The sequence below is a fragment of the Brevibacillus brevis genome (assembly GCF_031583145.1).
Classification (GTDB): Bacteria; Bacillota; Bacilli; order Brevibacillales; family Brevibacillaceae; genus Brevibacillus; species Brevibacillus brevis_E.
In genome coordinates, this window is the sequence record NZ_CP134050.1 from 1131782 (window position 1) to 1187959 (window position 56178).

The following is a 56178-nucleotide window of genomic DNA, read 5'->3' on the forward strand; positions in this document are numbered from 1 at the left end:
TTGGTGAACACCTTGGGCAAATCTTCAGGGGAAATCCCTTCGCCTTTGTCGATCACGGAAAACAGGACGTGGCCTTCCCGCTGATCGCACGTGATCAGGATCGAGCCGTTCGGCTTGTTGTAGTAGATCGCATTGTTGAGCAGATTTTCCATGACCCGGCGCAGCTTTGCTTCGTCCGCATCGATGTGCAGCTCGTTCGACACCCGCAGCTTCCATTGGAAACCGAGTCCGGCTTCCTGGATGCGGGTCACGTAATCCTCGATAATCCCTTTCATGAAGCCTTTGACGTGGATGCGGCTGATGTTCAGGCGCACCTCGATGCTCTGCTGGGTGTAGTCCTGCAGCTCATCCAGCAAGTCCTCCAGATCAGCAGTCTTGAGCTCGATCTTTTTCATCTGCTTCTGGATCCGCTGCAAATCGGTTACGCGGCCGGAGCCGATATAGGAAGCGTACCCTTTAATTGTCGTCAACGGAGTGCGGAAGTCGTGGGCAATAGCGGCAATCAGCTCAGACTGGCGCTCCTCGGAAAAGCGCAGCTCGTCGACCATATCCCCGAAGTAGCGGAAGAGCTGGCCGAATTCATCGTGCGAGCGGTAGGTGAAGGAAACAAGCCGCTTGCCTTCCCGAATCTCCTGCGTTACCCGCGACAGCTCGCTGACGGGCCGCAATATCCAGCGGACGAACAAGGCCAAGAGGATCAGGCCGACAAGCAAAATGCTCCCGTAAATAAACCAGAGCATCATGGACACGCCCTTCGTCGCCATGATGTCGTAGTCGTCCGTGTAGAAGTAGATGACCGTCTCGCCTTCGTGGGGTGGCTCGTGCTGGAAATGGTATTCCGCAACGACTTTCAAATCGCTGTTTTTGGCAGAAGGTCGGTTGGGAGCAGACGGGGGGATTTTCAGGTTGTAGGCTTGCGAGACTTTGCTGTAAAGCGTATTGCCATTTGCGTCCTTCACGACCATCCGGTACATGACATCCTCAGGCAATTGCCTCTCCAGCTCCTGGCGCTCCGTCGGGTCCCTGAAATTGCTCATGCGCAGCAATTGGTTCAGCCGTACCTTTTCTGCCGTCTCTTTTTCATACTGGTACTGCGTATGCCGGTCGTTTTTCAACTGTTCGACGATGATGTCCTCGAAGACAAACTTGAACAGCAGAATGTTCAGCGCGAGCAAGGCAATGAAAGAAACGAACAGTTTGTTGCGCAAGCTCATTTACAGTTTCTCCCCGATGAATACGTAGCCTGTCCCCCATTGTGTCTTGATAAATTGACGATTCATCTCCAGCTTTTCCCGCAAGTTTTTGATGTGAACCGTCACCGTGTTGAGAGAACCGTAGCCATATCCCCAGACACGGTCGTAAATTTGCTCGCGGGTAAAGACGATGCCCGCATTCTCTGCCAAAAACGTAAGCAGCTGAAACTCTTTGGTGGACAGCTCGATTTTTTCGTTGCTGACATAGACCGAATACGTCTCTTTATGGATTTCCAAGTCCTTGAATTTCAATACGGTAATCGGCGAATGCCCCGCATCTTTCTCTGGCTGTTCCTCCGTATGCTTGCGAATGCGCTCGTAGCGGCGCAGGTGAGCCCGGATGCGGGCCAGCAGCTCTTCCGTATCAAAAGGCTTGGTGATGTAGTCGTCTGCTCCGATCTCAAACCCGACGACCTTATCGACCGCTTTGCCTTTGGCGGAGAGGAACAGGATCGGCAAATCCCATTCCCGGCGGATTTGCGAGCAGAGCTCGTAGCCGCTCATGTTGGGCATCATGATGTCCAAAAGGATGAGGCTGGGCTTGACCTCCCCGTGCATGAGCAGGGCCAGCGCATCTTCCCCGTTCTCCGCCTTGGATACTTCAAATCCTTCGTTCTCCAATATATCTTCCAGCAATTCGATAATTTCCTGGTTGTCGTCCACAATCAGTACGTGATCTTTCACCGGTACTCCCCCCAGTTCCTTCTATATAATAAGATTCGCACCATAGCGATCAAAATAATTTAATTACACTCGTCTATCATACCATGCCTGGTGCGGGTAAGGGCAAGTAAACCATGGAATCCTATCATGCGTTGCGCATAAGTAAGGTCACCTCTTGACACCAGGTCTTAAATTTCGTCAGAAAAAGCCAGAGACATCTCGTCCCTGGCTTTTATTTTTTGCCGAACTACTGTTTTGGTGCTTGGTTTTCCGGCAGCGATGCAGCTTGCACCGTTTCTTTCTTCGGAGTCTCCGTCTTGGCTACCAGAGCGGGTACGTTCAAGCGCTTGGCTCCTACGTAACGCTTGCTCCAGTAGTACGGGTCGCTCAGCTTCGTGTTCACGACGCCGCGACCGGTCTCCGAGTGCACGAATGTGCCGTTCCCGATGTAGATGCCGACATGCGACACGCTGCGGCCGTTGGTTTGGAAGAAGACCAGATCGCCAGGCTGCAGATCTTTCTTGGCGACAGGAGTTCCCAACTCGTACTGGGCAGCAGAGTTATGCGGCAGATCTACACCTAACGCATCAAATACATAGCGCGTAAATCCGGAGCAGTCAAAGCCCTTTTTCGATGTGCCGGAAGATTTGTAAGGGACGCCGTACAGGTCGCTCACCACATCTGTCAGAGGAGAGGTTGTCTCCTCGGCAGCTTGTGCAGCGCCGGCCCCCATTGCAAGCAATCCAGCGATGAACAAAGAAACTACCAACTTGCGCAAAAGAAACTGCTCCTTTCAGAAGCCTACGAGGTTAGCTGAAGGGTTCGGTCGAAAGGACTCCCTAGGCTGCCAAGAATCGCAACCATTCACCCCAGAAAAACATGGTTCCCCCGTTTCCGCCAAGCGGAACTCGGCTATTTTCGATGTTTTTTTACACGCACTCCGATAGGAATTCAACCCTAGTCCTGATTTTCCTTTTTTTTTATCGTTTGTTCACGTTTTTGTCACAATATTTTGTCTGATCTTGTAACGAAATGGCTCGACAATGCAGGACTTCGTCTGACAAGGGAGAGGGAAAATGACTTGTCCGATTAGGGCAGGAAGCGGCATCCGTCCAAGGACGGAGACAAAAACCAACCGCTCGCCCGTTATGGGCGAACGGCGCATGGGGATACAATAAGGCCATAAGGTTCACACCTGCACCAACTGATGGTGAATGGAGGGAAGCAAGGAATGAGCGAACGGTCTGGAAAGTTTCTGCTCGGGCTGGTTCTGCTGCTGATCGGCGGGTTGGTCCTGCTGGATCAACTGGGAATTGACAGCGGAGATATTTTAGGGCTGCTGGTTCCCGGCGTGATCATGCTCTACGGAGCGAGAAAAGTACTTGGGCATGGAGGATCCCGATTTTGGGGAGTGCTGGTCTTCCTCTTTGGTCTCCTGATGCTGTTTGGCAAGCTGCATCTGCTGTTTCACAGCATCCTGGCCATCGGGGTGATCTACCTAGGCTACCGCTTGATCCGGCCAGCTCCGACCCCCAAGGAAGGACCTCCCGAATGGGAAAGACAGTGGGCAAAAAGTGTTTTGAAAGAAGACGTGTTGGATCGCTGGGAGAAAAACGCAACGAGAAATCAGCCGTAACGATGAAAACCGCAGTTTTTGGAACAACCTATACGATGTGATATGATGAGGAGGAAATGAGAAATGAGTATCTTTAGACGTTTGCGTGACTTGACAGTAGCTTCGGTGAATGATGCGCTGGATTCGATGGAAGATCCGGTGGTTATGCTGAATCAATACATGCGTGACATGGAAGTGGAAATTGGCCAGGTAGAGGTAGCAGTCGCCCGTCAGGTGGCGTTGGAAAAGAAATTCCGCCAGCAATGGGAGGAAGCCCAAAGTCTGATTGAAAAGCGGGATCGCCAGGTGAAGCTGGCTCTGACGGAAGGAGAAGACGAACTGGCTCGCCGGGCGCTGGCCGACAAGAAGCAGTATGAGGCGCGGGCACAGGAATACGAGACGCTCTACTTGACTGCCGCAGATGCCGCCGCCCAAATGCGTGAAAAACTGGCGGAGTTAAAAGAGGAATTTTATAAGATGCGGGCGAAAAAGTTTACTTTGATGGCACGAGCTCAAGTAGCTCGTACACAAAAACAAGTAAACCAAGCCGTAGTCGGGATGGGCAATCAGACCGCCGGCAAAGGCTTTGCCCGCATGGAAGAAAAAGTGATGCGCATGGAAGCGGAGGCACAAATCAGCGGCCAATGGAAACAGACGGCTTTCGGATTGGACAACGCACTTTCCGGCCTGGAAAAAGATGACTTGGATGCCGAACTCGCCAGTATCAAAGCGGCAATGCAGGACAAAAAAACATCGGCGTCTCCAGAGAATCATTCTTGATAGGACAGGAACTGGAGCACCGCATGTAGAATAGATTGTGGCAATCAGGCAGCCTGGATGACAGGCTGCTTTTCCCCTAGGAGGTTCTATACTTGATAGATTTCTTGGTCTTTTTGCGAAGGTTTATCGCTGAGCCTGGCCGCGTCGGCAGTATCACCCCCAGCTCGCGTTTTTTATGTGAGCGCATGTTGAGTCGGATCAATTGGGGCTCGACCGATGTGATCATGGAGCTGGGACCGGGAACGGGTGCTTTCACCCAATCCATCTATCAAAACATACGTCACGATACCCAGTATGTACTCGTGGAACGCGATGCCCAATTTCGATCCATGCTGCATTCCCGTTTTCCCGATGTGACCATCCGGGAAGAAGCGACCATGTTGAGTCTCTACTTGGAGGAATTGAAACTTGGCAAGGCGGACGTGATCGTTTCGGGTCTGCCGTTTGCCAACTTCCCCGAAGAGCTGCGGGCAGCCATTCTCGATGAAGTGCAGTCTGTGCTGGCTCCCGGCGGGCTATTCATTACATTCCAATATTCGCTACAACTCCAAGCTGAGCTGCAGGAGAGATTTTGCTGGGTGGAAACCGATTTTACCCTGTTGAACATCCCGCCTGCATTCATTTATACATGTCGTAACGGACAGAAGTGAAATCAATCGGCATGGGGCGTAAGAGAGGAGACTTTCGTGAAGCTGTCCCGCGTGCACAAAATGTTGGCTGGTGTCCTGATCATTTTGACGGGTATTGGTCTCTTTTTAGACAGTTTAGGTATCATATCGTTTGGTCTGTTCAGCCTCTGGCCGATGCTGCTGGTCTACTTTGGCCTTCGCCTCTGGAGCCAGAATAAACGAATCGGCGGCGGCATTTTGTTTTGTTTGGGAATCATCATCGCGCTGGATATGTGGCTTGGCATTGGCATCGATGACTTGTTCAAGCTCGCTGTACCCGCTTTGTTCGTCTACTTCGGTTTCCGATTGATCCGGGGAAAGCCGCTTGAGAAGCAGCCACGTGAGAAGCAGCCGCGTGTTGGCAGATTCGAGAACGACGAGGCCGAGAGGGAAGCTTCAGAAGCCCACGCTTTCGTAAGCGAGGCGCCGAAAGAAGGCCCGATCCGCCGCGATGGCAAGACGTTACCAAAAGATTCCCGCAGTTCGTTGATTGGAGACTTTCATTTGACTTCCGGTCGGTTCGAGCTGAATCAGATGTACGTCTGGCACGGAATTGGCGACGTCGTGATCGACTTGTCGCGGGCGATGCTGATGCAGGAGGAAGCGCAGCTCAGCGTGGAAGGCTGGATCGGCGACGTGACCATCTACGTTCCTGTCGACTTGCCCGTTTCGGTGTCGGCGGAGCTTTCCGTGGGGGACCTGGAAGTGCTTGGGAATCGCCAGGGCGGTATCAACCGCAGCATCATGATTCGCTCGGATCACTACGACCAGGCGCTGCATAAAGTGAGTTTGCATATCTCGCTGCTTGTCGGCGATATCAAAGTCAAGTACATCTAGGAGGTACTGGCGAATGCGTCGACAGCGATTAGCGAGTATTCAATGGCAAAGTGTCCGCTACGGCATGGGATTGTCCGTCGCGGCGGTCACTGTCGTGTTTGTCTGCTTTTTTTGGCTCCATTATTTGTGGAAAGACGATCCGAGTCTGCATCGCTGGTATTCGGCGCTGATCCAAGATTCGCAAGTGAGTCTCTGGCTCGCAGGCTATTTGGGCATCCGACTGCCCGAGGAGCCGGACTGGGTCATCCAATTGGCGGCAGCCGCTGTCTCACTGCCTGTCGGAGCGTTGGTCGGTTTGATCGCCTCCTATATCTACGGCAATCTGCTGAAAAAGAGGGTCAGCGTCCTGTGGGAAGCGGCGATGAAGCTGGGCAGAGGCATGCTTTCCTACCGCGTACCCGAATTGGGAGTGGATGAGATCGGCGAGCTGGGCTGGCAGCTGAACCGTCTGGCGTCCCAGTGGGAGGAGCAGGTTGCCTCGTTGCAGCGCTTGTCCAACCACAATGCGGCTCTGGCAGATCAGCTCAGGCAGGCAGCCGTGACGGAAGAGCGGCAGCGGCTGGCGAGGGAGCTGCATGACGCGGTCAGCCAGCAGCTGTTCGCGATCGCAATGACCACCGCAGCGCTGAAGCGGCTGATCGAAAAGAACCCGCAGCGGGCAGCCCAGCAGATCGAGCTGGTCGAGGAGATGGCGGCGGCGGCCCAGGCGGAAATGCGCGCGCTGCTCCTGCACCTTCGTCCCGCCACCCTGCAGAACAAGTCTTTGAAGGAAGCGATCATCGAGCTGCTGGATGAGCTGACCCGCAAAAACGACATGGAAATCACGTGGGAGATCGAGGCCGTCGAAGGTTTGCCCAGCGGCATCGAGGACCACTTGTTCCGCATCCTGCAGGAATCCCTCTCCAATACGCTCCGGCATGCGAGGGCGAGCCAGATCGCCGTCAAGCTCTTTACCTTGCAGGATCAAGTGCGGCTGCGCGTGACGGACGACGGAGTCGGATTCGATCCCGACGGGGAAAAGCTGACGTCTTACGGTCTGCGCAGCATGCAGGAGCGGGTGACGGAAGTGGGTGGATCCATGGAGATTTATTCAGCGATAGGAAAGGGGACGCAAATCGAGGTGCGGATCCCCCTGGTGTCACAGTCAGAACGGGAAGGGTGAGAAATTCGTGATTCGGGTATTGCTGGTAGATGATCACGAGATGGTGCGAATGGGGCTGGCCGCGTATTTGTCCACTGAGGATGACATCGAGGTCGTAGCGGAAGCGAGCAGCGGAGAAGAGGGCGTGCGTTTGACCGTCGAGCTGCGTCCGGACGTCGTTTTGATGGATCTGGTCATGGAGGGAATTGGCGGAGTCGAGGCCACCAGACGAATTCGCGAAGCTTGCCCTTCCAGCAAGGTGATCGTGCTGACGAGCTTCATCGACGACGAAAAGGTGTATCCCGTGATTGAAGCGGGAGCCTTCAGCTACTTGCTGAAAACGTCGCGGGCTGCGGAAATTGCCCGGGCAATCCGCTCTGCCGCGGCAGGGGAGCCTGTTCTGGAGTCTCGCGTGGCGGGGAAAATCATGGCGCGCTTCCGCCACGGACAAGAAGCCCAGCCGCACTTCCAGCTCACTCCCCGCGAGCTGGAAGTGCTCAAGCTCATCGGACAGGGGAAATCCAACCAGGAGATCGCCGATGAGCTGATCATCGGGATCAAGACGGTCAAAACCCATGTGAGCAACATTTTAGCAAAGCTAAACGTGGAAGACCGGACGCAAGCGGCTATCTACGTCCATACAAACAATCTGGGTTGACTGGCAGTTTTGGCTCACCTCCTCAGGAAGGGGGTGAGTTTTTTTTGTAGATGTGGTAAAGATAGTAAGTAATAGATTTGGAAAGGAGGGGACGGACTGTGAAGCAAAAACTCCAAACGCGCTCCAAAGTGCTCTTCGCTGACCAGGGCGTGGACATCGTCGGCGATGTTCACGGCTGCTACGACGAATTTATCGAACTGCTGATACGGCTGGGCTATGAGCGAAGCCAGGACGGTACGTATCGCCATCCCCAGGGCAGAAAGCTCCTTTCCCTCGGAGATATTACGAGCAGAGGCCCCTATTCTATCAAAATGCTGCAGTTTTTTATTCATCACCTGTCTGCGGGCTTGGCCGAGATGGTGGACAGCAACCACGGCTGGAAGGTCGCCCGTTGGCTGGATGGCAGACCTGTGACGCTGGCCCATGGCGACGAAAAGGTGGAGGAAGAATTTCGCGCCTATCAGCAAGAGTTTGGGCCGAAAAAGGCTTCCTTGCTGCGAGAGCAAAGCCGCAGGCTGCTTTTTTCGTCCCCGTCCCACATGATGATCAGGCGAAGCGACAAGCTCGTCGCTGTCGCGGTGCATGCGGGGATCAGGGATGACTACATCGGCTTGGAATCGCCGGCAGTTCACACGTTTTGCCGCTATGGAGATGTGGCAGGCACAGGTCCGGATGGCCGGCCGATCCGCAGAGAGTGGGCAAAGGAACGAAAAGCACGCGCCCCGCTGATCGTCTGGGGGCACGATCCTCGTCCTGAACCGCAAAGGGAAAACGGCACACTCAATATCGACCAGGGGTGCGTGTTCGGCGGAAAGCTGACTGCCTACCGCTTCCCGGAGGACGAATTGGTGAGTGTGCCGGCGAAGAAGAACTACTCGGGTCTGGCGGAAACGCCGCTGACGCGCTATACGGCAGACTGAGAATCCTGCTTTTTCTTGTTTCCTGACCTCGCTGCCGTCCACTGTTCAATGGTGTTCTTGGTCGAAGAGTGGATGCCGACGGTGGCGAGTCCCGCGGTGACCCCTCCCATCAACGCTGTCTTCCAGTCGAAGCCGGGGGCGTACAGCCATTGATTGACCAGGTACAACCCGACAATCAGGACTACTGCTACCCAGCTGCGCAGCTTTTTCGGGATGCGCAGGACGTCGGACAGGGTCGCGGTAGCCGCCAGGGCCAGCGCAATGATCAAGCCCAAATCGAATCCCACGTGGCGCCATCTCCTATCAAGGTTTCAACTTTTCGTACAACCGTTTCAGAATGACGGCTTCCGCCCACAAGGGGAGCGGCTTGTCGCCCTGGCTGCGCCAGTCTTCATTGGTCAGCAAGCCCTGCTCGAACATCCAGTCGATTGCTTCCTGTTTCCAGTCAGGCACGCCTGCGTCACCTCCGTTGTCCGGACTTGAGCCCCCGGGACTGGTGCTTCCTCCATCCCCGGAATTTCCACCGGTGCCGCCACCGCCGTTAGTCGGGGTACTTGGCTTCGGCGGCTGATACGGCAGCTGGGCGTACTCGCAAAAGGCTCGGATGACTGCCTCTGCGAGATTTTTCCAATCTTTGGCCAGTTTATCCGCGTCCAATGGATTGTCGGCGAAGCCGTATTCGATGATCACCGTCTCCACGCTGCCGGTCTCCCGGTTCATGAAGTAATAATCCTGGCGCGGATTGTTCGGAAGCGTCCGGGTGAAGATCCGCCTGTTCGGCATTCCTTCCGCCTCCAGCTCATCGGCGATCAGGCGGGGAAACGCAGCGGGGCTGTAGATGGAGTAGATCACTTCAGAGCCGCGTCCGCCTCCCGCATTGATATGGTTGCATATGCAATATTTCGCTCCGCTGTTTCGGACGAGCGCTGCCCGCTCTTCGCTGGGAAGCGTCACGTCAGACGATCTCGTGACCGCCACCGGAATATGCAATTCCTGGAGTCGGCGGTATTGGTAGAGGGTCATGTTCAACGTCATATTTTTCTCGGTAAATTGCGCGTTGTTCCCTCCGCCTGGGTCGACGCCACCGTGCCCGGCGTCCAAAATGACGATTGGAGCCATATGGTCATCACCTCTTGTCATCAGCATATGCGAAAACAGGGAAACATGCCGAGGGCGGACGCATCAATTTCTCCGGGCGGCAATGTACAGAACGCCCATCTATGGTACAATAAAAGGGTTCGTAATTACGCAAAGAGGATGGTAATGTATTGATGGCTTGGTACAACTGGGTAATCCCGATCGTTACACTTTTGCTCGGCCTGGTAGGCGGTTTTGCCGGAGGCACTTATTATTTGAAGAAGCAAATGCAAAACATGCAAATGGATGAAAAGCAGCTGCAAGCCATGGCTCGTTCGATGGGCATGAATTTGAACCAAAAACAGCTGAAGCAAATGAGCCGCACGATGAAAAACATGAAAATGCCAAACAAAATGCCAAATAAATTCGGAAAATAAAAGGCGGGGGGATGTCGCATGGGTCCGACCCGTCTGCGCTACACGATGATCGGTTTCATTCTCGGCGTGTTTATCGTGTATTTGAAAGAGCTGCCTCTCGGGGAAGGTACCCGTTTCGCAGCCCCTTTTTACGGAGCGGGCATCGGCCTGCTGATCGACGGCATCATTCTGCGGCTGAAGCAGAGAAAAGGCAAAGAAGAGTAAGGGGAAGGGAAGCTTGGCGGATGCCAGGCTTTTTTTACTGGATCAGAATTCGGGCAAAACGACCGCTAGTGGGAAGGTGATGAAGTTTTCGATTCCATTACAGTGTCCCACTCCGTGAAAGCCCGTTGTAAAAATGTAGAAACCAGGAAATATGAGCTTGACAAAAATTTTTATTTATGATATATTTAAGAATTAAATATTTGTAAAATGCTGTTGATTTGATATACTTCCTTTTGGAGTACGTGGAGTCTATTCCAAATAGGGAGGACATTCAAATGAAAGAAAACCAAGTTAGCCTAACTTCCATCATGACTGCCTATATTCGCGGATATCACGCCACATATGATAGCCCCAAAATTTTTGATGACACTCTAGCCTATCAATTAATACCAGAGGAAAGACGTACGCTCATTGAACAAGGCTTGTCGAGTGCTCTCAAGCAACAATCCAGCTCCGAGCAACCTGCTGCTTTGAGATTCTTTTTACAATCAATGGGTTTACCCCAGGTGGTCAGCCGTTCAAAGTTTACGGAAGAAACCGTTGAGAAGGTTGTTGAACAGGGACTGGAGCAGTATGTGATACTCGGGGCAGGAATGGATACATTTGCTTTTCGACACCCGGAACTTTTGAAAAAAATTCGTGTATTTGAGGTTGACCACCCGGCTACACAAACCTTTAAACGTAATCGACTGGCTGAGTTGGGTTGGGAAACTCCGCCAAATTTGCAATTTGTTCCGGTCGATTTCTCAAAAGAAAGTCTGGCAGAGGCATTCAATGGAGTCTCGTACGATCCGAAAGCCGCAAGTATTTTTAGCTGGTTAGGTGTCACAATGTACTTGTCACGAGATGAAGTGTTCGCAACACTTCGTTCGATCACCGAAATTGCCCCAACAGGAAGCTTAATTATATTTGATTACTTTGAAGCACTTACAGCTGCTCGAAGTGCACAAAAAATTCAGGAGGAATTGAAAAAGATAGGGGAGCCGATAAAAACCGGCTTCGACCCGTCGACCTTGGCTTCTGATCTTGCAAAGATAGGAATCCGCCTCATTGAAAACTTACGTCCAGCTGACATCCAAAATCGGTATTTCAATGGGCGAACGGACGGCTATCACGCATCGGAACTGGTGCATTTTGCGCTGGCCATGGTCGAATAGCGACAGAATAAGCCCTTCTACAAGCAGAGTTGAATGGTGACAGAAACAACAGCGGCAGTCTAGGACTTTATTTTCTGCTCCTAGATCTACCGCTGTTTTCTTTGATCGGATCCGTCTAAAACTAATGATACGGAGGCTACCGGTATACCCCCCTCAATAAATGCATGAGATTGACAACATCAGTCTAAATCATTATTATCGCAGCACAGCCGCTTTCGTTTCGTTTACCAGAATCCATCAGGAAAAAATCAGTTCGTACACCATTTTGGTGATGAGGGTAATCGAGACGATCAAAAAGAGAGGACGGACGTAGCGCACGCCGGTTTTGATCGCCATGCGGGCTCCAAGGGTCGCACCGAGCAGCATGGCCACACCCATGACCAGGCCGGTCACGAAAATGACCTTGCCTTCGAACAGAAAGACCGTGAGCGCCGCGATGTTGCTCGCCAGATTGAGGATACGTCCGTTTCCAGCCGCGATGACGAAATCGTAGCCGAACAGCAGCACCATCAAAAAAACGAAGAAGGATCCGGTGCCCGGTCCGAAGAATCCGTCATAAAACCCGATGATGAATGTCAAAGGAATGCCCAGCCCGAGGGTGAACTTGGTGTAGCCCTTGAAGTTGGCCATTTCGCCGAACCGCTTGTTGAAGAGCGTATACACGAAGATCAGAGCCATCATGACGATCACGAGCACTTTCAGGAGCTCCTGCGGGACGAACAGCACCGTTTTCGCCCCGAAGTACGCCCCGATGAGCGAGACGGGGAAAAGCATCAGCATCAGCTTCTTGTCGAACTTGCCGCTGCGGATAAACGTAAACGAGCTGCTGGCGGATGAAATCGTCCCGGCCAGCTTGTTCGTCCCCAGCGCGAGGTAAGGCGGCATTCCAAGCCCGAGCAGAGCGGGCAGGGAAATCAGTCCGCCGCCGCCCACGGTGCTGTCGATAAAGGCGGCGACAAAACCGAAGAGGGCCAAGAAAAGTATCGTTGATAAATCCATGTCCACGTTGATCACCTAGTTTCCCTTGTTGTAATACTCCAAGTCTAGCACGGGCTGACACGTTTGCAAGATGGAAATCTATGAATAGAAAATAATAGATTACGAAACTTTGCATACCGATTTGTTGTAAAAGTGGATTGCTTGCATTATAATAAAGGCGAAGCTTGACCCATACATACAACCAAGGAGGAATGTAACAATGGCACATCAACTTCCTGCACTGCCTTATGCACACAACGCTCTGGAACCGCATATCGACGCTCAAACCATGGAGATTCACCACGGTCGTCACCATGCTACTTATGTAAACAACCTGAACGCTGCTCTGGAAGGTCACGCTGACCTGCAAAGCAAAAGCGTGGAAGAGCTGATCAGCAACCTCGACGCTTTGCCAGAATCCATCCGCACTGCAGTTCGCAACAATGGCGGCGGACATGCAAACCACACCCTGTTCTGGGAAATCCTCAGCCCGAACGGCGGCGGCGCGCCAACTGGCGAGCTGGCTGACGCGATCAACGCAGCTTTCGGCAGCTTTGACAACTTCAAAGCAGAATTCGCGAAAGCAGCAACCGGCCGTTTCGGTTCCGGTTGGGCTTGGCTGGTAGCAGATGGCGGCAAAGTGGCTATCACTTCCACTCCAAACCAAGACAGCCCAATCATGGAAGGCAAAACGCCTATCCTGGGTCTGGACGTTTGGGAGCACGCTTACTACCTGAAATACCAAAACAAACGCCCTGACTACATCGGCGCGTTCTGGAACGTAGTAAACTGGGATGAAGTAAGCAAGCGTTTCGCTGCTGCGAAATAATTCCGGCTTATCGGTAAAAAAGGCTTGTCGCCACTTGAGCGACAAGCCTTTTTTTTATACAGATAGGAATTAATAAAATTCCTATCCAGTATAAGGGCAACATAGCGAGACTTCGAACACAGTGAGAGAGCGAGACTTGTGCCCTTTGGGTACCGCGGCTCCGCCAAAAGGCATGGCGTAGCCAGGTTTTCTAATTCTCGGAAGGGGCACTTCGATTTTAGCTATTTACAATATTGGAATAAAAGGGCATAATTTGATTAAACGATCAAAAATTTGTTTGTTCAATCAAACTCTTCGATCCGGATCGGGATTGCAATCTTTGTCCGGATGGCAATCGGACTATTGGCCGTGACTACAAGAGAAGCCGCAAGTAAGTCCTGATCAAAGACAAGATGCTGCGTAGGAAAAAGGAGTAGAGAGCTGATGATCAAATCGCAACCGAGCAACAATCATCCCTCCGTAATCGGGTTCACGACGATTGAGCGCATATTTGTGCTGGTTATTCCACCTGTTCTCGGACTTATTCTGGGGTATTTCCTGCCTGCTATCGCAGAGTGGGCTGCCGGATTGCCTTGGTTCCCCTTTCAAGGGCCCTTGGAGCTAGTCGCATCCGTTCACGGGAAGTGGATTACCATTGTAACGACTTTTATAGGCTTGGTTGCAGGGATGTGGCTCTCTGATCTGGTAATAAAAGAAAGTCTTTTCATCACAGTTACTGATGATAAAGTGGTATTAAAAATAAAGGGTTCCGTGCAACGTTTTTCCCGATCGGATATCGATGCGGTGTTTATCGATGGCAAGAACCTGGTCCTCCTTGGAAATGCGGGTCAAGAGTTAGCTCGCGAGCCTTATGAATCGACACCTGCCAAGATAGGAGATACATTCGTCAAGCACCGTTATCCATGGTCGTTCGCCGGGGACCCGTATGAGACGGAATACCGCCTGTGGGTGGACGATACGCCGGATTTGCCGCCAGCCTTAAACGCCCTGCTGAGGGCTCGGGAACAGGCATTGCAAAAGGAAGACGTAGAATCGGCTAGAGAGATCCAACGTGAAGCTGGCAAACTTGGGATCATGGTACGAGACAGAGGGAAGTTTCAATATTGGAGAAACCCAAGTAAAGAAAATCGAGGTTGATCGCCATGACCCATAAAAAAACAGACGAAAAAAAATCCTTCATTTCCGAAGCCAGGCGTTCACAGATCGTAGAAGCGGCCATCATGACATTGGATGAGATCGGGTATATTCACGCAAGCATGGCCCAAATCGCCAAAAAGGCGGGAATCAGCACCGCATTAATTTCTTACCATTTCCGGGACAAAAAGGATCTGATGGATTACACCTTATTGATGCTGCTATCCGACATGTCCTCCTACGTCTTGGAGCGCACGCAAGCAATGGTGACTCCGCGCGACAAGCTCCGAGCTTACATCGAAGCCAGTATCGGTTATCACGCCGACAAGCCTACGTACAATGTTGCGCTGATCGAGATTTTATTTCATGCCCGGACGGCTGACAATGTGCCTTATTACAAGCTGGACGACGATGAAGAGAATCCTCTGGAGAGCGAGCTGCAACAGATTTTGCTTGCTGGACAGGAGAAAAAGGAGTTTGGCGCGTTCAATGTTCGGGTGTTGGCCAGCGCAATTCGAGGAGCGATCGACGAATATGTCTTCAATCGGAAGCTGAATAGTACCATCGATCCGCAGTCCTACAGCTCCGAATTGGTGAATCTGTTCTACCGCGTGGTTACGAGGGACTGAAGCGGGGCGGGCGGTCCCCACTTCCTTGTAAGGAGAAGAACGAAGCTGCAAGGGGAGTGTCCTTTTCCCGATGCAGCTTCTTCGTTTTCCCGTACAGGAGAGGGGATGCTTACGGAGCCAGAGTAAAGCGGGGTTCCGTCACGGCGACTTGATCCCCGACGGTAAAGGACATGAGATCTTCCCCGACGACGAGCTTTCCGTCGTACGTTTTGCTCGTGCGGACAGCCAGCTCGGCATCGGCGTCGGTCAAGCCGTCGAGGAGGACGATGTGCGTGTAGACGGCCAGCTTTGGCTTGACTTGCTGGAATACCTTCCCTGCTTCTTCGGGAGTCGTATGGATCGCCAAGATGTTCTGGATGGCGGGGGACTTGTCCTCGGGTTTTGCCGCCGCGACTTCGTGGATCAAAAGGTCCGTCCCTTTGGCGTACTGAATCAGGTTTTCATTGTAGCGCGTATCGCCGGAAATCACGACGGAGTGGCCGCGGTAATTGATCCGGTACCCGTAGCTGGGCTCCATGGGTCCGTGGTCGACGAGGAAGGCGACCACCTGCACTCCGTCTTTATCGTAGACGACGCCTTGGGAGATGTCATGGCCGACAGCTGTAAGCCCGTCCAGCTTTTCCTTCTGGTTTTCCTTGCGCACGAGGATGTCCTCCTGGTAGGCCTTTTCCAGGTTGGCCATCATTTCGGCAGTGCCTGCCGGGCCCCATACCTGGAACGGAGTAGCCCTTTTGCCCGCGGTCGGAAGCGATCCGGTCAACCACACATCCGGGATGCCCGTCGTATGATCGGAGTGCAGGTGAGTCAAAAACAGCTTGTCGATTTGTCCGGGGAGGATCGACATCTGACTGAGCCGCAATGCAGCGCCTCTGCCGGCATCAAACAGCAGCCGTTCCTTGCCGACCTCGACCAGAGTCGACGGTCCGAAACGATCCATGCTGAGCAAGGGGGAGCCGGTTCCCAGCAACGTCACCTTGATGGCAGCAGCGTCTGCCGTGGGAGCTTGTCCTTGTGGAAAAGCGGTACTGGTAGCCGAAACGGGCGAAGGGAGAAACAGGAATCCGGCAAGACAGGCAACGGACAGCGGAAAAGTGAGCAGTCGAGCAAAGCTGTTTCTTTTCAAGTGGGCGACCCCTCTCAATTTGTTTTAATCAAAAAACCTTGTTTTGTATATAATGCAACGAACGGTTTGTGCCGGTCAATAAATCGAAAGAAATTGATTGTTTATTTTTTATTTTCAAAAAACAAAAGTGTTTCACCCACGTCAAATCAAGGATCGCCATACAAAATCAAATTTCGACAACAAATGTAAGTGTTTTCATTGACAAAATTGTCTGAGAACCCTATAATTCCCTTTAGAATACTTGTTAATCGACAATCATACAGTTCACATACGGTTAGGCGGAGAACATGGAGAAAACCCTTACCCGTAAACACATCCCTCAAGGGGGAGGAGTGTGTTTATGTCTGTGTAAGGGTTTTTTCCTATTTTTTTTACCGCGATCACATGGGCTTGTCGATTGGCAGGAGAAAAGAAAGAGAGAGGGGTCTGAAAAATGAAAAAAGGCAAATGGCTTCACGGAATCGCTACGGCGGCGCTGCTCACATCGGTCGCGCTCGCGGGCTGCTCGTCCTCCGAAGGGGGCTCTGCCGGCAATGCAAGCGGCGGGGAAAGCGGAGGAAAGAAGGAACTGGGCTCTATCGCGTTTTACTCTCCGGAAACACCTGATATGACCAAAGAGATGGGACAGGCTTTCGAAAAACAAAACCCAGGCTCTTCTGTAAACGTCCAATACGCGGGAACGAACGTGCTCGTCAACCGGATGATCGCAGAGAAAGACAACCCGATGGCGGACCTCTGGTACGGCGGCGGCGGCTTCCTGCCGTTCGAATCCGCGAAGGACAAAGGCATCATCACGTCTTATACGCCTGAGTCGATCAAGGATTGGCCGGAAGTGCGCGACGGCATCAAGGTGCGCGACAAGGATTGGAAGTGGATCGGCGCTGAGGTGTTCGTACTGGGCTTCGTTTACAACACCGATCTGGTGAAGCCGGAAGATTTGCCGAAAACGTGGGATGATTTGCTCGATCCGAAATGGAAGGGCAAGATCCAAATGCCGAACCCTGCCGCGTCGGGTACAGCTACTCTCCTGGTGCTTAGCCAGCTGATGGCAAAGGGCGAAGACCAAGGTTGGGACTATTTCAAAAAGCTGGTGGACCAGATGAGCGCCATGCCTGATTCGGGCTCCGCTCCTACGAAAGCGGTTGCAAAAGGAGAAGCCTTGATCGGCATCGGCTTTGACTTCATGGCTTACGAGAATAAGGCGAAGGGCGAAAAAGTGGACTTCATCGTCCCGGAAAAGACACCGATTATCGTAAACCCGGTATCGCTGGTGGAAAACGGTCCAAACCCGGACGGCGGAAAAGCCTTTATCGACTATCTGCTCTCCAAGGAAGGACAGCAAACCCTGGCTGACTGGTATCATATCCCGATCTCCAAAGAAGTGCAGTCCAAGACGCCACTGACGTTGGAAAAGGTCATCCCGCATGCGCAGGAGATGGATGTGGACTGGGTCGTGAAAAACTACGACCGCGTACGCAACGAATGGCGCCAAAAATTCCAATAAGAGGGGGATCTTCCAGTGGGATCGGTGAAGATTGAGCATTTGCACAAACAATTTAACGGAAACACCGCTTTGGAAGATGTCAATCTGGAGATTCGGGAGGGCGAGTTCTTCGCCCTCCTGGGTCCATCCGGTTGCGGGAAAACGACGACGATGCGCTGCGTCGCCGGTTTCGAGACGCCGACATCGGGCAGCATCTACATCGGAGACCGAAACGTCAACCAGATCCCGGCCAATCAGCGCAATTGCGGGATGGTATTCCAAAGCTACGCGCTCTTTCCGCATCTCAACGTGTTTGAGAATGTGGCGTACAGCCTGAATATCCGCCGCTTTTACGAAGGCGGCTTCGGCGCCAAGCTGTCCACGCTGGCCCACCTGTTGAACAGAAGGCTCGGCAAAGTGGATCGCAGCATCGAACAAAAAGTCCGGGACGCGCTCGATTTCGTGGAACTGGGGCAAATGGCGGACCGTCTGCCGGGACAGCTGTCCGGCGGCCAGCAGCAGCGCGTGGCGCTGGCCCGCGCACTCGTGATGGAGCCGGCCGTCCTGCTGATGGATGAGCCGCTGTCCAACCTGGATAAAAAGCTGCGCAACGTGATGCGCGTCACGATCCGCCAGATCCAGCAGAAAGTGGGAATCACGACGATTTTCGTGACGCACGACCAGGAAGAAGCGATGAGCATGGCCGACCGCGTCGCCGTCATGCACGGCGGACGTCTGGTGCAGGTCGATACGCCGACGGCTTTGTACAGCAATCCGGTCAACAAGTTCGTAGCGGATTTCGTAGGGTCTTCCAACATTTTGAATGGAACCGTCAAAGGTGTGAATGAAGCGGGAGAGACGGTGATCCAGATCGGCGAAAACAGGCAGCTGCGCTCCACGTATCCGACGAGCAAGAAAGACGTGGAGGTCATCATCCGGCCGGAAAGCATTCGCCTGTTTACCGCAGATCAAGCAGTAAGCGAGGAGAACACCCTGGATGGAACGATTGAACTATCCACTTATTTGGGCCCGACGATCCGATACGACGTCAAGGTGGGCGAGCTAAGCTTTGAGGTTGATACGGTGTTTGAAGCGGGCAGTCCAATCTTGCCATCGGGAACAGCGGTGAAGCTGCAAATCGATCCGAATCGCGTGGTGGCTTTATGATGAAACGGTTCACCTCCAAGCTCAATGGATTATCCGTTCTCAAGTGGCTCATTTATCTCTTTTTCTTTGTCTTCCTGCTCGTCCCGCTCTTTTCGATTTTGCTCGTCAGCTTTACGGGACAGCCGGTCAATATTTTCGGCAGCTTTACCAGCCAGAAAATATTGGCTTCCACGATCAAGAAGCTGTCCAATCTGTCGGTTGAAGCGTACACGTCGATCTTTCAGGAAGGAAACAGCTATTTTGCCGCGTTGATCAACAGCTTGAAGCTCGGGACGGGGGTAGCTGTCCTGGTTACGCTGGTGGTGCTGCCGATCGCGTATGCCTTCGCTCGGACGAAGATGCCTTTCAAGTCTTTTTTTGCGGCTCTGTGCACGATTCCGCTGATCATGCCGACCTTCATCTCCTCCCATGCCTTTGTCCTGATGTTCGGGAAAACCGGCTGGGTGACGCAACTCTACCACAGCTTTGGGGGCGAAGGGGTGATTTTCGACGTGCAGTCCATGCTCGGAATCGTCCTGGTGCAAGTGTTTTTCTTCTTCCCCTACGCCTTGTGGCCGATGGTGGCTGCGTTCAAGATTTGCGATGTCACTCTGGAGGAAGCCTCGCAAAATCTGGGAGCGCGCAGCTGGTACACGTTTTTGCGCGTGACGCTGCCGCTGGCGGTACCGGGTATCGTCTCCAGCATGCTGCTGATCTTCACCGTCAGCTTTTCCGATTTCGGGACGCCGATCATTTTGGCTCCGAAAGATCTGAATCTGATCGTCGTGGAGTCGTACCGCGAAATCGCCGGATTTTTCAACTGGGCCGGTTCTGCGGTGCTGACCGTGATCATGCTGCTCGTCGCGGCCTTCTTCTTCTGGCTGCAGCGGCTGGTGATCAAGGGCAGGGAGTACGGCACCATTTCCGGAAAGCCGACCAAGCAAAAGCTGAACGACCACAAAGGGACGATCACGGGACTGACCATCTACACGTTTTTGATCATGCTCGTACCGATCCTGGCGCTCGCTTCGATCTTTCTGTCCTCGATCTCTACCACATGGGGACACCACGCGCTGCCGGACGGCTATACGTTGAACCATTACAAGACGATTTTCAGCACGTCGGGTAAAAACATCTGGAACAGCATGCTGCTGGCAGCCGGGACGCTGGTGCTGAGCGTCGTCATCTCGACCTTCGTTTCGTATTTCGTCGTGCGTAGAGGCTCGGGCGGACTCGACTTCGTCTCGTCCATCCCGTTGATCGTACCCGGCATCGCGCTGGGGATCGCACTGATCCAGACCTTCAATACAGCGCCGATCCATCTGACAGGTACGGCCCTTTTGCTCATCATCGCCTATACCATTCGGCGGATGCCGTACATGATCCGCTCGACGATGAGCTCGATGATGGCGATCCGCAAAGACATCGAGGAAGCGGCAGTCAGCCTCGGAGCCTCTTCCCTGATCGCCGCGCTCACCGTCATTGGACCGCTGATGCTGCCGGGGATCGCGGCGGGAGCCATTCTGGTCTTCGTCACGGTCATCAAGGAGACCAGCATTTCGATTCTGTTGGCCCCGACCGATTGGGCGCCGATGAGCCTGGCGGTTTTCCAAAACCTGCTGCGCGGTGAATATTATACAGCGTGCGCGATGGCGATCCTGATTATCGCGATCGTCATCATTCTCCAGGCGCTGGCGAAGAAGATCACGAAAGACCAGCTCTATTGATGGATGACAGTTTAGGAAGGCAGGAGTGCAGGCATGAAAGGATTCATTTTTGATCTGGACGGCACCGTCTACCTGGGCGACCGGTTGATCGACGGAGCTGTCGAAGCGATTCAAACCTTGCGTGAACGGGGTGACAAAGTCGTCTTTCTCTCGAACAAGCCAATCGCGACCCGTCAGTCGTACGCGCATAAGCTGACAAAGATGGGCATCCCCACCAGCAAAGACGACGTCCTGAACTCTTCATTGATCGTCGCGCGTTACTTGCAGAAGGTGTGCAAGGAAGGCGACAAGGTGCTGGTGATCGGGGAAGAGCCGATCCGCGATGAGCTGCGCGAGCACGGCATCGCCATGAGCGACAATCCATTGGATGTGCAGTATGTGGTCCTGTCGTGGGACCGTCATTTCACGTACGACAGGCTCAACGACCTGTATCAGGCGGCAATTCGCGGGGCCACCGTGATTGCGTCCAACCCGGACCGCACCTGCCCGCTCGAGGACGGACAGATTCCCGATACGGGCGCTCTCATCGGGGCGTTGGAGGGAGCGACGGGCCAGCCGATCCAGCTGGTGGTCGGCAAGCCTTCCCCGATCGCGGCGGAGGCGGCCGTCCAGCACCTGGGTCTGGATTATTCCGCGTGCTACATGGTCGGCGATCGGCTGGAGACCGACATCAAAATGGGCAACGACACAGGAATGAATTCGGTCCTCGTCTTGACCGGGATCAGCACGAGGGAGATGGCGGAAACAAGCGAGCATAGTCCACGCTATATTTTGAATAGTATTAAAGAAATCGTGAACCTCTAAAGCAGCATGGTATAATAGGGTAATGATTCCAGTTCAATGGAGGTTAACGGAATGTACCCGATTGTTGATCTGGTTGAATGCCAGACAATTGCCGCAGTTCAGGATGAGCAGCATTTGGAGATTGCGATCCAGAGCGAGGTCAACATGATTTTCCTGCTCACCGGTTCCATTTTCAACATCAAGGAACTGGTGGATCGCGTGAAAGCTGCAGGCAAGCACGTATTTCTGCACATGGAGTTCATCGAGGGCATTGCGGCAGATAAGAGCGGTGTGGCTTACGTCGCCAAAAACATTGCGCCGACAGGGATTATCTCTACGAGAAGCAATCTGATCCGGGTCGCGAAAGAAATGAACCTGATGGCGATTCAACGCATCTTTCTGATCGATCGCAACGCGGTGATCAAAGGCATCAAAGTGATCGAACAATCGCTGCCCGATGCGGTCGAGGTCATGCCAGGGGTGATGCCGCGGGTCATCCAGGAGATGACCAATCTGACGCCGCTGCCGATTATAGCGGGCGGATTGATCGACACCAAAAAAGAGATCAACGACGCATTAGCCGCCGGAGCGCTCGCCGTCTCCGTCGGTACAACTGAATTATGGTTGTAATGCCAATCGCATTTTCATAAGGGAAGAGAACAGGAGAGCCCCCTTTGGAGAAGCCGCAGCTTGACGCTATTCAAGTTGCTCTTTTCCATGGGGGTTTTTCTGTTTGCAAAAAACCAGCTGTAGGCTGGAAGAGAGGGAGAGCGGAGATGGACTCATACTTTTCGGCACAGAATCGGACTGCTGTCCTCACGGAAATGGCAGAGAAAGAATTGGACCTGCTCGTGATCGGAGGCGGAATCACAGGGGCGGGAATCGCGCTCGATGCGAGCCTGCGCGGGCTGCGCGTCGGACTCCTGGAAAAGAGCGACTTCGGCTCCGGCACCAGCAGCCGTTCGACCAAGCTGATCCACGGCGGCTTGCGCTATTTGAAGCAGGGGGATGTCAAACTGGTTCAGGAGGTGGGCCGCGAGCGGGCGATTCTGTACAAAAACGCGCCTCATCTGGTCATCGCAGCGCCCATGCTGCTTCCGGTGTACAAGGGGGGCACGTACGGCTATCTGGCCTCTTCGATCGGGTTGTATGTCTATGACTGGCTGGCAGGGGTAGAGCGCAAGGAACGGCGGAAAATGCTGGGCAAGGAAGAGACGCTTCGACTCGAGCCCTTGCTCAAAAAGGAAGGCTTGAAGGGCGCCGGATATTATTATGAATACCGTACGGACGACGCGAGACTCACGCTCGACATCATGAAGACGGCTTGGGCCAAAGGGGCGAGCATCGTCAACTACGCGGAGATGACCGAGTTCCTTTACCGCGACGGGCGGGTGGTTGGAGCCAAGGCGACGGATCGCCATACGGGGAAAACGTACGAGATATACGCGAAAAAGATCGTCAATGCCGCCGGACCGTGGGTGGACGGAATCCGCGAGCTGGACCGTTCGCTCAAGGGAAAACGGCTCTATTTGACCAAAGGCGTGCATCTGGTCGTGGAGAAGGAAAAGCTGCCTGTCGCGCAGTCGGCTTACTTCGATACGCCGGACGGCCGCATGGTGTTCGTCATTCCTCGTGGAAACATCACGTACGTAGGCACGACGGATACCGGGTATCAGCTGGACATTGATCAGCCGCGCACGACGAAAGAGGATCGGGACTATCTGCTCCGTGCCGTGAATGCCATGTTCCCCGGGGTGAAGCTGGAAGCAAAAGATGTCGTCTCGCACTGGGCAGGGCTGCGCCCGCTTATTTACGAGGAAGGCAAAGGACCGTCCGAGCTGTCCCGCAAGGACGAGATCTTTCTCTCGGACTCGGGATTGATCACGATCGCGGGCGGAAAACTGACCGGCTTTCGCAAAATGGCCGAAAAAGTGGTGGACCTGGTCGCGGGAGAGCTCTCCAGGGCGCAAGGGAGGCAATTTGGCCCCTGCCGCACGGACCAGATCGTGGTCAGCGGCGGCGAACGCATGGGGCACACCCATTATGCGGACTGCAAAAGCGAGCTGTTGAAAACGGGGGCAGCAAAGGGAGTGGATGCAGCCACTGCACAAGAGTGGGTCGACACGTACGGCACGAATGTCTTGCATATCTACGACCGATTGGAGGCTGTCTCTGAGAAGGGCCAGACGCTGAGCGAGGAGCAGCTTCTCCGCGCGCAGCTGTCGTACGCGATCGAAGAGGAGATGACGGCGACAGCGGTCGATTTCCTGCGCTTGCGCACGGGCTGGACGTATTTTCAGGTCAAAAAGGCGGAACAAAAGGCAGACGAGGTAATTCGTCTGATGGGTGCGATGCTGGGCTGGAGCGACGCGCAGCGGGAGAGGGAACGGGCAGCCGTGAACCGGTTGCTGGAGACGATCTATCAGCTTCCGGAAAATGAGGATCAGCTCGCGGGGGACTCTCATCCGCAAACAGCCCGAAAGGCATTGTAGGCGCCGGCAGAGGCGACTCGGCTTACCCCCGAAGCCAGAGCAGGCACGAGGAAGGAAATCGCTTGGAAGGGGGCGAGGAACATGAAGAGGTCAGTCGGTGCGAAATTGTTTGCAGCGTTTGCCTGCATGCTGATCGTGATGGCAGCTCTGGGCTGGATGGGCTGGCGGACGGAAGAGCAAATCAACGGCAAGGCCGAGGAGATCAACGGAAGCTGGCTTCCCAAGACGAGCGCCATTTTAAATGTAAAATACGAGACGGAGCATTTCTTTGCGTTGCAGCTTCAGTACGCCATGACAGACGATTTGAGCAAGAAAAACATCGTCAAGGGAGAAGCCGATCAGACGCTTGAGCGGATTCAGCAGCAATTCGATGCGTACGGCTCGTACCCGCAGAGCGAGGAGGAGAAAAAGTACTTTCAATCCCTGAAGGCGTCCTGGTCCAACTATTTGGCATCCTACCAGACGCTCGTGGAGCAGTCGGGGGAAGTGAAAACGGCCGATTTGCTCCGGGAGGCGGACACGATGTTCCAGGTGACGGAAGGATACCTCGACAATCTCGTTCGCCTGAGCGAGGAAGGAGCGGCCAAGGCCACTGCTCAGGCCGCACTCCTGCACGAGACAGGGCGGCGGGATACCGTGATCAGCTTGGCAGCAGCTTTGGGGATCAGCCTGGTTCTGTCCGTCGTGCTGACCCGGCATATCCGGCGGCCGCTGCTAGCAGTTGTAGATACGGTGAAGCTGATCTCCGCAGGCCGGTTAGGGGAAGGAGAGCTCATCGTGAAAAACCGGGACGAGATCGGTGAGCTGGCGGGGCACGTCCATGAGATGCGGGGCAAGCTGCGGGAATTTGCCGTGCAGGTCAATGAAACCGCCCGCCACGTCACGCATTCTTCCGAGCAGGTAAGCGGCCATGCGCAGGAGACGCTATCCGCAAGCAACCAAATCGCGATCGCGATGGAACAAATTTCGGCGGGCTCGCAAGTGACGGTCGCAGGTGCCGAGGAGAGCGCCAAAGCCATGGAAGAGATGGCAGTGGGGATCCAGCGCGTGGCAGAATCGACAGCTTCCCTGGCGGAAAGGTCGGTGCAGGCCGAGCAGGATGCGAGTGGCGGACTGTCGGCGCTGGGGAAAGCGACGGAACAGATGAATGCCATCACCGCTGCCGCGGACGAGTCTGTGACGGCTATCCGGCAGCTGGGCGAAAGCTCGCAGTCGATCCAGCAAATCGTCGAGATGATCACGCAGATTGCTTCCCAGACCAATCTGCTGGCGCTCAATGCGGCAATCGAGGCAGCGCGGGCAGGAGAGCAGGGCAGAGGCTTCGCAGTCGTGGCGGAAGAAGTACGCGGTCTGGCTGAGCGGTCGGATCACTTTGCGAAGCAGATTGCCGACTTGATCCGGCGCGTGCAGGATGAGGCAGAGGAAGCGGCAGCCACGATGCAGAGCATGTCCGGCGACATTCACAGGGGTGCAGCGGTCGTAAAGGAAGCCGAGACGGCCTTCGAGCAAATTGCGCACGGGATGAGCCTGATCGCGAGCGAGGTGCAGGAGGTGTCCGCGGTCGCGGAGGAAATGTCTGCAAGCGTCGAGGAGCTGACCGCCACCTTCGCGCAGACGGCCCATGTGGTAAAAGGAGGCGCGGAGCAGACGCACAGGATCGCCGAGGCGACTCAGATCCAGGTGCAATCGTGCGAGGAAGTGACGGCTTCGACCCGCTCGCTGGAAAAGCAGGCGGAGAAGCTGAAACGGGTAGTCGGCTGGTTTCAGCTGGAGCCGGGGAAAATGGAATAGAGAGGATCGCAATAAGCCCTCAGATGCTTTGAGGGTTTTTTCTTTTTTTCGTTCCTGACCCACTGATCCGAGAGACGAAGAAAGGAAAAGATAGCGTAAGCGAACGAAATCAGCTATAATACTTACAAAAAGTAACTTACTTCACAATCATAAACTGGAGGGTATTCAACATGATGCCATCTCTTTTCATAGCCCATGGTTCTCCCATGCTGGCCATCGAGAACAATTCCTACACCCAGGCGCTGAACCAGCTGCCGAATCTGTTGCCGCGCCGTCCACGGGCCATCGTGATGTTCTCGGCGCACTGGGAGGCGTTTGCACAGGAAGTCGGGACCATGGAGACGTTTCCCACGATCCACGATTTTGGCGGTTTTCCGCGGGAGCTGTACGAGATTCAATATCCGGCAAAAGGCGACCGGGAAATCGCTGAAGAGACGGTGTCCCTGCTCCAGGCGGCAGGCGTTCCCGTCAGCTTGAACACCTCGCGCGGGTTGGACCACGGACATTGGGTCGTGCTGCGCATGATGTACCCGAATGCGGATGTGCCCGTCGTTGCACTTTCCGTAAACCCGAATCTGAAGCCCGAGCAGCAGTACGCGATCGGCAAGGCGCTCAGTCCGCTCCGCGCCAAAGATGTGCTGATCATCGGCAGCGGCAGTACCATCCACAATTTTTCTTATCTGGACATGCGGGAGACGTCCGGCGGTGCGTTTGAATGGTCCCTCGAGTTCGAGGAGTGGCTGAACCGGACACTGACCGCGTGGAACGTCGCAGACCTCGCTGAGTACCGCACGCTTGCCCCACATGCGGACAAAGCCGTTCCCGTATACGGCAGCGAGCACTTCGTTCCGCTCCTTTACGCGATGGGCGCGGCGGACGATCAACCCGTCGCCAAACGTCTGCATATGAGCTTCCGCTACGGCAGCCTGAGCCACACGATTTGGCAGTTCGGAGAGGCGTGAGCGCTGCCTGCCATCTTTTTTTTCGGAAAGCGCGCTGTTTTGTCACAAAATAAAAGCGTCTCTCGTCTTGGAGTTGAAATGCCAAATCGAGCCGAAAGGGAAGATGATCATGAAAGCCAGAATCGATTACCGAAACACCAATCCGCAAGCATACCAAGCCATGCTGCAGCTGGAAAAGCACGTCCAGGAGAGCGGGCTGGACAAAAGCCTGATCGAGCTGATCAAGATTCGCACTTCGCAAATCAACGGCTGCGCGTTTTGCCTGGATATGCATACGAAAGACGCCCGCAAGCTGGGTGAGACGGAACAGCGCATCTACTTGCTCAACGCCTGGCGTGAAGCGACGTTCTACACGGCAGCGGAGCGTGCTGCGCTTGCCCTGACAGAAGCGGTGACCTTGATCTCGACGAGGGGCGTGCCGGAAGAGCTCTACGCAGAGGTACGGGAGCATTTCGACGAGCAGCAGTACGTGGCTTTGCTCATGGCGATCAACACGATCAACGCGTGGAACCGCCTCGCCATCTCGATCGGAATGACGGCGCCTGCTGTGTTTTAAGCGGCGGGCTGAATGTCATTTGGCGGTTCGCATAAGGAAATGCGGGACGTGGGAGGACTTTTCTCTCGGGTTCCGCATTTTTTTGTGCTACAATGAAAACAGGGTGAAAACCCGCCAGTTCATATGAGGAGCGTGCGCAGCATGATTATCCAATTCATTCGCTTGCGATAATGGGCAAATTCTCTCGGGAGAGCTCATTCATTTTTTGATAAAATGGGTGGGTTTATTTGAGTATGACTATTGCCTAGTGTATATCCAATCGAATGAAACGGGGAATGACGCATGCAAAAAGAAACGATTCATCACGTAAACGGTGTGGAAATTTGCGCAGAGAGCTTTGGCGATCCGCGTGATCCGGCGGTTCTGCTGATCATGGGAGCCATGTGCTCGATGGTGTATTGGGATACGGAATTTTGCCAGCTACTGGCTGATACGGGACGCTACGTGATTCGCTACGACAACCGTGACGTCGGGCGCTCGACCTGCTACCAGCCGGGAACCTCCCATTACTCGGTGGCTGATCTGGCGGCTGATGCCGTTGGCGTGCTCGATGCGTACGGGGTCTCGAAAGCGCATCTCGTCGGAATGTCTCTGGGCGGAATGATCGCTCAGGTGATCGCTCTCGAATATCCGCAGCGGGTCGAGACGATCACCCTGATCGCCTCCAGCCTTTACGGCGCGGTAGAGAATCAGTACGACCTGCCGGGCATGGATGAGAGCATTCTCGCTTACCATGCGAATGGGGCGGCATTGGACTGGACGGATGAAGAAGCGGTCGTCCGCTATCTGGTGAAGGGATCGTCCTTGCTGTGCGGTCCCGCTCATACCTTTGAGGAAGAGCGGGTCTACCGGCAAACCCTGGCGGAATTCAGGCGAGCCAACCAACTGCTCAGCATGTTCAACCACGGCTTGCTCCCTAGCCAGGCGATGTATGAAGGAAAGCCGGCGGACATCCGGGTCCCCGTCCTCGTCATTCACGGGACGCATGACACCGTGCTGCCTTTCCCTCATGCCAAGGCGCTCGTCCAGGAAATTCCCGGAGCGCAGCTGCTGACGCTCGAAGGAACCGGCCATGAAATTCATGGCGATGATTGGGAGACGATCATCGAGGCGGTCTTCGCCCATACGAAGTAAGGAAAAGGGAACAACCAAAAGGGTTGCCAGCCGGTATTTTACCGGGGGCAACCCTTTTCTTGTCCAGACAGGAATTTCCAAAATTCCTATCCAGTATAAGGACAACCGCGGCTCCGCCAAAAGGCATGGCGCAGCCGGGTTTTGTAAAAGGACGTACTCATTGCTCAGTCCGGTTTTCCCGATCCTGGGTGACTGTCCTGCCTGGGTAGAAGCGCTTTTCCTCCGGCAGGGGGTTGCCTTTCGCCGTGATGCTGTCGGGGGTAATCCGAAAGACAGCCGTGACGCTGCCCATGGAAGAGCGGTATTTGACGACATGCTGCAAGGAAAGCGGCTCCGGGTAGTAGCCAGGGACGTACTTGTCGAGCATTGCCTGCATGGCATCGCGCATTTCCTCCGGATCGGCGACGCGTTCGATCGTCCCGGACAGAAAGACGCTCATATAAGCAGTGTCTGTATGGGCGGGCACAGGGTCTGCGATGGTGCCGTGCTCTTCGCATACACTGAAGCACACGCGGTTGTTGGCGTCGATCAGCTCTACCTTCCGGCCAGAGTCCGCGCCGTGAAAGTAGATATGTCCATTCCACCAGCAAAAGTTTAGCGGAACGATATAGGGTACGCTGCCGTCAGTCAGGCCGAGATTCCCTACTTTGGCTTTGGACAAAAAGGCGTCGATTTGCTTTTGATCAGTCAATGTCCGTTTGGAATAACGTATCGGAATCATGGGGTCCCCTCCGTTTGACTTGTTCCCTTCAAAATCGGGTAGCCCTATCGTAAGCGGTTTTTGCCATGGTCAAAAGGGGCAATTCTTCTTTACAGGAGCAGGTCAGATGAAAAAAGCCGCCCGAGACATCAAGGGCGGCGGTCCTATTTATCCAAGCTGGCGGTTGGGGTCCATTTTTTTGGTCAGTTGTTCTTCCCCGCGGTGGATCCACCCGACAAATTCGTCTCGAATCTGCAGCTCGTAATCGAGGTAGACGACAGCGACGAACATATAGTGGCTTTTCCCGTGAAAACGCGAGCGGTAGCGCAGGTCGATCCACTTCACTTCATAGCCGAAGGGGCGCTTTGCGGTTTCCACATGCACATGATGGGTAAAAGAGAGGAAGGACTGCACTTTGCTGCTTTTCGCGGCAGCTTTGATCACTTCGTTTTCCGGCTTGATCGCAAACGTGTCAAGGACGACGACATCCCCGGAGTGGACTTCGCCGACGTACCAATGATGCTCAGTCTTGGCGACAAACGTCCATTGCGTCCACGAAATCGTCGGGATGATCGTATACGTGCCGGACTTGCCGATGCGGCTGCGAACCAGCTCAGTCGTGCGCTTCTGCGCCTGGCATCGCCAGTAGTAGTACACCGCGATGATCACGTAAATCCAGAGAAACAGCCTGCCCGGCTCCAGACCTGCAGCCCAGAGCATAAAGCCCACCAGATGGGCGGCAAAGATAAACGGGTCAAAAATGAAAATGGCGTTCAGCGCGACCCATTTGTCGCGAAACGGGTACAACCCCTTGGTTCCATAGGAATTGAACAAGTCGACAAATACGTGCAGGCAGACCGCCAGAAAAATCCAGCCTAACAAGTGAAGCCACGAGGTTTGTGGCATGAATCCCTGTATGAGGGCGAACAATGCACCTGTCCAGAGAAACACGGCGGGGACAGAATGCGATACGCCCCGATGGTTGCGAATGTAAGCTGCGGTGCCGCGGACACGGACAAGTCCGTCCAGATCAGGTGCTTGTGAACCGATGACCGTGCCGATCATGACGGCTTCCGCAAGTCCCGGAGTAGTTGCTACGACAGGATCGAGATAGGCGAGACCGGCCAATCCGAAGCCCATGGCGAAGTGTGTGGCGGTATCCATGGATTCGTCGTACTCCTCCTTTCCTCCCTGGCTGTATACTGTTTATTATAGCGTGCGAAGCAGGAGAATTCCCGCCCCATTTGAAAAAAATTGTGGCCTTGTCCCGGTTTCCTCAAAAAAGTATGATGGGTACAGATTGACCTTGCAGAGGAGGGATCGCACATGCTGACTGTTTTCATGGAATACAAGCTGGAGCCGCAAAAGCGTGAGCAAGCTCTTTCGCAGCTCGCAACGATGCCGGATCGGCTGGCGGCCATGGGCGCTTTTGGCTATCGCTGCCTGGAGGGTGTCGATCAGCCTGGTCTGTTCGTCGAAGCGTTCGAGGTGCCGGGCCTAGAGCAGTACGAGCAAATCAAGGCGTGGCGATTGGCCGATGCAGCTTTTTGCGATTGCGTGACAGGGGGAGCGGCCAAGCTGCACGTTTGGGCGTTTCGCAGTATTGAGCAATAACGACAAAGGAGCAGACAAACCAGAGATGGCAGGAAAAAAATCAAAAGAGTTGTCTTATACATTGCCGGAGCAATTTCACGTCTTCGGCTTCTCGTCCGATTTGCTGGCCTGGTACGATTCGCAAAAGCGCGATTTGCCATGGCGGATCAACCGCGACCCGTACCGGGTGTGGGTGTCGGAAATCATGCTGCAGCAGACGCGGGTGGAGACCGTCAAACCTTATTATGCGAATTTCATGGAGAAATTCCCGACCGTGGGGGCGTTGGCGGAAGCGCCGGAAGAAGATGTGCTCAAAGCGTGGGAAGGCCTGGGCTACTACTCCCGCGCCCGCAACCTGCAAGCAGCGGCTCGCGAGGTGCAGGCGAGGTACGGGGGAGTCGTTCCCGATACGCCGGAGGAAATCTCCACGCTCAAAGGAATTGGCCCGTATACGGCAGGCGCGATCCTCAGCATCGCCTACGAAAAGCCGGAGCCGGCTGTCGACGGCAACGTCATGCGGGTGTTCTCCCGCCTGCTCTACCTGACGGATGACATCGCGAAGCCCGCCACCCGGATCAAGATCGAGCATCTTGTGCGGCAGGTGATCCCGCAGGGGAGGGCGGGCGACTTTAACCAGGCGCTGATGGAGCTCGGTGCGATGGTGTGTGTGCCCCGATCGCCGCAATGCCTGACCTGTCCGGTGTTTGACTACTGCATGGCCCGTCAGGAAGGCGTGCAGGAGGAGCTGCCGGTCAAAGGCAAGGCGAAGCCGCCCCGTCCGGTCCATCTTCAGGTCGGCGTCGTCATGCGCGAAGGTTCTGTATTGATCAACAAGCGTCCGGACACGGGCCTTCTCGCGGGGATGTGGGAATTCCCCATGGTCGAGACGGAGGTCGAGCGGGAGTCGGCCAAGCAGGAAGTCCTGAGCGAAGGACTGCGCGAGAGGTTTGCCGTAGATGTCGAAGTGCTCGAGTCTCTCGGTGAGGTGCAGCATACGTTTTCCCACCTTCAATGGAACATGCAGGTGTGGTCTTGCGACTGGATCGAGGGTGACGATTTGCCTGCGCACGCCCGTTTCGTCCCGGTAGACGAGCTGGACAGCTATACCTTTCCCATAGCCCACCACAAAATTCGCGAGATCATGAAGCACAAAAGCGACCGCTACTAGGCGGTCGCTTTTTGCTTGGGTTGATTACCGGAACCAGAATTCCGGATACTGACAGGCAATCTGGCGCTTTCGCTCTTCCAACTGGGCAATGGCCAATCGCTGTCTGTACTTGGCTTCCCTTTGCTCGGGGGTCCATTTCCGTTTTTCGATCACGATCGTGAAAAATATCATGGGAATGTACATGTTATTTCCCTCCCATCTGTATGGAATTGGTCAGTCAGCCGCCGTCTATCGATTTGACTCCTGTAAATCTCATCATCTGACGCTTTCTTCTGTTATTCATAAAACATCCCTCCTGATTGGTAATGAAGCTGTCGCGATTAGATGCGGCTGATCAGTTGTGCTGCTTCGAATGCATGAGCCTCGGCGCGCTGCTCCAAGTACCGGGAACGTTCGAAAGCGGCGATGCGTTCGGCAGCGGAAGCGTGCTTGCGTTCGATCTTGATGGTGAAGAAAAGAAAGTGGAATACCATGTCAAATCACCTCCCTTCAAAGATTTTGGAAAAAAATGGGTATTGGTTGGCAAAGAAAAGACCGCGGACAATAGCCTGCGGTCTAAAGGGTGCGTAAAGAAAAGCAAAGACCACAAGCTGCAACGCCTGCGGTCTGGTATTTGACGAATAGAAAATGTCGAAGATACGAATGACACACTACGATTCGTTCGTCCAGGAGGCATTGCGATATTCAGTTGTAGCAACAACGGAACGATCTTGGTAGTTATCCATAGCAATAAGCAGCATCATCATTTTATTGCAGCCTCCTTTCTTTCGAGTCGTGGTTTTGGAAATCGTATCCTTAGGATAGGGGAATTCTTCCAAGATGTAAAGCTTTTTTTGACCATTTTCAAAAAGAAAATATATTCAGAAAAATAACCGCGGATCGGAGCCGGCTTGCGGCAAATGGAAGGGAAAAGTGGCCGCTTCACAAGGGAATTCAGCGGGCAAGCCCGTTCGGGTAAAGGGACGGGAAGCAGCGCGTTCAACCTCGCTGCGCGGGTAGCGCGAGCAAAAAGGGAGTTGTATAATAAATTGTTAGTTGCACAGAAAACGAACGTCCGCGATGGTGCTCATCGACGGTGACTTTGCCAACTGACGGACAAGACAAAGTTGTCCAAGTGGTGTACAATAGTGGAAGAAGGTAACGAAGGAGGCAACGTATGCTGATTCGTCCGTTTCGACTCGGTGACTATTCGGCTATTACAAGCATCTGGCGGGAAACCGGTTTGGACAAATCGGACACGGAGTCGTTGAACGATTTGGCCCAACAACTGGCATGGGACAGCGATTTGGTGATGGTTGCAGAAAAAGAAGGCAAGGTTGTAGGGGTCGTGGTAGGCACGATTGATGGGGCTCGCGCCTTTTTTTACCGACTGGCCGTACTGCCAAGCGAACAAGGCAACGGGATTGGCAGGCAGCTCGTGGAAGCGATTGAAAAGCGGTTCAAGCAACGTGGCGTCAATCGCGTCCTGATCATGGTAAATCAGGAAAACCCGGAAGTACTGCCGTTTTATCATTCGCTTGGCTACGAACTACAAAAATATGTTACACTTTCCAAAAAGCTCTCTTCCTAAAGAAAGCGGGTCCCCATTCACATAGAGAAGAGAAGAAAGGGGAGAGTCATGTCGCCGACTCCAGGCTCCAATATCCGCATTGAAAGTTATAAACATGACCATTCGTTGCACCGCATATGGGATAAATCGACGCTGATTCATACCAGTGATGCGGTGGTGATTGGGGGTAACGATCGGGTCAAGGTGACAGAGGCAGACGGACGGGAGTGGCGTACGCGCGAACCGGCTATTTGTACATTTGGCCGAGGCCAGTGGTTCAATACCATTGCCATGATTCGTGACGATGGCATTTACTATTACTGCAACATCGGTTCGCCATTCAGCCTGAAGGGTCAGCTGCTGAGTTACATAGACTACGATCTGGACGTGAAGGTTTATCCTGACATGACGTATTCCATTCTGGATGAAGAGGAGTTTCTGTTGCACAGCAAACAGATGAACTACCCTCCTTTCGTCGTGGAACGAGTGCAGTCTGCTTTGCGAGAAGTATTGGACTGGGTGCGTGCACGTCGCGGGCCGTTTCAAAGTGGTTTTGTTCAACGTTGGTATGACCGATATTTATTAGTACGTGATGATGAGGAATAATCCCTTTCCCGTAAGTCGGGGGAGGGATTTCCTTGTTTGCAAAGGAGCGTAGTGCAATTGAGCATCAGGCGTTATTTGTCTTATGTCCTGCCCTACTGGAAACAGATAGCAGGTACGATCCTGGTCGGTGTTGTCAAGTTTTCCATTCCGCTGCTGTTGCCGCTCTTGATCAAGTACGTCATTGACGACCTGCTGCCGAGTCCCCTTCCTCAAGGGGAAAAGCTGACGAAGCTGTTTTGGCTGATGGCGGGAGCCTTTTTTCTGTTTACGGTCGTCCGCGCTCCCGTCGAGTACATTCGGCAATACTACGCGCAGTGGGTATCGAGCCGCATCCTGTTTGACATTCGCAATCATCTGTTCTCCCATTTGCAGCGCCTTTCCATGCGCTATTACAACAACACGAAGACGGGGGAAGTCATCTCCCGCGTAATCAACGACGTCGAGTCGACCAAGAGCTTTGTGGAGACGGGCCTCATGAATTTGTGGCTGGATTCCATCACGATCGCGCTTTCCCTGGGGATCATGTTTTACATGGATGTGGAGCTGACGATCGTGGCGATCATCGTCTTTCCGCTCTACAGCTTCTCGGTCAAGTATTTCTACAAGCGGCTACGTCAGCTGACCAGGGAACGTTCGGCGGCGCTGGCACGGCTGCAGGGACATCTGTACGAGCGGGTAAACGGCATGCCGCTGATCCGCAGCTTTGCCTTGGAAGAGCACGAGAGCAAGCAGTTTGCGAAGGAAAACAACCATTTTCTCAGCAAGGCGCTTGCCCATACCCGATGGAATGCCAAAACGTTTTCCGTGGTCAACACCGTGACGGACATCGCACCGCTTCTGGTCATCTCGTACGCAGGGTACCAGGTCATTGGCGGTTTGATGAGCGTAGGGACGCTGGTCGCCTTTTACGCCTATCTCGACAGGCTCTACGTCCCGCTGCGCAGGCTGGTGAACTCGTCCACCGTCCTGACCCAGGCGATCGCATCCATGGATCGGATGTTTGAATTTATGGATGAATCGTATGACATCGTGGATCGTCCGGGAGCCCGGGAGCTGCCAGTCGATCCTGTGACGAAAAGAATCCGGGGCGAGGTACGGTTCGAAAACGTGTCGTTCCGCTATCGGGAAGAAGGACCGCTGGTGCTGGACGGTATCAATCTGACCATTGAGCCGGGGGAAACCGTAGCGATCGTCGGCATGTCGGGGGGCGGAAAGTCTTCATTGATCAGCTTGCTGCCCCGTTTTTGGGACGTGACGGAGGGGCGGATCACCATCGACGGCATCGATGTGCGGGATGTGAAGCAGCGCAGTCTGCGCAGCCACATCGGGATGGTGCAGCAGGACAACATCCTGTTTAGCGAGTCGGCCCGGGTCAATATTATGATGGGCAATCCCGATGCGGACGAGGAGGCGGTGATTCGCGCAGCAAAGGCCGCGAACGCCCACGATTTTATCTCGGAGCTGCCGGACGGCTACGATACCGAAATCGGCGAGAGGGGAGTCAAGCTGTCTGGAGGCCAAAAGCAGAGAGTGGCGATTGCCCGAGTATTTCTCCGGGATCCGGGCATTCTGATTTTGGATGAGGCTACTTCGGCGCTCGACCTGGAGTCGGAGCATATGATCCAGGAATCGCTGGCCCTTCTGACCAAGGACAGAACGACGATCATCGTCGCCCATCGCCTGTCGACCATTACCCATGCGGACAAAATCGTCGTGATGAAGGAAGGGCGGATCGTCGAGCAGGGCCGGCACGAAGAGCTCTTGGAACGAAAGGGAGTGTACCATAGCCTGTGGAGCGTACAAGATTTGGGAAGTGCGACTTTGCAGGAGCAAGGTTTGGCAGACTAGAGGGAAAGCGTCTTGCTCCCGCCATCTGCTTCGGCGGAAGCAAGGCAGGGTGAAGGGAGGAGCTCACGATGGAGGAATGGCGGCGAAATTTGTACGTACTGTGCGGCTCCCTGTTCGTCGTCATGGTGGCGATGAGCATGATCATGCCTTTCTTGCCGCTCTATATCCAGCAAGACTTCGGGATTACAGACGAACATCAGGTGACGACCTGGGCAGGGCTTATTTTTGGAGCGAACTTCCTGACGGCCGGTCTGGTTTCTCCCATCTGGGGCAATCTGGCCGACAAGTACGGGCGGAAGATCATGATTTTGCGTTCGGGCTACTTCATGTCGATTACCGTAGCGCTCACCGGTTTTGCCGGGAGTCTCTGGCAGCTGCTGGCGTTGCGCCTGATCAACGGATTGGTGGGAGGGATCATTCCCGCCAGTACGGCCCTTGTCGCGTCCTCGGTGCCCAAGGAGCGGATCGGCTGGGCGCAGGGGATGCTTCAATCGTTCGTGACGGCAGGGACGATCATGGGGCCGTTGTTTGGCGGCGTTTTGGCCGGGCGGATCGGTTTTCGCATGATTTTTGTCATCACAGGCTGCCTGCTCTTGCTTGCGACGCTGGTCATTACGTTTACGGTAAAAGAGAACTTTGTCCCACCAGAGAAAAAGGACCGGTCGAGCCTGCGGGAAGACTTTCAGATGATCTTCTCGTCCAAGGAGCTGCCGGCGCTCTTTTTTGTAACCGTGATGATCCAGTTCGCCCTGTTCAGCATCGTACCGGTGCTGCCGATCTACATCTCCAATCTGCTGGGCTCGGATTTGAGCAGGGTGGCTTTGTGGTCGGGGATCGTCCAGGCAGCCATGGGCGTGGCAAACGTGTTTGCCGCACCTCGTCTGGGTCAGCTCGGCGACCGGTTCGGATCGCAAAAAGTGCTGTTGTTCGCCTTGCTCGCCTCCGCGATCATCTTTATCCCCCAAGGCTTCGTCGGGACGGTTTGGCAGCTGGTCATCCTTCGCTTTATTCTGGGACTCACCCTGGGCGGGTTGCTGCCGTCGGTCAATGCTCTCTTGCGCAGAGCGACGCCGAACCACATGGTCAGCCGCGTATACGGCTACAACCAGAGCTTCGTCAGCATCGGCAGCATGCTCGGTCCCATGATCGGCGGCTACATAGCGGGCTACGTCGGAATCGAGGGCGTCTTTTTCATGACCAGCGCGTTCCTTTTGATCAATGCCGGCTGGGTGTACTACACGTTTTTCCGGAATCAATCTGTACAGGGACGCAGCGGTTGACGTATAATAAAAGGAAATTTTCGGGAATGAGGTGTACCTCCATTGTGACCCTTTGTCGGTTTTAACCCCTTTTCTCATGAGGATAGAGAGAGTCCAAAACCGACAGGAGGTACCTTTTGTGTGGAATAAAAGGTTTATTTGCCTCTGGGGTGGTCAGACGCTGGCCAACCTGGGGGATGTTTTTTATATTGTCGCGTTTATTTCTGCCATTTACGCGGTGACCGCATCCGCGATGTACACGGCATTGGTTCCGGTCGTCATCCTGACGGCACAGTCAGTTGGCGGATTGTTGGCGCCCCTCCTGTTTCGACGGCTTTCCGTGCCGCGCATGCTGGTGTTTTCCCAGGGCGTCAAAACCGTCCTGCTCGCGGTCGCGGCGACGGCGCTGCCTGTTGCTTCCTCGGCGGGAGAGCGTGCCGTGCCGGTTTTGCTCGGGCTCGGGGCGGCGATTGCCTTTATGGACGGATGGGCCAATCCCGCCAGGAATGCGCTCGTTCCGCAAGTGGTGGCACGAGCGGAGCTGATGCGGGCGAACGGCCTCTTGGCGGCATCGGATCAAACGGTTTTCTTTGTCGGATGGGCAGCAGGAGGACTGCTCGTCGCGACACTGGGAGCCGATCGTGTATGCTGGGGCACAGTACTGGCATACGTGGTTGCGACAGCAGCGATGCTTGGTGTCGGTCCGATGGGCAGGAGCGAAGCAATGCAATCGCAGGAGGAGAAGCAGGGCGAAACAAATTGGCTGACAGGCTGGAGAGTGATTCGCGATACACCCAAGCTGCGCCTGATCGTCGCGCTAGACGTGCTGATCGGACTGTCCGGCGCGGTCTGGATCGCGGCGATCATGCTGCCGTTCGTCAATGAAGTGCTGGGGAAAGGCGAAGAGTGGTGGGGATACATCAACGCGGGTTACATGCTCGGCTCCATAGTCGGCAGCGCCCTGCTTCTGGCCAATGCCCGCAGGCTCAGTCACAGCCTTCCGCGCTGGATCGTCGTCGGCACGCTCGGCTCAGGGCTGATCACGCTTTGCTTTGGCAGCAGCACGCATCCCTGGGCGGCGTTGTTCTTTTCCTTCGCGCTGGGGCCCCTGTATGAAATGCAGATGATTGCCAAGCAGACGCTCCTGCAGCAAGCGGTGGTCAAGGAAAGACTTCCGTACGTCTTGTCGGCAAAAAGCACTGTGGATTCGCTGGTCTTCGGCTCGTCCGCACTGGTGATGGGTGCGGCAGCGGAATGGCTGGGGACGAGGGAGGTCTACTTTCTGTCGGCCGGGGTGCTCGGAGTTGCCGTCCTGCTGGCGATGAGACTGTTCCGGTATCGACCAGTGATGATTGAAGAAACGGAGTGAGTGCAATGAGCATCCTCGTATTGCAAGGCAGCTCGAGAGAAGAAGGGAATACGGAGCTGCTGACACGGCTCGTGCTGGAAGGTGTGCCGCACACCAGCATTCGCCTGCGGGAAAAAAACATTCGGGCCATCTGCGATCAGCGGCATGACCCGGACGGCTTCGCTGCGGTGGACGACGATTACGACGGAGTGATCGAGGCGGTGCTGGCCCATGATGTCATTCTGTTTGCGACCCCGATCTACTGGTACGGGATGTCGGGCCATATGAAAAACTTCGTGGATCGCTGGTCCCAGACGCTGCGCGACAAGCGGTACAGCTTCAAGCAAGCCATGGCCGGAAAGCAGGCGTATGTGATCGCAGTCGGGGGAGATGAACCGAGGTTGAAAGGACTGCCGCTCATCCAGCAGTTCCAGTATATTTTCGGCTTCGTCGGAATGACTTACGCCGGCTACCTCCTCGGAGAAGGCAACAAGCCCGGGGATGTGCTCGGGGATGGGCATGCAGTGGCACAGGCCAAATTGATGAACGAAGTCCTAAAGTCCAAGCAATAAGCAAAGCGGCCGTTTCCCTGTACGCCAAGGGGGAACGGCCGCTTGTCTTTCGATTGTACCGCTACCAGCTTATCAGCTGTAACGGTGTGCTGCTCCTTCTTCCCTTACCTGAAGCTCCCCATTTGCCACGAGATATTGCAAATAGGCATTCGTCTCTCCCAGATCAATCCATTGCTGAAACTCGCTTCGCTTGGTGGGAAACAAGTCCAAAGAGATTTCATAGGCGCTTTTTCCGTGCCCGGCATAAGAACGTACAGCATCCAGTCGTCCCTCAAAATGCCGGATCAGCTCGGTGATCCGTACCTGTGCATCATAAAATACAGGGCCATGTCCGGGGAGCACAGCGGCAATTTCCAGAGTCTGCATGCTCTTTAGCGTCTCCAGGTAGGTCTTCAGCGGATTGGGATCGCCGTAGCCGTGATAGGAAATATACGGGATGGTTTCCCGTGTGAAGTGGTCGCCAGAGAGGAGCAGTTTGTGCTGCTTTTCGTAAAAACAGATGTGTCCTCGCGTATGACCGGGCATATGAATCGCCTCGAACTGCAGCTCGCCGATATGAAAGCGATTTCCATTTTCGATTCGCTGCAAATCGGTGGGGAAGGGAGAGACGGGTCCAACAAATGCCGTAGGATTTTCCTGCAATCGCAAGACCATTTCTTCCGACAAGCCGCTGGAACGGTAAAACGTGTGAAACTCCTCGGTTGTCCAAGCGAAATGGGCCAGCTCCCGTTCCTGATCGCTAAGGTAAATGGGAGCACCCGTCCATTCCTGCATGACGCCGGCAAAGCCAAAATGGTCCGCATGATGATGGGTGAGCAAAATGCGATCCACATCCCGCCTCGGGTCAATCTTGTACATGGCAAAGGCAGCCTCCCACGCTTTTCGCGTACCGTCTGTCCCGAGTCCTGTGTCTACGATGACCCATTTTCCTTCCCGTTTTCCCAGATAGCAATGGACACTGTCATTCCAGAAAGGCAGCGGTATTGAAACCTGGTACAGACCAAACTGCTCCATATTCTCTTCCCTCCAGCCCATGCGATTTGGTTATTTCAGCGATTGCAGGAAAGCTGCCGTCAAGCGCTCCATCCCGATTTTGATTTTTTCCGGGCTGGAATGCGTAAAGTTCAGACGAAGCGTATTCTGCTGCGGACTCTCTACGTAGAACGGAGCTCCCGGAATGTAAGCGACACCGTGCTCCAGTATTTTGGAGAGCAGCTCTGTCGTGTTGATGCTTTCATGCACCTTCGCCCAGAGGAACATCCCGCCTTTGGGCTCATTCCAGGAAACCAGGTCTCCATCCAGCGTCTTCAGGTAATCCTGCATCACGACCATATGCTGATAATAGTGCTTGCTGAGCATCCGGATGTGTGCGTCCAGGTCCATCTCGGTCATCAAGTAATAGAGGGCTTGCTGATTGAGCGGGCTGGACATCAGGTCGGCAGCTTCCTTGATTTGGGACATGAGGGCCAGCACGGGAGCAGGACCTGTCACCCAGCCGATTCGCAGCGACGGAACGACGGTCTTGGAAAAAGAGCCGGTGTAGACGACCTGGGACCTTTGCTCATCCAGCGCAGCGATCGGGGTATAGGTTTCATCCGCATGGAATTGGATGTCGCCGTACGGGTCATCTTCCAGGATGAGCGTGTTGTACTTGTAGGCCAGTTCAAGCAAGGCCCGGCGGCGCTCCAGACTCCATACCTTCCCTTCCGGATTGGAGAATGTGGGAACGACATAGATGAACTTCGGCTGATACTGCTTCAGCTTTTTCTCCAGGTCTTCCGGATCCATCCCATCTTTGTCGCCGATCACCCCGACGACTTTTGCCTCATAGGATTCGAAAGCCTGTACGGCAGCCAAAAAAGTCGGGTTTTCGGTGAGAACGACATCGTTCGGGGAGAGCATGATGCGACTGAACAAGTCGATCGCTTGCTGCGACCCCGTCGTCAGCAGGATTTCTTCGGGTCTCGCGGCAATCCCCTTGGACTTCACCCGTTCGCTGATCAATTCCCGCAGCGGCATGAAGCCGGGAGTCATCCCGTATTGCAGGCTTCCCTTCCCCGATTCGAAGACCTTCTCAAACGCCCGTTTTAGTTCTTCATGCGGAAAGTAGTCGTCAAACGGATTCCCGCCGGCAAACGAAATGACACCCGCTCCCTTTTTTTGAATCAAGCCGCCAATCTCGCGAATCGCAGACGTTTTAAACATTTTGGTGCGGTCAGCAAAACGATAGCTCATACACCAGTCTCCTCCCTTTTTATAATAATCAGAATGTTATCTCCCTCAATCGACATAAATATGACTTGTTGTCATTAATATAAAATAAATATGACATGACGTCAATTAAAAAACTCCTGTATAATGTCAGGAAGGAAAATGCACGGAAAAGGGGATAGAACGTGAGCAAAACAACGGATCATATAGATGGCAGGAATTTGCGTTCCATCAATACGCGGAAGAAATTACTGGAAGCCGGCCATGATATATTCGTCGAATACGGATTTCAAAAAGCCACCATCACGCAGATCATCAAACGGGCAAAGACAGGGTACGGTACAGCCTATATCCACTTTACCGGCAAGGATGAGCTGTTGATCGTCCTGATGGAAGACGTGATGAAGCGCTTTTACGAGATCGCGGAAATGCACTTTGAACCAGCCTCAAAAGAAGAGGCGATCGCCATGATTACGAATCAGGCCCGCTTGTTTTTGGAAAACGCCATCGAAGAGCAAGCGATCATGAAGGTTTTCGCGGAAGCCATCCGGTTTTCCGACATCGCGCATCAAAAATGGAACGAAATCCGGGAACGATTCATTGAGAAAATCTCTAATGACGTCGCTTACTCCCAGGAAAAGGGGCTTGCCCGAAAGGACTTGAACCACGATTTGGTAGCCCGCAACTGGTTTGCCCTCAATGAGACGCACCTGTGGGATCTGGTGAACAACAGCAACAAGCACTCGGTTCAGGAGATTGTCCGGAACATTACGACACTCTACACAAGCGCACTCTATCTTTCCTGATCGGCTGTGTACGGCTGCCTCTTTGCATGAAAAAGAGCTTTTCGCTCCTTCTGAACCGAAGCGAAAAGCTCTTTTTGCTGTTGGCTGGCGAATTTACTGGAAGTGGTTGTTGTTGGTGCTGCGCTGGGTGCGGCTCGCATTTTTCTTTTTCCATATCCCGTACGCGATAAGGAGGAAGAGCAGCCAGGGAATCCCGAATTGCAGCATCATTCGAAACGGAGTGAACCAGGTCGATACGATCAGACTGAGCAAAAGCACGGCGCCGAGTATCGTCAAATAGGGAAAGCCGAGCATTTTGACCGGAAGCTTGCGACCCCCGCTTTTTTCCCACTGCCTGCGGAAAAACAGATGAGAGATAAAGATCATGAGCCAGGTGAAGATCGAACCGAACATGGAAATGCCCATCATGAACGCATAGGAGGAATCCGGAAGCAGTGCATTCACGCCTGCCGCCACGAAGATCCCGAGGGTGGAAATCACTAGGGCCCAGGCCGGGATGCCCTTATTGCTCAGCTTTCCGAGAAACGCGGGCGCATGCCCTCCGAGAGACAGGGAATACATCATGCGCGTGGACGCGTAAAGCTGGCTGTTCATCGATGACAATGCAGCCGTCAGAACGATAAAGTTCATAATCCCCGAAGCGCCGGGAATATTGAGTATTTCCATGACTTTCACAAACGGGCTCTTGTCCACACCGGCCGATTGCCACGGCACGATCATCAGCATGATCGCCATGGTCAATACATAAAACGACGAGAGGCGAAAAACGGTTGCCTTCAATGCTTTTGGCACCGCGACATCCGGTTCCTTTGCTTCCCCGGCCGTCACTGCAATCTGCTCTGTGCCGAGGAAGCTAAATAAGGAGATAAAGACAGCCACCCAGACGCCCCACCAGCCGAATGGCATGAACTGGTCAGAACTGGCAAAATTTTCTGAACCAGACAACGACGACTCATGGCCCCCGATCAAGACGTATGCACCCATAATAATAAATAACACAATAGCACTTACTTTAATCATGGAGAACCAATACTCAAAGGTCGCAAACGTGTGTACGTTGGTCGAATTAACGTAGATCAACACGGCAGCGAAAAACAAAATCCACACAATTCCCGGCACAGTCGGGAACCAGAAATTCATGTACACAGCAATGGCGCTCACTTCCACGCCCACAGCCAGCACGTTCGCGATCCAGTACGAATAGCGCACAAGAAAACCTGCGCCAGGGCTGATGTATTTTTCAGCAATCGTTCCGAATGCGCCAGAGGTAGGATGGGCTACCGTCATCTCGGCCAGACAGCCCATCAAGAGCAGCACGATGAACGCCCCGAGCGCATAGCTGATCAAAACACCCGGTCCCGCCGTCCCGATGGCCAGACCGCTTCCCAAAAACAATCCTGTCCCGATGGCACAGCCCATCGCCATCATCGTCAGCTGGCCTGTCCGAAGCTCGCGCTTCAGGCCTGTCTCCTTTTCGAATTTCCCCATGTGTCATCACCCTATTCAACCGATTTCATTCTGTTCATACAGCCTGTCATTCCATTGCCGTCTTTGTGCGAATGTAACCCCTTTCAAAAAAATATGACATCATATCCAATAATATAACTAGATACTGACATTGTGTCAATTTTTAAAATCTTCAGGGATGGTTTTTCTGATCTCCATGAAAAAATCCCCGCTGCGAGACAAGTAGGTCATCTTATACGACCATTTTTCTTGTCTACCCAGAGGGGATATTCTCTAGCGTTCAGGTCTTGTTTCCTTACTTTCCTTCCAAATGCTTGAGGATCGCCATCAAATCCAGCTCGCCCAGACCGTTTTCCAAGGCATGCCGGTAGCTCGCGCTGGCGGATTCGGCCAAAGGAGTGGAGACGCCGGCCTCGCTAGCCAGGCGCAGGTCTTTCGCCATATGCTTGAGCGCAAACGCCGCGGGAAAGTCGTCAGCCAGGATGGATGCAGCTTTTCCCCGGATGAGAGGAGTTCCGACCGCGCTTTCGGAGATGATGTTCAGCATCTGATCCGTATTGATCCCGAGCGAGCGGGCGAACAGGAGCGTCTCCGCCACGCCCTGGACGGTAATGCCGAGCAGCAGGTTGATGGCCAGCTTCGCGGAAGTGCCGGCTCCGTTTGGCCCCAGATGAAGAGCCACTTTGCCGAGCTTGTCCAGCAGCGGTTTTGCTTCCTCATAATCGGCTTTCTCGCCGCCGACCATGATGACGAGCGTCCCTTCCTTGGCCGGACCGACGCTGCCTGACACCGGCGCGTCCAGAAAACGAATGCCGGCCTCATGGCAGCGAGACGCGAGATAGCGGGAAGTATCGGGGGAGACGGTGCTCATATCGACAGTGAGCGTCCCTTTTCCTGCCGAAGCGAGGATGCCGTCCGGTCCTTCGTAAAGCGCTTTGACAGCCTCGTCGTCGCTGACCATCGTGAACAAGATGTCCGATTCCTTCGCAAGCTGCGCGAGCGAATTTGCGGTTTTCGCTCCCTGAGCCGTAAGTGGCGCCGCTTTTTCGGCCGTGCGGTTCCAGACAGAGAGCGCATAGCCTGCCGCAAGCAGGTTGCTCGCCATTGGGATGCCCATGTTTCCTAATCCTATCCAGCCTATCTTCATCGTTGCTCTTCCTTTCTTTTGTCCTTATTCGTTCGTCTGCTTTCGGACGAGCTGCTTGAGTGTGTCGTGCTTGGCCTGTGTAATCGAGAACAGCTCGTCGAAGCTGGCTGGGAGACTCTTGTCGAGGACGCGCAGTCCTTCCTCCGTGATTCCCCCTTTGGTCGCCACGCGTTCGATCAGCTGATCGAAGCCCAGTCTTTCTTTCTGCAGCAGCAAGGCTGTTCCCAGCATCGTCTCGACCAGCATGCTGCGGGCCGTTTCGATGGGCAGCTGTGGCGACTGGCGCACGGCCGCCTGAGCGAACGATTCCAGAATGCCTGCGATTAGTCCTGGAGCGCTGCTCGTCAAGATCGTCGCCGTCTCGATTACTTCTTCGGATACTTCCTGGATGGCACCGACTGCGCCGAGGAGGTCGATAAACTGTTCCCGCTGCAGGCGGGATAGGCGCTGGCTGCAGGTGAACAGGGAGACGCCGCGTAGCTCTTGGGACGTCACGGTCGGAATCACCTTGCTGACCGCGCCTGTATGTACTCGTTCCAAATCCTCGATGCTGACTCCAGCCGCGACGGAGACGACATGTCTCTCGACAGGAATGGAGAGCTGGCCCAGAAGCGGAAGGATGTCGAGCGGTTTTGTGCAGACAAACACCACGTCAGCCTGCTCACAGACTTCCTGGGCGGAGTCAGCGATCAAGATGCCGTATTCTGCCTGCAGATGCTCTGCTTTTTCCCGTGTCCGGTTAAAGACGATCAAGCGGCCTTCCCGGCTCGCATTGCTTTTGACAAACGCTTTCACCAGCATGGTGCCGATGCTGCCAAGTCCGATAATCCCGATATTCATTGGCCCCAACCTCCTGTCCTACATTGTAGCGCAGCCCAAACAAAAAAGGTACAGCCCCTGCGAGAGGGAGCTGTACCTTTGCAAGACCGTCGCTGTGCGTTTTGGGCAATCGCTTAGTCTTCTTCGCTGCGGAAAATCATGATGTACTTCGCCAGCTCCAATACGGAGATCAACGTGGCGGCTACGTACGTGAGAGCGGCCGCGCCGAGCACTTTGCTGGCTCCTTTTTCTTCGTTGTTGCGGATGAAGCCCATCTGTACCATCAGCTTTTTCGCGCGGCTGCTGGCGTCAAACTCCACAGGCAGCGTGATCAGCTGGAAGGCGACAGCTGCGGAGAAGAAGATGATCCCGATCAGCAGCAGCCCCGTCATATGGAAGAAGAAACCGGCCAACAGCAGCAGCGGAGCGATGCCGGAAGCGAAGTTGACCACAGGGAAAATCTTGTGGCGCGCTACGAGCATCGGGTAGGAAACCTTGTGCTGGATGGCGTGGCCCACCTCGTGGCAAGCAACCGACAGCGAGGCGATGGAATGGCCGAAGTATACAGGGTCAGACAGGCGCACGACGCGAGAAGTCGGGTCGTAGTGGTCTGTCAGCGTACCAGGGATATGCTCGACGGGAATTCCCGTCAAACCGTTGGCATCCAGCATACGACGTGCGGCTTCAGCGCCGGTCATCCCGGAGGAAACGGGCACATCGGCAAATTTGTTGAAGGTTCCTTTGACCCGAAATTGCGCCCAGAGCGACAACAGGAACGCAATGATGATCAAAAAGTCCATGGGGTGGAACAACATTCTCAATCACTCCTTATGGTAATCGTAAGCAATTTCACGATTCAAGAAACAGTCTATTCATTTTGTCCTACATCAATCTATACGAGCAGTTTCTCTGACAGTTTCATGTTTTTATTGTACAATTCGCCGCCGGGTTTGACAATATTACTGTGTGCTTATATGACAAGGTAAAGGAACGGAGCCTCTGTTCTTGAAGGCGGCAGCAAAAAACAGGCGCATTCCACCTCGTTCCCGGTGCGAATGCGCCTGCTGCCGTTTGTCAGCGATCGTGGTTTTGCGTTTTGTGGTGCTCGGTCTTTCTCGGCTTCTGGAAACCGACGACTTCCATCATTTTGGAGCTCATCTTGGGATCCATCGTTTTTTCAGGAGCTTGCGGATACGTATGTTCACCTTTTGACACGGAAGATCCCTCCTTCGTGGGTAACTGTAAAAGTAGTATGCCCACTCACCGGGAAACGGCCCGAGGAAACCTTTTCTTGCGCGTTCGCAAAACAATCAGCCGCGAAGCGCGGCAAAGGATCGATCGACTGCGGCGATCGTCTCCCGGATGTCTTCTTCCGTATGGGCGGTCGTGACGAACCACGCCTCGTACTTGGATGGAGCGAGGCAGACACCTTCATCCAGCATGAGGCGGAAGAAGCGGGCGAACAGCTCGCCGTCGGCCTTTTGCGCCCCGTCGTAATCGTACACCGGCTCGTCGGTGAAGTACACGGCCATGGCCCCTTTTACGCGATTGAGCTGAATGGTGACCCCGTGTTTTTGCGCAGCCTGGCGAATCCCGTCTTCCAGCATGGAGCCCAGGCGTTCGAATTCATCGTACACACCCGGCTGACCGAGTACTTCCAGGCAGGCGATTCCGGCGCGGATGGAAGCGGGGTTGCCCGCCATGGTTCCGGCTTGATAAGCAGGGCCGAGCGGTGCCACCTGCTCCATGATTTCCTTGCGTCCGCCGTATGCGCCGATCGGCAGGCCTCCGCCGATGATTTTCCCCAGCGCGGTCAGATCGGGCTCGACGCCGAGCAGATTTTGCGCTCCGCCATAGCAGAAACGGAAAGCGGTGATGACTTCGTCGTAGACGACGAGAGCGCCTGCTTCGTGGGCGATGCGGTTTACTTCCTCCAGGAAGCCTGGCTTTGGCGTCACGATTCCGAAGTTGCCGACGATTGGCTCGACAAGCACGCAAGCCGTTTCATGTCCCCAGCGCTTGATTGCTTCGGCGAACGCTTCGGGTTCGTTGAAAGGTACGGTAATGACTTCGTTTGCGATGCTTTGCGGAATCCCTGCGCTGTCGGGAATGCCCAGCGTGGAAGGACCGGAGCCCGCCGCCACCAGCACGAGGTCCGAGTGGCCGTGATAGCATCCGGCAAATTTGATGATTTTGACACGGCCTGTGTAGGCTCGCGCCACGCGGATGCAAGTCATCACGGCTTCCGTACCGGAGTTGTTGAAGCGGATTCGTTCCATGGACGGGATAGCTTCGCGGATCATGGTGGCGAACTGCACCTCCCAAGGGGTAGGTGTCCCGTATAGCGTGCCGTTTGCCGCTGCGTCGCAAATCGCCTGTGTCACGTGCGGATGAGCGTGTCCGGTAATGATGGGGCCGTAAGCAGCCAAATAGTCGATGTACCGATTTCCGTCTACATCCCAAAAATAGGCTCCCTGGGCTCGCTCCATCGTGACGGGAGCGCCGCCTCCCACTGCCTTGAAGGAACGCGAAGGGCTGTTGACTCCGCCCAGGATTACATCCATCGCTTGCTTGTGCAAGTGCTCGGATCGTTCTCGTTTCATGGTTTTCCCTCTTTCTGTCCAAAAAGTCCTTCCCTATCTTACCACAGCAGAAAGAGTCGGTGGGAATCCACAGGGGTGTATGGATTGGAAAAAGGAAAAATGATACAATTTTCGAGCGATTGAATCCAAACGAGAGAAGGCGTTGTCCGATGAAAATGGAATGCATCTCTGTCACCGGAAGCGGCAAAATGAATGAAGACGCCTATGTCACGAATCAGGCGAAGCAGCTGTTTGCCGTCGTAGATGGTGTATCCTCCCTGGTCTCGTACGAAGACGAAGCGGGACTGACGGGCGGTGCGATCGCTGCCCTTCTCGTAAAGGAGCATCTGGAGGCAGAGGATGGGGACCAGAGCTTGCCGGATTTGCTGGTCGCAGCCAACGGACGGATCCATGACCGCATGCAGGAGGTGCAAATCGATCTCACCAAAAAGGAGGAGCTGTGGGGGGCGGCTTGCGCGGCGGTTCGCCTGCGCGAGGGGCATGTCGAATACGCCCAGACAGGGGATTGTATGATTTTCGCCGTGTACGGAGACGACACGGTACGGCCTTTGACCCATCCTCAGGTCAGCCATCTGGAGCAGGCGGCTTTCGCCAGGTGGCAATGGTGTATGGAGCAGGGCATACGGACTCATGCCGAGATCGCAGAGCACTGTCGCGACATCCTCATCTCGAATCGCTATCAGGCCAACGAGCCGGGAGGATACGGCGTGTTGAACGGAGAGGAGGCCTGTTCGGACTACATCGAGTACGGCCGAATCAACCGAACCGACGTACGTGCCGTCGTACTGCTGACAGACGGTCTGTTCTACCCGCGTTCCTTCGGGGGAGAGGTGCCCAGATGGGAAGACACGGTCCTCCCGATCGTGCACAAGGGCCTGCAGCGCTACACTGACGAGCTGCTCGCCCTGGAAAACGGCGATCCGGAGTGCCTTCACTACGCCCGTTTCAAAAAGTCGGACGATAAAACCGGCCTTGTTTTGTACCTCTCCTAACAGTTTCCAGCACATTGAATTTTGCACAAAGGGAATTCCTCCTATACACTAGCAGTTGGAATGCCAAGAAGATAAAAGGACGGTAAAACATGATTCAAGTCAAACATTTGCAAAAGGAGTTCCGCATCCACCAGTCCAGATCCGGTCTCGGGGGAGCGTTTCGCGACCTGTTCAGCCGCGAATACAAGACCGTAAAAGCGGTCGACAACCTGTCCTTTACAGTGGAAGAGGGAGAAATGTTCGCGCTGATCGGGGAGAACGGTGCGGGAAAATCCACAACGATCAAGATGCTGACCGGGATTCTCACCCCGAGCAGCGGGGATATTGTCATCAATGGATACGTCCCGTTCAAAGAGCGGGAAGATTACGTCCGTTCCATCGGCGTTGTCTTTGGCCAGCGTTCGCAGCTTTGGTGGGATTTGTCCCCGCTGGAGTCGTTTCGCTTGCTGAAGAGCGTCTACAAGGTCGATAACGCAGAAGGCGACCGATGGCTGGACCGCCTGATCGAGGAGCTGGATATCGGCTCGTTCGTCAGCCAGCCTGTGCGCAAGCTGAGCCTGGGCCAGCGGATGCGTTGCGAAGTGGCCGCTTCGCTCATTCACAAGCCGAAACTGCTGTTCCTCGACGAGCCGACAGTCGGTCTGGATGTGCTCGTCAAGCAAAAGATCCGCGAGTTTTTGCGCAACGTGAACGAGACGGAAAACATGACGATCCTCCTGACCACCCATGACGTCTCAGACATCGAAGCGCTTTGCAAGCGAGTGCTGGTCATGGATAAAGGCAAGCTCATTTTCGACGGCCTCCTGAGCGATTTGAAAGAACGCTGGGGAAATGGCACGGAAGTCTCGTTCCAGATGAAAAAGCGCACGTCCGTGGAAGACTTGCGCCGGGTGCTGGGTGACACCCCATGCGAGATCGAGCAGATCAACGATTACAGCCTGACCGTGCAGGTGCCCCGCAGCCAGGAGATGCTTCCCTTCGTCCTCTCTACCGTGATGTCGTCGTTTGAAGTGAGCGATGTCAAAATCATGGAAACGAGCACAGAGGACATCGTGCGGAATATTTATCAGACGGACGGCGAGGTAGCGAAACATGCGTAGGCTTTACATGGAATTGATCCGCATGCGTTTTCTGACCATGCTGGCGTATCGTGTCAACTATTACAGCGGGATTATCATTTATGCGATCAACATCGGGGCGTATTACTTCTTGTGGGGGGCCATCTACGGCGGCCAGCAGCAGCTCGGGGGTCTCACAGTCGAACAGATGACGTCTTACGTGGCCATCGCCTGGATGTCCCGCGCCTTTTATTTCAACAACATCGATATGGAAATCGCCCAGGACGTGCGGGAGGGGAAGGTCGCGATCGAAATGATCCGCCCCTACAATTACCTCTCGGTGAAGACGGCGCAAGCATTCGGGGAAGGCATCTTCCGGCTGTTGTTTTTTGCCGGTCCGGGCATTTTCCTGATCAGCCTGATCATCCCGTTCCACTTCCCTGCTACGGGGCAGGCGTGGGGGCTGTATTTGCTCAGTCTTCTGTTCGCGTTCCTGATCAATACGCAAATCAACCTGTTGACGGGGCTGTTCACGTTTTTCCTGTTCCGCAATGACGGCATGATGCGGGCCAAGCGCGTCATCGTGGACCTCATGTCCGGACTGGTGCTCCCGATCAGCTTTTTCCCGGGTTGGGCACAGACCGTAATGGGCTTTTTGCCGTTTCAGGCCGTCAACTACTATCCGAGCCTGATTTTCACAGGGGCGATTACGTCCGGGCGGGCCCTGGAGCTCATCGGCTTTCAGGTCATCTGGATGTTCGTCATTTTGGTACCCATCCTGATTTTATGGCGAATGGCCCGCAATCGGCTCGTCGTACAGGGAGGGTAAGACATCATGCAAAACTTGCGACATATCTTTCGCGTCTTCGGCGACTACTTGGGGCAGTATTTCAAGACTCGTCTCGCGTACCGGGCGGATTTTCTCGGGGATTTGGTCTCCAACCTGATTTCCGAGCTGATCAACCTCGTCTTTATCATCGTCGTATTCCAGCATGTGCCGCTCATGGGCGAGTGGACGAGGGACGAGATTATTTTCATCTACGGGTTCTTTTTGGTGCCCTATGCGCTGTTCTCGATTTTCTTCGGCTTTTGGGACTTCAATGAGCGCTACATCATCCGGGGGGAAATGGACCGGATCCTGACCCGGCCGCTTTACAATCTGGCGCAGGTCTGTCTGGAGTCGATCGCCCCTGACCGAATATTCGGGGTGATCTCCGGACTGATCATCATGGGCTATGCGGCCATTCAGCTGAAGCTCAGCATTACCTGGTACGATCCGTTTATCTTTATTGTGCTCGCCGTCAGCGGGGCATTGATTTACGGCGGCGTGTACACTGCGATTTCCGCGATCAGCTTTTTCTCGGATTCGCGCACAGGCATCACTCCAATGATTTACAACATCCAGCAGTACGGCCGCTATCCGGTAGACGTCTACAACAAGGTCATTCGCTTCGTGCTGACGTACGTGCTGCCTTTCGCCTTCGTCGGCGTTTATCCGGCAGCCTACTTCTTGCGCAAAGAGATGTGGTACGGCTACGCGGCGATGACGCCGGTAATGGCCGTGATATTCTTCGGCATCGGCCTGTTGGTCTGGAACTGGGGTGTCAGCAAATACAGGGGAGCGGGGTCTTAGGACCCGCTCTTTTTTGTTGGAGACAGTCGGCCCATTCATACGTTTTTTGGATTACATCCGGGCAAAAAAGATATTTCTCTTCTTCATTCTCCCGATAGTACAATGACACTCAAGAAAGCCATGGACTGGGAGGCGGCGGTATGGGCGGAAAGCGCACGGCAATTGTAACGGGAGGCAGCAGCGGAATCGGGATGGCAATCTCCCGGAAAATGGCAGAGAACGGGGTGGATGTCACGATCCTGGGGCGCAGGGAGAAAGCATTGCAGGAAGCGGCTGACCAGCTCGGCGGAGACATTCATTGGATTCGGGCGGACGTCACCAGTCCGACAGATGTCGAGACTGCTGTGAAATCCGTCGTGGAACGAACGGGAGTCGTGGACATTCTCATCAACAACGCGGGAGCAAGCGGTGCAGTTACCACCCAAATGCCATTGGGCGAAGCGGAGAAGATTTGGGACGAGGTGATCGACGTCAACCTCAAGAGCGTATTTCTCATGACGGTGGCAGCTGCCCCCCATTTGCGGCGTCCCGGTGGACGGATCGTCAATATCAGTTCGATTGCAGCCTACACCGGGGGCAGCAGCAAGGGATCGCTCGCTTATGCGGCGGCAAAGGCCGGCATCCACGGGCTGACGTTCTCGGCGGCTCGCGAGCTGGGGGGCGAGGGCATTACCGTGAACGCCATAGCGCCAGGACTTATCGACCGAACCCGTTTTTTTGCGGGTGGGGTGACAGAGGAGCGCTTGAAACAAGTAAGCGCCCAAGCAGCTGCGGGACGGGTGGGGCTGCCGGAGGATATAGCAGCGGCTGTATGGTATCTGGTTTCTCCCGAGGCCTCCTACGTTACCGGGGAAATTTTGAATGTGAACGGCGGTTGGCTGTTTGGTAGATGAGGGAAACGTTTTTTCGCCGCCTGCCGAAAAGTGCAGGATCCTGTCATCGGCTATTGTCAAATCAAAATGAACCGCAGTATAATGAACAGCATACAACCACACATTCCTTCGGGGCAGGGTGAAATTCCCGACCGGCGGTGATCGTGCCACGTGCATGTAAGCCCGCGAGCCTCCCGAGCTGACACACAGCAGGGAGTGCAGGATCTGGTGAGATTCCGGAGCCGACAGTACAGTCTGGATGGGAGAAGGATGACGACAGTACGTTACACACGCGTGCTTGTTTGCCTGTGCAAACGGGAGAAGATGCAGGGGTGCTATTTGGATTAGACAGCCCTCTTGTTTCTTGTACCCATTGTTGCGCCAGCTTTGTCATGTGCCTGCATCAGCCCTGAGGACCAGCGTCTCCTCAGGGCTTTTTTCGTTTTCGCCAGGCCAAGAACGTGTGAAAGCAAGCGGCTGTTGCCATTCCTCAAAAGAAGGAGAATCAATACTGAGGAGATGGTACCCATGAAAGAAACAGCGATGCACTCATCGCGGTCAACCCAGCGGCTGGTGACGATCCCCATGCTGGCTGCGGTTGCATTTATCCTGCAATATCTGGAATTCCCTGTTCCGCTGATGCCGAGCTTTCTCAAGCTGGACTTCAGCACATTGCCCGCGCTGATCGGCGGTCTCATGTACGGTCCGGTGGCGGGAATTATCGTGGAAGTCCTGAAAAACGCACTGCACATGCTGTTTAAAAATACAGACGGACTTTTGATCGGGGAGCTGGCCAATGTGGTGGCCGGGGCGAGCTTTATTTTCCCGGCGGTATTCATGCAGCGGCTCGGCCAAGGGAAAAAAGGCTTTATGACCGGTTTGGCCCTCGGGACTCTGCTGATGAGCGTCGTGATGGCATTGGCCAACGCCTTTTTCCTGCTCCCGGCTTACGCGGCTTTGTATCAGATGCCGATGGACCAGCTCCTGTCCACTTTCGGGGCAAATAGCGTATGGGGCCTCGTCCTGTACGGAATCGTTCCGTTCAACATTTTCAAAGGCGCCGTGCTCTCGCTGGTTGCCTATCCCGTCTACGTGAAGCTGGGATCCAGAATGGGGCCCCGTGCCACAAATTGACAACTCCCAGCTGACTTGCTAATATATTGAGTTAATAAAGGCAATGAAAGGACTCGCAGCCATTTGCCGCGTCCCAGAGAGTCGGCCCTTGTCTGGAAGGCCGATACGGCGGAATTGACTGTATCCCATCCTGAAGCCGCCGGCGATGAGCCGTGCCGGATGCCCCGCCGTTACCCGGGCGAGTTTGAGCGGACTGCAGTCTTTTGCTGCGGTCAATCAGGGTGGTACCGCGGATGTTGATCCTCCGTCCCTATTGGGATGGGGGATTTTTTATTTACTTTGAAAGAAGGAGCTGTCGCCTGCATGAAAGAGGAAAAAGCATTTGTGAAGGAAATTACGCCGCAGTCGGAGGATTTTTCGCGCTGGTACATCGACACGATCCGCAAAGCGGACTTGATGGACTACACGCCGGTTCGGGGCTGCATCGTGTTCAAGCCGGACGGTTTTGAGCTGTGGGAGCGGATCCAGGAAGCGATGAACAAGCGCTTCAAGGAGACCGGACATCGCAATGCCTACTTTCCCATGCTGATCCCCGAGTCCTTTATGCAAAAGGAGAAAGAGCACGTCGAAGGCTTCAATCCCGAGCTGCCATGGGTGACCGAGGCGGGAGGCGAGCCGTTGGAAGAGCGGCTGGCTCTGCGTCCGACGTCCGAGACGATCATCGGCCACATGTACAGCCAGTGGATTCAGAGCTACCGCGACCTGCCTGTCCTGATCAACCAGTGGGCCAACGTATTCCGTTGGGAAAAACGGACGATGCCGTTTTTGCGCACCTCCGAGTTTCTCTGGCAGGAAGGGCACACCGCCCATGCCAACGAGGAAGAAGCGCGCCAGGAAACGATGCAGATGCTGGAGATTTACCGCGAAGTCGTCGAGCAGGAGCTGGCGATTCCGGTATGGAAGGGACAGAAGACGCCAAGCGAGCGCTTCGCTGGAGCGGTCGATACGTATTCCATCGAAGCGATGATGAAGGACGGCAAAGCAGTGCAGGCAGGGACCTCCCACTATCTGGGCGACAACTTCGCGCGCGGCTTCGAGATCAAGTTCCTCGATCGTGACAATACGTTCAAATACGTGCACACGACTTCGTGGGGGAGCTCGACCCGCCTGATCGGCTCGATGATCATGGTGCATGGCGACGACCGCGGTCTGGCGCTGCCGCCGCGGATGGCGCCTACACAGGTAATCATGATTCCGGTCGGTCCGATGAAGCTGCGGGACAAGGTGATGGAGGCATTCGATCCGCTTTACGACCGAATCAAGGCGTCGGGCGTCCGGGTCCGCGCCGATCTGCGCGAGGAGACGCCGGGCTGGAAGTTCAACGAGTGGGAAATGCGGGGCGTGCCATTGCGTCTGGAGATTGGGCCGCGTGATGTAGAGAACGGGCAGGCGATCCTGGCTCGCCGCGATACGGGAGAAAAAATCACGGTCTCGCTGGATGGAATCGTCGAGTCGATTCAAAGCCTGCTGGAGGAAATCCAGCAAAACATGTTCCAAAAAGCGCTGGCTTTCCGCGAGGCGAACTCGCATCTGAACATCGACACGATGGAGCAGCTTGCCGCTCATATCGCCAAGAGCGAGCAGGAAAACGCCGTCAGCGGTTGGGTGCTGGCCGGCTGGTGCGGGGACGACTCGTGCGAGGCAAAGGTCAAGGAAGAGACCAAATTCACCTCCCGCAACATCCCGTTCGATCCGCCTGTGCAAAAGGAAACGTGCATCTGCTGCGGACAAAAAGCACAGCATACCGTCTGGTTTGGCCGTGCCTACTAAGTGCAAACGAGTGGAATCCCCGATCAGCAGCAGGAGATCCACACAAAAAAGGCATGCCCGCACATGATGCGGGGCATGCCTTTTCGCTGATCAGCGGGGAGCCATGACCCAGTCGACAAAGCTCTGCACGTCCGAGAATTGACAGTCCGGCGGCGGATCGAACACCCCTGCCTTCTGGGTGACGGCCAGCCAGTTCACGCCCACCGTCTTCACACCCGCCGCCTGACCCGCCAAGACGTCGGCATCACTGTCTCCTACATAGATGGTGTCCTCCGCAGCAGCTCCCAGTTTTTCCATCGCCAGAAAAATGCCTTCCGGATGGGGTTTGGGATCCGTGACATCGTCTCCGGTAACGACCACCTCAAAGTAAGCGGACAGTGCCATTCTCGCGAGGGAGATGTCTGCGCTGCGCCTGCCTTTTCCCGTGACGATCCCCATGCGGATGCCGGCAGCGCGGAACGTTTCCAGCATCGCAGCGATCTCGGGAGGGTTTTGCATGTCTTGATGGAGAGCGTCGTAAGCAGTGAAGAAATGCTGCAGAGCGGCTTCGTGCAGATCAGGCGGCAGCTCGTTTTTGACAATCCCGGTCTCCGTAGGCCCGAACAGGGCAACGATCTGTTCATCGGAATACTGCTTTTGCAAAAAATGTGCAAACGTCGAGCGAAAGGCCGCAAAAATGAGCGGCAGCGTATCGGCGACGGTGCCGTCGAAATCAAACAGGATGGTGCGCATGGCAGTGCCCCCTTTACTCGAAAAAAAGAAAACCATCGCTTGGTGATGGTTTTCCTGGTGTGTCATTGACTCTTATGCAGCAAGCAAGTCCGTTATTCCTCGCGATCTTCGAAC

60 protein-coding genes and 2 riboswitches (2 of these 62 only partly in view) are annotated in these 56178 nt (G+C 54.5%); of the genes, 39 read left to right on the plus strand and 21 right to left on the minus strand.

The features are described 5' to 3' along the window. From RGB73_RS05765 to RGB73_RS05775, 3 genes are all read right to left on the minus strand, one after another. Positions 1–1214: the 5' portion of a sensor histidine kinase gene (locus tag RGB73_RS05765; protein WP_310769963.1), read on the minus strand. The gene continues 166 nt to the left of window position 1, outside the view; the window shows 1214 of its 1380 coding nt (coding positions 1–1214); its start codon is at positions 1212–1214; the stop codon falls past the left edge of the window. Further along, a complete protein-coding gene (locus RGB73_RS05770) occupies positions 1215–1937 on the minus strand; it encodes a response regulator transcription factor (RefSeq protein ID WP_310769965.1) in 723 nt (240 codons plus the stop codon). 226 nt (positions 1938–2163) lie between these two features. Then, complete coding sequence (locus RGB73_RS05775; protein ID WP_310769968.1) at positions 2164–2694, minus strand: C40 family peptidase; 531 nt, start codon at positions 2692–2694, stop codon at positions 2164–2166. Positions 2695–2698: 4 nt separating this feature from the next. Next, positions 2699–2840: riboswitch (cyclic di-AMP (ydaO/yuaA leader) on the minus strand. A gap of 307 nt (positions 2841–3147) precedes the next feature. On the opposite strand from RGB73_RS05775, the gene RGB73_RS05780 reads away from it, so the two are divergent. From RGB73_RS05780 to prpE, 7 genes are all read left to right on the plus strand, one after another. After that, entirely contained in the window at positions 3148–3552 is a 405-nt protein-coding gene (locus tag RGB73_RS05780; RefSeq protein WP_310769971.1) for a LiaF transmembrane domain-containing protein, read from the plus strand. A gap of 63 nt (positions 3553–3615) precedes the next feature. Then, positions 3616–4311: a PspA/IM30 family protein gene (locus RGB73_RS05785; protein ID WP_310769973.1), complete on the plus strand. Its 696-nt coding sequence runs from the start codon at positions 3616–3618 to the stop codon at positions 4309–4311. 92 nt (positions 4312–4403) lie between these two features. Next, a complete protein-coding gene (locus tag RGB73_RS05790; RefSeq protein WP_310769975.1) occupies positions 4404–4961 on the plus strand; it encodes a class I SAM-dependent methyltransferase in 558 nt (185 codons plus the stop codon). Positions 4962–4997: 36 nt separating this feature from the next. Beyond that, positions 4998–5816 (plus strand): cell wall-active antibiotics response protein LiaF, encoded by an 819-nt coding sequence (gene liaF, locus RGB73_RS05795; RefSeq protein ID WP_310769977.1) that lies wholly within the window; start codon positions 4998–5000, stop codon positions 5814–5816. Between the two features lie 13 nt (positions 5817–5829). After that, positions 5830–6978 carry a HAMP domain-containing sensor histidine kinase gene (locus RGB73_RS05800; protein WP_310769978.1) on the plus strand — a complete coding sequence of 383 codons (1149 nt, stop codon included), beginning with the start codon at positions 5830–5832 and terminating at the stop codon, positions 6976–6978. Between the two features lie 7 nt (positions 6979–6985). After that, entirely contained in the window at positions 6986–7615 is a 630-nt protein-coding gene (locus RGB73_RS05805; protein WP_310769980.1) for a response regulator, read from the plus strand. Positions 7616–7713: 98 nt separating this feature from the next. Continuing rightward, on the plus strand, positions 7714–8535 hold the full coding sequence (gene prpE / locus RGB73_RS05810; protein WP_310769982.1) for a bis(5'-nucleosyl)-tetraphosphatase PrpE: 822 nt from the start codon (positions 7714–7716) through the stop codon (positions 8533–8535). Here prpE and RGB73_RS05815 read toward each other — a convergent pair. After that, a complete protein-coding gene (locus tag RGB73_RS05815) occupies positions 8520–8822 on the minus strand; it encodes a hypothetical protein (RefSeq protein ID WP_310769984.1) in 303 nt (100 codons plus the stop codon). The genes prpE and RGB73_RS05815 overlap by 16 nt on opposite strands. A gap of 16 nt (positions 8823–8838) precedes the next feature. Beyond that, positions 8839–9654: an N-acetylmuramoyl-L-alanine amidase family protein gene (locus RGB73_RS05820; protein ID WP_310769985.1), complete on the minus strand. Its 816-nt coding sequence runs from the start codon at positions 9652–9654 to the stop codon at positions 8839–8841. A gap of 152 nt (positions 9655–9806) precedes the next feature. Here RGB73_RS05820 and RGB73_RS05825 point away from each other — a divergent pair, with 152 nt between their 5' ends. From RGB73_RS05825 to RGB73_RS05835, 3 genes are all read left to right on the plus strand, one after another. Beyond that, positions 9807–10049 (plus strand): YneF family protein, encoded by a 243-nt coding sequence (locus tag RGB73_RS05825; protein WP_310769987.1) that lies wholly within the window; start codon positions 9807–9809, stop codon positions 10047–10049. A gap of 18 nt (positions 10050–10067) precedes the next feature. After that, entirely contained in the window at positions 10068–10253 is a 186-nt protein-coding gene (locus RGB73_RS05830; protein WP_310769989.1) for a hypothetical protein, read from the plus strand. Positions 10254–10528: 275 nt separating this feature from the next. Next, positions 10529–11410 carry a class I SAM-dependent methyltransferase gene (locus RGB73_RS05835; RefSeq protein ID WP_310769992.1) on the plus strand — a complete coding sequence of 294 codons (882 nt, stop codon included), beginning with the start codon at positions 10529–10531 and terminating at the stop codon, positions 11408–11410. Between the two features lie 237 nt (positions 11411–11647). Here RGB73_RS05835 and RGB73_RS05840 read toward each other — a convergent pair whose 3' ends face one another. Then, on the minus strand, positions 11648–12415 hold the full coding sequence (locus tag RGB73_RS05840; protein ID WP_310769996.1) for a TSUP family transporter: 768 nt from the start codon (positions 12413–12415) through the stop codon (positions 11648–11650). Between the two features lie 193 nt (positions 12416–12608). Between RGB73_RS05840 and RGB73_RS05845 the strand changes: the two genes are divergently transcribed. The 3 genes from RGB73_RS05845 to RGB73_RS05855 all read left to right on the plus strand — a co-directional run bounded on the left by RGB73_RS05845 (position 12609) and on the right by RGB73_RS05855 (position 14980). Beyond that, on the plus strand, positions 12609–13217 hold the full coding sequence (locus RGB73_RS05845) for a superoxide dismutase (RefSeq protein ID WP_310769998.1): 609 nt from the start codon (positions 12609–12611) through the stop codon (positions 13215–13217). A gap of 423 nt (positions 13218–13640) precedes the next feature. Then, a complete protein-coding gene (locus tag RGB73_RS05850) occupies positions 13641–14354 on the plus strand; it encodes a YqeB family protein (RefSeq protein ID WP_310770000.1) in 714 nt (237 codons plus the stop codon). A gap of 5 nt (positions 14355–14359) precedes the next feature. Next, the gene (locus RGB73_RS05855; RefSeq protein ID WP_310770002.1) at positions 14360–14980 is read left to right on the plus strand and encodes a TetR family transcriptional regulator; all 621 of its coding nucleotides are present in this window, start codon (positions 14360–14362) and stop codon (positions 14978–14980) included. A 109-nt stretch (positions 14981–15089) separates the two neighbouring features. Here the strand turns inward: RGB73_RS05855 and RGB73_RS05860 are convergent, their stop codons facing one another. Next, on the minus strand, positions 15090–16103 hold the full coding sequence (locus tag RGB73_RS05860) for an MBL fold metallo-hydrolase (protein ID WP_310770003.1): 1014 nt from the start codon (positions 16101–16103) through the stop codon (positions 15090–15092). 433 nt (positions 16104–16536) lie between these two features. Here RGB73_RS05860 and RGB73_RS05865 point away from each other — a divergent pair, with 433 nt between their 5' ends. The 10 genes from RGB73_RS05865 to mle all read left to right on the plus strand — a co-directional run bounded on the left by RGB73_RS05865 (position 16537) and on the right by mle (position 28177). Continuing rightward, the gene (locus RGB73_RS05865) at positions 16537–17607 is read left to right on the plus strand and encodes an extracellular solute-binding protein (protein ID WP_310770006.1); all 1071 of its coding nucleotides are present in this window, start codon (positions 16537–16539) and stop codon (positions 17605–17607) included. Between the two features lie 15 nt (positions 17608–17622). Continuing rightward, positions 17623–18753, plus strand: a complete 1131-nt coding sequence (locus tag RGB73_RS05870; RefSeq protein ID WP_310770008.1) for an ABC transporter ATP-binding protein — start codon at positions 17623–17625, stop codon at positions 18751–18753. Beyond that, positions 18750–20459 carry an ABC transporter permease gene (locus RGB73_RS05875; RefSeq protein ID WP_310770010.1) on the plus strand — a complete coding sequence of 570 codons (1710 nt, stop codon included), beginning with the start codon at positions 18750–18752 and terminating at the stop codon, positions 20457–20459. Before RGB73_RS05870 ends, RGB73_RS05875 begins: the two co-directional genes overlap by 4 nt. A gap of 33 nt (positions 20460–20492) precedes the next feature. After that, entirely contained in the window at positions 20493–21263 is a 771-nt protein-coding gene (locus RGB73_RS05880; RefSeq protein WP_310770013.1) for an HAD-IIA family hydrolase, read from the plus strand. Positions 21264–21314: 51 nt separating this feature from the next. Then, positions 21315–21872: a glycerol-3-phosphate responsive antiterminator gene (locus RGB73_RS05885; RefSeq protein ID WP_310770015.1), complete on the plus strand. Its 558-nt coding sequence runs from the start codon at positions 21315–21317 to the stop codon at positions 21870–21872. Between the two features lie 146 nt (positions 21873–22018). Continuing rightward, positions 22019–23734 (plus strand): glycerol-3-phosphate dehydrogenase/oxidase, encoded by a 1716-nt coding sequence (locus RGB73_RS05890; RefSeq protein WP_310770017.1) that lies wholly within the window; start codon positions 22019–22021, stop codon positions 23732–23734. Positions 23735–23815: 81 nt separating this feature from the next. Beyond that, the gene (locus tag RGB73_RS05895; RefSeq protein ID WP_310770019.1) at positions 23816–25525 is read left to right on the plus strand and encodes a methyl-accepting chemotaxis protein; all 1710 of its coding nucleotides are present in this window, start codon (positions 23816–23818) and stop codon (positions 25523–25525) included. Positions 25526–25695: 170 nt separating this feature from the next. Continuing rightward, on the plus strand, positions 25696–26487 hold the full coding sequence (locus RGB73_RS05900) for a dioxygenase family protein (protein WP_310770022.1): 792 nt from the start codon (positions 25696–25698) through the stop codon (positions 26485–26487). A gap of 109 nt (positions 26488–26596) precedes the next feature. Beyond that, positions 26597–27043 carry a carboxymuconolactone decarboxylase family protein gene (locus tag RGB73_RS05905; protein ID WP_310770024.1) on the plus strand — a complete coding sequence of 149 codons (447 nt, stop codon included), beginning with the start codon at positions 26597–26599 and terminating at the stop codon, positions 27041–27043. Positions 27044–27325: 282 nt separating this feature from the next. After that, entirely contained in the window at positions 27326–28177 is an 852-nt protein-coding gene (mle, locus tag RGB73_RS05910) for an alpha/beta fold macrolide esterase (protein WP_310770026.1), read from the plus strand. Positions 28178–28334: 157 nt separating this feature from the next. Here mle and RGB73_RS05915 read toward each other — a convergent pair whose 3' ends face one another. Next, positions 28335–28898, minus strand: a complete 564-nt coding sequence (locus tag RGB73_RS05915; RefSeq protein WP_310770028.1) for a pyridoxamine 5'-phosphate oxidase family protein — start codon at positions 28896–28898, stop codon at positions 28335–28337. A 147-nt stretch (positions 28899–29045) separates the two neighbouring features. Next, entirely contained in the window at positions 29046–30041 is a 996-nt protein-coding gene (locus RGB73_RS05920) for a metal-dependent hydrolase (protein ID WP_310770029.1), read from the minus strand. A 162-nt stretch (positions 30042–30203) separates the two neighbouring features. Between RGB73_RS05920 and RGB73_RS05925 the strand changes: the two genes are divergently transcribed. Continuing rightward, positions 30204–30491: a hypothetical protein gene (locus RGB73_RS05925; protein WP_310770031.1), complete on the plus strand. Its 288-nt coding sequence runs from the start codon at positions 30204–30206 to the stop codon at positions 30489–30491. A gap of 25 nt (positions 30492–30516) precedes the next feature. Further along, on the plus strand, positions 30517–31638 hold the full coding sequence (mutY, locus tag RGB73_RS05930) for an A/G-specific adenine glycosylase (protein ID WP_310770033.1): 1122 nt from the start codon (positions 30517–30519) through the stop codon (positions 31636–31638). A gap of 24 nt (positions 31639–31662) precedes the next feature. On the opposite strand, the gene RGB73_RS05935 is transcribed toward mutY, so the two are convergent. Then, positions 31663–31821, minus strand: coding sequence for a YrzI family small protein (locus RGB73_RS05935; protein ID WP_310770035.1), 159 nt, complete (start codon positions 31819–31821; stop codon positions 31663–31665). A gap of 137 nt (positions 31822–31958) precedes the next feature. Further along, positions 31959–32111 (minus strand): hypothetical protein, encoded by a 153-nt coding sequence (locus tag RGB73_RS05940; RefSeq protein WP_310770037.1) that lies wholly within the window; start codon positions 32109–32111, stop codon positions 31959–31961. A 683-nt stretch (positions 32112–32794) separates the two neighbouring features. Here RGB73_RS05940 and RGB73_RS05945 point away from each other — a divergent pair. The 6 genes from RGB73_RS05945 (at position 32795) to RGB73_RS05970 (ending at position 38820) form a co-directional block, all read left to right on the plus strand. Next, entirely contained in the window at positions 32795–33208 is a 414-nt protein-coding gene (locus RGB73_RS05945; protein WP_310770039.1) for a GNAT family N-acetyltransferase, read from the plus strand. A gap of 48 nt (positions 33209–33256) precedes the next feature. Then, the gene (locus RGB73_RS05950; RefSeq protein WP_310770041.1) at positions 33257–33793 is read left to right on the plus strand and encodes a DUF402 domain-containing protein; all 537 of its coding nucleotides are present in this window, start codon (positions 33257–33259) and stop codon (positions 33791–33793) included. A gap of 57 nt (positions 33794–33850) precedes the next feature. Further along, positions 33851–35641, plus strand: a complete 1791-nt coding sequence (locus tag RGB73_RS05955; RefSeq protein ID WP_310774157.1) for an ABC transporter ATP-binding protein — start codon at positions 33851–33853, stop codon at positions 35639–35641. Positions 35642–35709: 68 nt separating this feature from the next. After that, a complete protein-coding gene (locus RGB73_RS05960; RefSeq protein ID WP_310770043.1) occupies positions 35710–36921 on the plus strand; it encodes an MFS transporter in 1212 nt (403 codons plus the stop codon). Positions 36922–37039: 118 nt separating this feature from the next. Further along, entirely contained in the window at positions 37040–38269 is a 1230-nt protein-coding gene (locus tag RGB73_RS05965; protein WP_310770045.1) for an MFS transporter, read from the plus strand. A gap of 5 nt (positions 38270–38274) precedes the next feature. Further along, the gene (locus RGB73_RS05970) at positions 38275–38820 is read left to right on the plus strand and encodes a flavodoxin family protein (RefSeq protein WP_310770047.1); all 546 of its coding nucleotides are present in this window, start codon (positions 38275–38277) and stop codon (positions 38818–38820) included. A gap of 72 nt (positions 38821–38892) precedes the next feature. Here RGB73_RS05970 and RGB73_RS05975 read toward each other — a convergent pair whose 3' ends face one another. Then, positions 38893–39834: an MBL fold metallo-hydrolase gene (locus RGB73_RS05975; protein ID WP_310770049.1), complete on the minus strand. Its 942-nt coding sequence runs from the start codon at positions 39832–39834 to the stop codon at positions 38893–38895. A gap of 30 nt (positions 39835–39864) precedes the next feature. Beyond that, positions 39865–41055: an aminotransferase-like domain-containing protein gene (locus RGB73_RS05980; protein WP_310770051.1), complete on the minus strand. Its 1191-nt coding sequence runs from the start codon at positions 41053–41055 to the stop codon at positions 39865–39867. A gap of 161 nt (positions 41056–41216) precedes the next feature. On the opposite strand from RGB73_RS05980, the gene RGB73_RS05985 reads away from it, so the two are divergent. Beyond that, a complete protein-coding gene (locus RGB73_RS05985) occupies positions 41217–41837 on the plus strand; it encodes a TetR/AcrR family transcriptional regulator (protein WP_310770053.1) in 621 nt (206 codons plus the stop codon). Positions 41838–41930: 93 nt separating this feature from the next. Here the strand turns inward: RGB73_RS05985 and RGB73_RS05990 are convergent, their stop codons facing one another. From RGB73_RS05990 to RGB73_RS06015, 6 genes are all read right to left on the minus strand, one after another. Continuing rightward, positions 41931–43325: an amino acid permease gene (locus tag RGB73_RS05990; protein WP_310770055.1), complete on the minus strand. Its 1395-nt coding sequence runs from the start codon at positions 43323–43325 to the stop codon at positions 41931–41933. 274 nt (positions 43326–43599) lie between these two features. Then, positions 43600–44451, minus strand: a complete 852-nt coding sequence (locus tag RGB73_RS05995) for an NAD(P)-dependent oxidoreductase (RefSeq protein ID WP_310770057.1) — start codon at positions 44449–44451, stop codon at positions 43600–43602. A gap of 24 nt (positions 44452–44475) precedes the next feature. Further along, positions 44476–45291 carry a pyrroline-5-carboxylate reductase dimerization domain-containing protein gene (locus RGB73_RS06000; protein WP_310770059.1) on the minus strand — a complete coding sequence of 272 codons (816 nt, stop codon included), beginning with the start codon at positions 45289–45291 and terminating at the stop codon, positions 44476–44478. A 113-nt stretch (positions 45292–45404) separates the two neighbouring features. Beyond that, positions 45405–46085, minus strand: coding sequence for a zinc metallopeptidase (locus RGB73_RS06005; protein ID WP_310770061.1), 681 nt, complete (start codon positions 46083–46085; stop codon positions 45405–45407). Positions 46086–46344: 259 nt separating this feature from the next. Beyond that, a complete protein-coding gene (locus RGB73_RS06010) occupies positions 46345–46485 on the minus strand; it encodes a hypothetical protein (RefSeq protein WP_310770063.1) in 141 nt (46 codons plus the stop codon). Positions 46486–46580: 95 nt separating this feature from the next. Next, positions 46581–47873 carry a glutamate-1-semialdehyde 2,1-aminomutase gene (locus RGB73_RS06015; RefSeq protein ID WP_310770065.1) on the minus strand — a complete coding sequence of 431 codons (1293 nt, stop codon included), beginning with the start codon at positions 47871–47873 and terminating at the stop codon, positions 46581–46583. Positions 47874–48022: 149 nt separating this feature from the next. Here RGB73_RS06015 and RGB73_RS06020 point away from each other — a divergent pair, with 149 nt between their 5' ends. The 7 genes from RGB73_RS06020 to proS all read left to right on the plus strand — a co-directional run bounded on the left by RGB73_RS06020 (position 48023) and on the right by proS (position 55332). After that, positions 48023–48865 carry a protein phosphatase 2C domain-containing protein gene (locus RGB73_RS06020; RefSeq protein WP_310770067.1) on the plus strand — a complete coding sequence of 281 codons (843 nt, stop codon included), beginning with the start codon at positions 48023–48025 and terminating at the stop codon, positions 48863–48865. A gap of 89 nt (positions 48866–48954) precedes the next feature. Next, complete coding sequence (locus RGB73_RS06025) at positions 48955–49965, plus strand: ABC transporter ATP-binding protein (protein ID WP_310770069.1); 1011 nt, start codon at positions 48955–48957, stop codon at positions 49963–49965. After that, positions 49958–50752 carry an ABC transporter permease gene (locus RGB73_RS06030; RefSeq protein ID WP_310770071.1) on the plus strand — a complete coding sequence of 265 codons (795 nt, stop codon included), beginning with the start codon at positions 49958–49960 and terminating at the stop codon, positions 50750–50752. Before RGB73_RS06025 ends, RGB73_RS06030 begins: the two co-directional genes overlap by 8 nt. Before the next feature lie 6 nt (positions 50753–50758). Beyond that, positions 50759–51556, plus strand: a complete 798-nt coding sequence (locus RGB73_RS06035) for an ABC transporter permease (protein ID WP_310770073.1) — start codon at positions 50759–50761, stop codon at positions 51554–51556. Positions 51557–51696: 140 nt separating this feature from the next. Continuing rightward, positions 51697–52449 (plus strand): SDR family NAD(P)-dependent oxidoreductase, encoded by a 753-nt coding sequence (locus RGB73_RS06040; protein ID WP_310770075.1) that lies wholly within the window; start codon positions 51697–51699, stop codon positions 52447–52449. Between the two features lie 100 nt (positions 52450–52549). Beyond that, a riboswitch (FMN riboswitch) is annotated at positions 52550–52703 on the plus strand. Positions 52704–52956: 253 nt separating this feature from the next. After that, positions 52957–53562 (plus strand): ECF transporter S component, encoded by a 606-nt coding sequence (locus RGB73_RS06045; RefSeq protein WP_310770077.1) that lies wholly within the window; start codon positions 52957–52959, stop codon positions 53560–53562. A 303-nt stretch (positions 53563–53865) separates the two neighbouring features. Next, entirely contained in the window at positions 53866–55332 is a 1467-nt protein-coding gene (gene proS, locus RGB73_RS06050; protein WP_310770079.1) for a proline--tRNA ligase, read from the plus strand. Between the two features lie 90 nt (positions 55333–55422). On the opposite strand, the gene RGB73_RS06055 is transcribed toward proS, so the two are convergent. Beyond that, complete coding sequence (locus RGB73_RS06055; protein WP_310770081.1) at positions 55423–56064, minus strand: HAD family hydrolase; 642 nt, start codon at positions 56062–56064, stop codon at positions 55423–55425. A gap of 92 nt (positions 56065–56156) precedes the next feature. Continuing rightward, positions 56157–56178 carry the 3' end of a helix-turn-helix domain-containing protein gene (locus tag RGB73_RS06060; protein WP_310770083.1) on the minus strand. The gene runs 596 nt beyond the window's last position, so 22 of the gene's 618 nt are visible here — the last part of the coding sequence; its start codon lies beyond the right edge, outside the window — the gene reads right to left on this strand; the stop codon is at positions 56157–56159.

Excerpts from the sequence above, each read along its gene's own strand:
- RGB73_RS05780 (WP_310769971.1), top strand. The coding sequence starts at position 3,148 with ATGAGCGAACGGTCTGGAAAGTTTCTGCTCGGGCTGGTTCTGCTGCTG.
- RGB73_RS05785 (WP_310769973.1), top strand. The coding sequence starts at position 3,616 with ATGAGTATCTTTAGACGTTTGCGTGACTTGACAGTAGCTTCGGTGAAT.
- RGB73_RS05800 (WP_310769978.1), top strand. The coding sequence starts at position 5,830 with ATGCGTCGACAGCGATTAGCGAGTATTCAATGGCAAAGTGTCCGCTAC.
- RGB73_RS05820 (WP_310769985.1), bottom strand. The coding sequence starts at position 9,654 with ATGGCTCCAATCGTCATTTTGGACGCCGGGCACGGTGGCGTCGACCCA.
- RGB73_RS05825 (WP_310769987.1), top strand. The coding sequence starts at position 9,807 with ATGGCTTGGTACAACTGGGTAATCCCGATCGTTACACTTTTGCTCGGC.
- RGB73_RS05830 (WP_310769989.1), top strand. The coding sequence starts at position 10,068 with ATGGGTCCGACCCGTCTGCGCTACACGATGATCGGTTTCATTCTCGGC.
- RGB73_RS05835 (WP_310769992.1), top strand. The coding sequence starts at position 10,529 with ATGAAAGAAAACCAAGTTAGCCTAACTTCCATCATGACTGCCTATATT.
- RGB73_RS05845 (WP_310769998.1), top strand. The coding sequence starts at position 12,609 with ATGGCACATCAACTTCCTGCACTGCCTTATGCACACAACGCTCTGGAA.
- RGB73_RS05850 (WP_310770000.1), top strand. The coding sequence starts at position 13,641 with ATGATCAAATCGCAACCGAGCAACAATCATCCCTCCGTAATCGGGTTC.
- RGB73_RS05855 (WP_310770002.1), top strand. The coding sequence starts at position 14,360 with ATGACCCATAAAAAAACAGACGAAAAAAAATCCTTCATTTCCGAAGCC.
- RGB73_RS05865 (WP_310770006.1), top strand. The coding sequence starts at position 16,537 with ATGAAAAAAGGCAAATGGCTTCACGGAATCGCTACGGCGGCGCTGCTC.
- RGB73_RS05875 (WP_310770010.1), top strand. The coding sequence starts at position 18,750 with ATGATGAAACGGTTCACCTCCAAGCTCAATGGATTATCCGTTCTCAAG.
- RGB73_RS05880 (WP_310770013.1), top strand. The coding sequence starts at position 20,493 with ATGAAAGGATTCATTTTTGATCTGGACGGCACCGTCTACCTGGGCGAC.
- RGB73_RS05885 (WP_310770015.1), top strand. The coding sequence starts at position 21,315 with ATGTACCCGATTGTTGATCTGGTTGAATGCCAGACAATTGCCGCAGTT.
- RGB73_RS05890 (WP_310770017.1), top strand. The coding sequence starts at position 22,019 with ATGGACTCATACTTTTCGGCACAGAATCGGACTGCTGTCCTCACGGAA.
- RGB73_RS05895 (WP_310770019.1), top strand. The coding sequence starts at position 23,816 with ATGAAGAGGTCAGTCGGTGCGAAATTGTTTGCAGCGTTTGCCTGCATG.
- RGB73_RS05900 (WP_310770022.1), top strand. The coding sequence starts at position 25,696 with ATGATGCCATCTCTTTTCATAGCCCATGGTTCTCCCATGCTGGCCATC.
- RGB73_RS05905 (WP_310770024.1), top strand. The coding sequence starts at position 26,597 with ATGAAAGCCAGAATCGATTACCGAAACACCAATCCGCAAGCATACCAA.
- mle (WP_310770026.1), top strand. The coding sequence starts at position 27,326 with ATGCAAAAAGAAACGATTCATCACGTAAACGGTGTGGAAATTTGCGCA.
- RGB73_RS05915 (WP_310770028.1), bottom strand. The coding sequence starts at position 28,898 with ATGATTCCGATACGTTATTCCAAACGGACATTGACTGATCAAAAGCAA.
- RGB73_RS05920 (WP_310770029.1), bottom strand. The coding sequence starts at position 30,041 with ATGGATACCGCCACACACTTCGCCATGGGCTTCGGATTGGCCGGTCTC.
- RGB73_RS05925 (WP_310770031.1), top strand. The coding sequence starts at position 30,204 with ATGCTGACTGTTTTCATGGAATACAAGCTGGAGCCGCAAAAGCGTGAG.
- mutY (WP_310770033.1), top strand. The coding sequence starts at position 30,517 with ATGGCAGGAAAAAAATCAAAAGAGTTGTCTTATACATTGCCGGAGCAA.
- RGB73_RS05935 (WP_310770035.1), bottom strand. The coding sequence starts at position 31,821 with ATGTACATTCCCATGATATTTTTCACGATCGTGATCGAAAAACGGAAA.
- RGB73_RS05940 (WP_310770037.1), bottom strand. The coding sequence starts at position 32,111 with ATGGTATTCCACTTTCTTTTCTTCACCATCAAGATCGAACGCAAGCAC.
- RGB73_RS05945 (WP_310770039.1), top strand. The coding sequence starts at position 32,795 with ATGCTGATTCGTCCGTTTCGACTCGGTGACTATTCGGCTATTACAAGC.
- RGB73_RS05950 (WP_310770041.1), top strand. The coding sequence starts at position 33,257 with ATGTCGCCGACTCCAGGCTCCAATATCCGCATTGAAAGTTATAAACAT.
- RGB73_RS05960 (WP_310770043.1), top strand. The coding sequence starts at position 35,710 with ATGGAGGAATGGCGGCGAAATTTGTACGTACTGTGCGGCTCCCTGTTC.
- RGB73_RS05970 (WP_310770047.1), top strand. The coding sequence starts at position 38,275 with ATGAGCATCCTCGTATTGCAAGGCAGCTCGAGAGAAGAAGGGAATACG.
- RGB73_RS05975 (WP_310770049.1), bottom strand. The coding sequence starts at position 39,834 with ATGGAGCAGTTTGGTCTGTACCAGGTTTCAATACCGCTGCCTTTCTGG.
- RGB73_RS05980 (WP_310770051.1), bottom strand. The coding sequence starts at position 41,055 with ATGAGCTATCGTTTTGCTGACCGCACCAAAATGTTTAAAACGTCTGCG.
- RGB73_RS05990 (WP_310770055.1), bottom strand. The coding sequence starts at position 43,325 with ATGGGGAAATTCGAAAAGGAGACAGGCCTGAAGCGCGAGCTTCGGACA.
- RGB73_RS05995 (WP_310770057.1), bottom strand. The coding sequence starts at position 44,451 with ATGAAGATAGGCTGGATAGGATTAGGAAACATGGGCATCCCAATGGCG.
- RGB73_RS06000 (WP_310770059.1), bottom strand. The coding sequence starts at position 45,291 with ATGAATATCGGGATTATCGGACTTGGCAGCATCGGCACCATGCTGGTG.
- RGB73_RS06005 (WP_310770061.1), bottom strand. The coding sequence starts at position 46,085 with ATGTTGTTCCACCCCATGGACTTTTTGATCATCATTGCGTTCCTGTTG.
- RGB73_RS06015 (WP_310770065.1), bottom strand. The coding sequence starts at position 47,873 with ATGAAACGAGAACGATCCGAGCACTTGCACAAGCAAGCGATGGATGTA.
- RGB73_RS06020 (WP_310770067.1), top strand. The coding sequence starts at position 48,023 with ATGAAAATGGAATGCATCTCTGTCACCGGAAGCGGCAAAATGAATGAA.
- RGB73_RS06025 (WP_310770069.1), top strand. The coding sequence starts at position 48,955 with ATGATTCAAGTCAAACATTTGCAAAAGGAGTTCCGCATCCACCAGTCC.
- RGB73_RS06030 (WP_310770071.1), top strand. The coding sequence starts at position 49,958 with ATGCGTAGGCTTTACATGGAATTGATCCGCATGCGTTTTCTGACCATG.
- RGB73_RS06035 (WP_310770073.1), top strand. The coding sequence starts at position 50,759 with ATGCAAAACTTGCGACATATCTTTCGCGTCTTCGGCGACTACTTGGGG.
- RGB73_RS06040 (WP_310770075.1), top strand. The coding sequence starts at position 51,697 with ATGGGCGGAAAGCGCACGGCAATTGTAACGGGAGGCAGCAGCGGAATC.
- RGB73_RS06045 (WP_310770077.1), top strand. The coding sequence starts at position 52,957 with ATGAAAGAAACAGCGATGCACTCATCGCGGTCAACCCAGCGGCTGGTG.
- proS (WP_310770079.1), top strand. The coding sequence starts at position 53,866 with ATGAAAGAGGAAAAAGCATTTGTGAAGGAAATTACGCCGCAGTCGGAG.
- RGB73_RS06055 (WP_310770081.1), bottom strand. The coding sequence starts at position 56,064 with ATGCGCACCATCCTGTTTGATTTCGACGGCACCGTCGCCGATACGCTG.